Annotated in this window: 67 protein-coding genes and 3 pseudogenes; 51 read left to right on the top strand and 19 right to left on the bottom strand. The window is 69.4% G+C overall.

The genetic code is table 11. From position 1 onward, the window contains the following. Positions 1-107: 107 nt before the first annotated feature. Positions 108-453: pseudogene (locus B9S58_RS28140) on the bottom strand (hypothetical protein); the annotation flags it as partial. A 67-nt stretch (positions 454-520) separates the two neighbouring features. Beyond that, positions 521-1,372 (bottom strand): hypothetical protein, encoded by an 852-nt coding sequence (locus tag B9S58_RS28135; protein WP_103534801.1) that lies wholly within the window; start codon positions 1,370-1,372, stop codon positions 521-523. 193 nt (positions 1,373-1,565) lie between these two features. Here B9S58_RS28135 and B9S58_RS28130 point away from each other — a divergent pair, with 193 nt between their 5' ends. The 6 genes from B9S58_RS28130 to tuf all read left to right on the top strand — a co-directional run bounded on the left by B9S58_RS28130 (position 1,566) and on the right by tuf (position 7,865). Continuing rightward, on the top strand, positions 1,566-2,012 hold the full coding sequence (locus B9S58_RS28130) for a helix-turn-helix transcriptional regulator (RefSeq protein WP_103534800.1): 447 nt from the start codon (positions 1,566-1,568) through the stop codon (positions 2,010-2,012). Between the two features lie 357 nt (positions 2,013-2,369). After that, positions 2,370-3,044 carry a hypothetical protein gene (locus B9S58_RS28125; RefSeq protein ID WP_103534799.1) on the top strand — a complete coding sequence of 225 codons (675 nt, stop codon included), beginning with the start codon at positions 2,370-2,372 and terminating at the stop codon, positions 3,042-3,044. 457 nt (positions 3,045-3,501) lie between these two features. Next, positions 3,502-3,873 (top strand): 30S ribosomal protein S12, encoded by a 372-nt coding sequence (rpsL, locus tag B9S58_RS28120; RefSeq protein ID WP_003948652.1) that lies wholly within the window; start codon positions 3,502-3,504, stop codon positions 3,871-3,873. A 2-nt stretch (positions 3,874-3,875) separates the two neighbouring features. Next, a complete protein-coding gene (gene rpsG / locus B9S58_RS28115; RefSeq protein ID WP_003966970.1) occupies positions 3,876-4,346 on the top strand; it encodes a 30S ribosomal protein S7 in 471 nt (156 codons plus the stop codon). A 38-nt stretch (positions 4,347-4,384) separates the two neighbouring features. Continuing rightward, positions 4,385-6,514, top strand: coding sequence for an elongation factor G (fusA, locus tag B9S58_RS28110; RefSeq protein WP_103534798.1), 2,130 nt, complete (start codon positions 4,385-4,387; stop codon positions 6,512-6,514). A 157-nt stretch (positions 6,515-6,671) separates the two neighbouring features. After that, positions 6,672-7,865, top strand: coding sequence for an elongation factor Tu (tuf, locus tag B9S58_RS28105; RefSeq protein ID WP_103534797.1), 1,194 nt, complete (start codon positions 6,672-6,674; stop codon positions 7,863-7,865). A 253-nt stretch (positions 7,866-8,118) separates the two neighbouring features. Here tuf and B9S58_RS28100 read toward each other — a convergent pair whose 3' ends face one another. From B9S58_RS28100 to B9S58_RS28085, 4 genes and pseudogenes are all read right to left on the bottom strand, one after another. After that, positions 8,119-8,844 carry a trypsin-like serine protease gene (locus tag B9S58_RS28100; RefSeq protein ID WP_103534796.1) on the bottom strand — a complete coding sequence of 242 codons (726 nt, stop codon included), beginning with the start codon at positions 8,842-8,844 and terminating at the stop codon, positions 8,119-8,121. Between the two features lie 148 nt (positions 8,845-8,992). After that, positions 8,993-10,476: pseudogene (locus B9S58_RS28095) on the bottom strand (PIG-L family deacetylase); the annotation flags it as partial. Positions 10,477-11,028: 552 nt separating this feature from the next. Next, the gene (locus B9S58_RS28090; protein ID WP_146063578.1) at positions 11,029-11,379 is read right to left on the bottom strand and encodes a hypothetical protein; all 351 of its coding nucleotides are present in this window, start codon (positions 11,377-11,379) and stop codon (positions 11,029-11,031) included. Between the two features lie 241 nt (positions 11,380-11,620). After that, complete coding sequence (locus tag B9S58_RS28085; protein ID WP_258045107.1) at positions 11,621-12,091, bottom strand: peptidoglycan-binding domain-containing protein; 471 nt, start codon at positions 12,089-12,091, stop codon at positions 11,621-11,623. 563 nt (positions 12,092-12,654) lie between these two features. On the opposite strand from B9S58_RS28085, the gene rpsJ reads away from it, so the two are divergent. The 31 genes from rpsJ to truA all read left to right on the top strand — a co-directional run bounded on the left by rpsJ (position 12,655) and on the right by truA (position 30,266). Beyond that, complete coding sequence (gene rpsJ / locus B9S58_RS28080; protein ID WP_003948644.1) at positions 12,655-12,963, top strand: 30S ribosomal protein S10; 309 nt, start codon at positions 12,655-12,657, stop codon at positions 12,961-12,963. Positions 12,964-12,977: 14 nt separating this feature from the next. Beyond that, the gene (rplC, locus tag B9S58_RS28075) at positions 12,978-13,622 is read left to right on the top strand and encodes a 50S ribosomal protein L3 (protein ID WP_003966960.1); all 645 of its coding nucleotides are present in this window, start codon (positions 12,978-12,980) and stop codon (positions 13,620-13,622) included. 4 nt (positions 13,623-13,626) lie between these two features. Beyond that, positions 13,627-14,277, top strand: coding sequence for a 50S ribosomal protein L4 (gene rplD / locus B9S58_RS28070; RefSeq protein ID WP_103534794.1), 651 nt, complete (start codon positions 13,627-13,629; stop codon positions 14,275-14,277). Next, positions 14,277-14,600, top strand: coding sequence for a 50S ribosomal protein L23 (gene rplW, locus B9S58_RS28065; protein WP_007446738.1), 324 nt, complete (start codon positions 14,277-14,279; stop codon positions 14,598-14,600). Before rplD ends, rplW begins: the two co-directional genes overlap by 1 nt. A 39-nt stretch (positions 14,601-14,639) precedes the next feature. After that, entirely contained in the window at positions 14,640-15,476 is an 837-nt protein-coding gene (gene rplB / locus B9S58_RS28060) for a 50S ribosomal protein L2 (protein WP_099173848.1), read from the top strand. A 12-nt stretch (positions 15,477-15,488) separates the two neighbouring features. After that, positions 15,489-15,770 (top strand): 30S ribosomal protein S19, encoded by a 282-nt coding sequence (rpsS, locus tag B9S58_RS28055; RefSeq protein ID WP_015610726.1) that lies wholly within the window; start codon positions 15,489-15,491, stop codon positions 15,768-15,770. Positions 15,771-15,812: 42 nt separating this feature from the next. After that, on the top strand, positions 15,813-16,160 hold the full coding sequence (rplV, locus tag B9S58_RS28050; RefSeq protein WP_026290933.1) for a 50S ribosomal protein L22: 348 nt from the start codon (positions 15,813-15,815) through the stop codon (positions 16,158-16,160). Continuing rightward, entirely contained in the window at positions 16,160-16,996 is an 837-nt protein-coding gene (gene rpsC, locus B9S58_RS28045) for a 30S ribosomal protein S3 (RefSeq protein WP_030579870.1), read from the top strand. Before rplV ends, rpsC begins: the two co-directional genes overlap by 1 nt. Before the next feature lie 5 nt (positions 16,997-17,001). Continuing rightward, the gene (gene rplP / locus B9S58_RS28040) at positions 17,002-17,421 is read left to right on the top strand and encodes a 50S ribosomal protein L16 (RefSeq protein WP_003966953.1); all 420 of its coding nucleotides are present in this window, start codon (positions 17,002-17,004) and stop codon (positions 17,419-17,421) included. Next, positions 17,421-17,645, top strand: a complete 225-nt coding sequence (gene rpmC / locus B9S58_RS28035; RefSeq protein ID WP_003966952.1) for a 50S ribosomal protein L29 — start codon at positions 17,421-17,423, stop codon at positions 17,643-17,645. Before rplP ends, rpmC begins: the two co-directional genes overlap by 1 nt. Beyond that, positions 17,645-17,929 (top strand): 30S ribosomal protein S17, encoded by a 285-nt coding sequence (gene rpsQ, locus B9S58_RS28030; RefSeq protein WP_073718385.1) that lies wholly within the window; start codon positions 17,645-17,647, stop codon positions 17,927-17,929. The genes rpmC and rpsQ overlap by 1 nt, the downstream gene beginning before the upstream one ends. A 107-nt stretch (positions 17,930-18,036) precedes the next feature. Beyond that, entirely contained in the window at positions 18,037-18,405 is a 369-nt protein-coding gene (gene rplN, locus B9S58_RS28025) for a 50S ribosomal protein L14 (RefSeq protein WP_003966950.1), read from the top strand. A gap of 2 nt (positions 18,406-18,407) precedes the next feature. Next, complete coding sequence (gene rplX / locus B9S58_RS28020) at positions 18,408-18,731, top strand: 50S ribosomal protein L24 (protein WP_103534793.1); 324 nt, start codon at positions 18,408-18,410, stop codon at positions 18,729-18,731. Beyond that, entirely contained in the window at positions 18,731-19,288 is a 558-nt protein-coding gene (rplE, locus tag B9S58_RS28015; protein ID WP_003966948.1) for a 50S ribosomal protein L5, read from the top strand. The genes rplX and rplE overlap by 1 nt, the downstream gene beginning before the upstream one ends. A gap of 2 nt (positions 19,289-19,290) precedes the next feature. Beyond that, on the top strand, positions 19,291-19,476 hold the full coding sequence (locus tag B9S58_RS28010; protein WP_003948630.1) for a type Z 30S ribosomal protein S14: 186 nt from the start codon (positions 19,291-19,293) through the stop codon (positions 19,474-19,476). A 224-nt stretch (positions 19,477-19,700) separates the two neighbouring features. Then, positions 19,701-20,099: a 30S ribosomal protein S8 gene (rpsH, locus tag B9S58_RS28000; protein ID WP_073792868.1), complete on the top strand. Its 399-nt coding sequence runs from the start codon at positions 19,701-19,703 to the stop codon at positions 20,097-20,099. A 21-nt stretch (positions 20,100-20,120) separates the two neighbouring features. Next, positions 20,121-20,660 (top strand): 50S ribosomal protein L6, encoded by a 540-nt coding sequence (gene rplF, locus B9S58_RS27995; protein WP_103534792.1) that lies wholly within the window; start codon positions 20,121-20,123, stop codon positions 20,658-20,660. A 2-nt stretch (positions 20,661-20,662) separates the two neighbouring features. Next, positions 20,663-21,046, top strand: coding sequence for a 50S ribosomal protein L18 (rplR, locus tag B9S58_RS27990; RefSeq protein ID WP_015610732.1), 384 nt, complete (start codon positions 20,663-20,665; stop codon positions 21,044-21,046). Positions 21,047-21,093: 47 nt separating this feature from the next. Then, positions 21,094-21,696, top strand: coding sequence for a 30S ribosomal protein S5 (gene rpsE / locus B9S58_RS27985; protein WP_097866720.1), 603 nt, complete (start codon positions 21,094-21,096; stop codon positions 21,694-21,696). Beyond that, complete coding sequence (gene rpmD, locus B9S58_RS27980) at positions 21,696-21,878, top strand: 50S ribosomal protein L30 (RefSeq protein WP_003966943.1); 183 nt, start codon at positions 21,696-21,698, stop codon at positions 21,876-21,878. The genes rpsE and rpmD overlap by 1 nt, the downstream gene beginning before the upstream one ends. 1 nt (position 21,879) lies before the next feature. Further along, complete coding sequence (gene rplO / locus B9S58_RS27975) at positions 21,880-22,335, top strand: 50S ribosomal protein L15 (RefSeq protein ID WP_003966942.1); 456 nt, start codon at positions 21,880-21,882, stop codon at positions 22,333-22,335. A 381-nt stretch (positions 22,336-22,716) separates the two neighbouring features. Then, entirely contained in the window at positions 22,717-24,030 is a 1,314-nt protein-coding gene (secY, locus tag B9S58_RS27970; RefSeq protein ID WP_103534791.1) for a preprotein translocase subunit SecY, read from the top strand. Then, the gene (locus tag B9S58_RS27965; protein ID WP_103534790.1) at positions 24,030-24,689 is read left to right on the top strand and encodes an adenylate kinase; all 660 of its coding nucleotides are present in this window, start codon (positions 24,030-24,032) and stop codon (positions 24,687-24,689) included. The genes secY and B9S58_RS27965 overlap by 1 nt, the downstream gene beginning before the upstream one ends. 131 nt (positions 24,690-24,820) lie before the next feature. Then, positions 24,821-25,657, top strand: coding sequence for a type I methionyl aminopeptidase (gene map, locus B9S58_RS27960; RefSeq protein ID WP_103534789.1), 837 nt, complete (start codon positions 24,821-24,823; stop codon positions 25,655-25,657). A 296-nt stretch (positions 25,658-25,953) separates the two neighbouring features. Beyond that, positions 25,954-26,175: a translation initiation factor IF-1 gene (gene infA / locus B9S58_RS27955; RefSeq protein ID WP_003956442.1), complete on the top strand. Its 222-nt coding sequence runs from the start codon at positions 25,954-25,956 to the stop codon at positions 26,173-26,175. 59 nt (positions 26,176-26,234) lie between these two features. Further along, positions 26,235-26,348: a 50S ribosomal protein L36 gene (gene rpmJ / locus B9S58_RS27950; RefSeq protein WP_003956441.1), complete on the top strand. Its 114-nt coding sequence runs from the start codon at positions 26,235-26,237 to the stop codon at positions 26,346-26,348. 194 nt (positions 26,349-26,542) lie between these two features. Next, positions 26,543-26,923: a 30S ribosomal protein S13 gene (gene rpsM, locus B9S58_RS27945; protein WP_007446719.1), complete on the top strand. Its 381-nt coding sequence runs from the start codon at positions 26,543-26,545 to the stop codon at positions 26,921-26,923. A 104-nt stretch (positions 26,924-27,027) separates the two neighbouring features. Next, on the top strand, positions 27,028-27,432 hold the full coding sequence (rpsK, locus tag B9S58_RS27940) for a 30S ribosomal protein S11 (protein WP_003956432.1): 405 nt from the start codon (positions 27,028-27,030) through the stop codon (positions 27,430-27,432). A gap of 137 nt (positions 27,433-27,569) precedes the next feature. Next, complete coding sequence (locus B9S58_RS27935) at positions 27,570-28,592, top strand: DNA-directed RNA polymerase subunit alpha (RefSeq protein WP_003966937.1); 1,023 nt, start codon at positions 27,570-27,572, stop codon at positions 28,590-28,592. Between the two features lie 225 nt (positions 28,593-28,817). Continuing rightward, positions 28,818-29,321: a 50S ribosomal protein L17 gene (gene rplQ / locus B9S58_RS27930; protein WP_018960210.1), complete on the top strand. Its 504-nt coding sequence runs from the start codon at positions 28,818-28,820 to the stop codon at positions 29,319-29,321. A 90-nt stretch (positions 29,322-29,411) separates the two neighbouring features. Next, on the top strand, positions 29,412-30,266 hold the full coding sequence (gene truA / locus B9S58_RS27925) for a tRNA pseudouridine(38-40) synthase TruA (protein WP_103534788.1): 855 nt from the start codon (positions 29,412-29,414) through the stop codon (positions 30,264-30,266). Between the two features lie 45 nt (positions 30,267-30,311). Here the strand turns inward: truA and B9S58_RS27920 are convergent, their stop codons facing one another. After that, entirely contained in the window at positions 30,312-31,163 is an 852-nt protein-coding gene (locus B9S58_RS27920; protein ID WP_103534787.1) for a hypothetical protein, read from the bottom strand. A gap of 67 nt (positions 31,164-31,230) precedes the next feature. On the opposite strand from B9S58_RS27920, the gene B9S58_RS27915 reads away from it, so the two are divergent. From B9S58_RS27915 to B9S58_RS27895, 5 genes are all read left to right on the top strand, one after another. Continuing rightward, on the top strand, positions 31,231-32,850 hold the full coding sequence (locus tag B9S58_RS27915; protein ID WP_103534786.1) for an ABC-F family ATP-binding cassette domain-containing protein: 1,620 nt from the start codon (positions 31,231-31,233) through the stop codon (positions 32,848-32,850). A 370-nt stretch (positions 32,851-33,220) separates the two neighbouring features. Next, a complete protein-coding gene (gene rplM, locus B9S58_RS27910; protein WP_103534785.1) occupies positions 33,221-33,664 on the top strand; it encodes a 50S ribosomal protein L13 in 444 nt (147 codons plus the stop codon). A gap of 44 nt (positions 33,665-33,708) precedes the next feature. Beyond that, positions 33,709-34,236 (top strand): 30S ribosomal protein S9, encoded by a 528-nt coding sequence (gene rpsI, locus B9S58_RS27905; protein ID WP_030579840.1) that lies wholly within the window; start codon positions 33,709-33,711, stop codon positions 34,234-34,236. 278 nt (positions 34,237-34,514) lie between these two features. Next, entirely contained in the window at positions 34,515-35,873 is a 1,359-nt protein-coding gene (glmM, locus tag B9S58_RS27900; protein ID WP_103534784.1) for a phosphoglucosamine mutase, read from the top strand. 342 nt (positions 35,874-36,215) lie between these two features. Further along, entirely contained in the window at positions 36,216-36,830 is a 615-nt protein-coding gene (locus B9S58_RS27895) for a hypothetical protein (RefSeq protein ID WP_258045106.1), read from the top strand. Between the two features lie 106 nt (positions 36,831-36,936). Here B9S58_RS27895 and coaA read toward each other — a convergent pair whose 3' ends face one another. The 7 genes from coaA to B9S58_RS27860 all read right to left on the bottom strand — a co-directional run bounded on the left by coaA (position 36,937) and on the right by B9S58_RS27860 (position 41,551). Continuing rightward, positions 36,937-37,932, bottom strand: coding sequence for a type I pantothenate kinase (coaA, locus tag B9S58_RS27890; protein ID WP_103534783.1), 996 nt, complete (start codon positions 37,930-37,932; stop codon positions 36,937-36,939). Positions 37,933-38,083: 151 nt separating this feature from the next. After that, a complete protein-coding gene (locus B9S58_RS27885; protein WP_103534782.1) occupies positions 38,084-39,085 on the bottom strand; it encodes a CU044_5270 family protein in 1,002 nt (333 codons plus the stop codon). Further along, the gene (locus B9S58_RS27880) at positions 39,073-39,717 is read right to left on the bottom strand and encodes an RNA polymerase sigma factor (RefSeq protein WP_103534781.1); all 645 of its coding nucleotides are present in this window, start codon (positions 39,715-39,717) and stop codon (positions 39,073-39,075) included. The genes B9S58_RS27885 and B9S58_RS27880 overlap by 13 nt, the downstream gene beginning before the upstream one ends. 154 nt (positions 39,718-39,871) lie before the next feature. Further along, a complete protein-coding gene (locus B9S58_RS27875) occupies positions 39,872-40,270 on the bottom strand; it encodes a VOC family protein (protein ID WP_103534780.1) in 399 nt (132 codons plus the stop codon). Positions 40,271-40,273: 3 nt separating this feature from the next. Next, positions 40,274-40,465 carry a DUF397 domain-containing protein gene (locus B9S58_RS27870; RefSeq protein WP_103534779.1) on the bottom strand — a complete coding sequence of 64 codons (192 nt, stop codon included), beginning with the start codon at positions 40,463-40,465 and terminating at the stop codon, positions 40,274-40,276. 16 nt (positions 40,466-40,481) lie between these two features. Beyond that, on the bottom strand, positions 40,482-40,673 hold the full coding sequence (locus B9S58_RS27865; RefSeq protein ID WP_103534778.1) for a DUF397 domain-containing protein: 192 nt from the start codon (positions 40,671-40,673) through the stop codon (positions 40,482-40,484). After that, on the bottom strand, positions 40,670-41,551 hold the full coding sequence (locus tag B9S58_RS27860) for a helix-turn-helix transcriptional regulator (RefSeq protein WP_103534777.1): 882 nt from the start codon (positions 41,549-41,551) through the stop codon (positions 40,670-40,672). Before B9S58_RS27860 ends, B9S58_RS27865 begins: the two co-directional genes overlap by 4 nt. A gap of 135 nt (positions 41,552-41,686) precedes the next feature. On the opposite strand from B9S58_RS27860, the gene B9S58_RS27855 reads away from it, so the two are divergent. Beyond that, the gene (locus B9S58_RS27855; protein WP_103534776.1) at positions 41,687-42,106 is read left to right on the top strand and encodes an ATP-binding protein; all 420 of its coding nucleotides are present in this window, start codon (positions 41,687-41,689) and stop codon (positions 42,104-42,106) included. A 354-nt stretch (positions 42,107-42,460) separates the two neighbouring features. Further along, a complete protein-coding gene (locus B9S58_RS27850; protein WP_103534775.1) occupies positions 42,461-43,552 on the top strand; it encodes a hypothetical protein in 1,092 nt (363 codons plus the stop codon). A 2-nt stretch (positions 43,553-43,554) separates the two neighbouring features. Here the strand turns inward: B9S58_RS27850 and B9S58_RS27845 are convergent, their stop codons facing one another. From B9S58_RS27845 to B9S58_RS27835, 3 genes are all read right to left on the bottom strand, one after another. Beyond that, positions 43,555-44,103, bottom strand: coding sequence for a hypothetical protein (locus B9S58_RS27845; RefSeq protein ID WP_181009489.1), 549 nt, complete (start codon positions 44,101-44,103; stop codon positions 43,555-43,557). Between the two features lie 274 nt (positions 44,104-44,377). Next, positions 44,378-44,833, bottom strand: coding sequence for a hypothetical protein (locus B9S58_RS27840; protein WP_103534774.1), 456 nt, complete (start codon positions 44,831-44,833; stop codon positions 44,378-44,380). Between the two features lie 111 nt (positions 44,834-44,944). Then, the gene (locus B9S58_RS27835; protein ID WP_258045105.1) at positions 44,945-45,796 is read right to left on the bottom strand and encodes a hypothetical protein; all 852 of its coding nucleotides are present in this window, start codon (positions 45,794-45,796) and stop codon (positions 44,945-44,947) included. A gap of 208 nt (positions 45,797-46,004) precedes the next feature. Between B9S58_RS27835 and B9S58_RS27830 the strand changes: the two genes are divergently transcribed. From B9S58_RS27830 to B9S58_RS27815, 4 genes are all read left to right on the top strand, one after another. Beyond that, the gene (locus tag B9S58_RS27830) at positions 46,005-47,021 is read left to right on the top strand and encodes a helix-turn-helix domain-containing protein (RefSeq protein ID WP_103534772.1); all 1,017 of its coding nucleotides are present in this window, start codon (positions 46,005-46,007) and stop codon (positions 47,019-47,021) included. A gap of 236 nt (positions 47,022-47,257) precedes the next feature. Continuing rightward, a complete protein-coding gene (locus tag B9S58_RS27825; RefSeq protein ID WP_032792637.1) occupies positions 47,258-47,608 on the top strand; it encodes a YciI family protein in 351 nt (116 codons plus the stop codon). Between the two features lie 59 nt (positions 47,609-47,667). Then, a complete protein-coding gene (locus tag B9S58_RS27820) occupies positions 47,668-48,906 on the top strand; it encodes an RNA polymerase sigma factor (protein WP_103534843.1) in 1,239 nt (412 codons plus the stop codon). 189 nt (positions 48,907-49,095) lie between these two features. Beyond that, the gene (locus B9S58_RS27815; protein WP_103534771.1) at positions 49,096-50,451 is read left to right on the top strand and encodes a M14 family metallopeptidase; all 1,356 of its coding nucleotides are present in this window, start codon (positions 49,096-49,098) and stop codon (positions 50,449-50,451) included. 55 nt (positions 50,452-50,506) lie between these two features. Here B9S58_RS27815 and B9S58_RS27810 read toward each other — a convergent pair whose 3' ends face one another. Then, complete coding sequence (locus B9S58_RS27810; RefSeq protein WP_103534770.1) at positions 50,507-50,917, bottom strand: PIN domain-containing protein; 411 nt, start codon at positions 50,915-50,917, stop codon at positions 50,507-50,509. Then, complete coding sequence (locus B9S58_RS27805; RefSeq protein ID WP_181009488.1) at positions 50,914-51,135, bottom strand: type II toxin-antitoxin system VapB family antitoxin; 222 nt, start codon at positions 51,133-51,135, stop codon at positions 50,914-50,916. The genes B9S58_RS27810 and B9S58_RS27805 overlap by 4 nt, the downstream gene beginning before the upstream one ends. A 103-nt stretch (positions 51,136-51,238) precedes the next feature. Here B9S58_RS27805 and glmS point away from each other — a divergent pair, with 103 nt between their 5' ends. From glmS to B9S58_RS39525, 3 genes and pseudogenes are all read left to right on the top strand, one after another. Beyond that, a complete protein-coding gene (gene glmS / locus B9S58_RS27800; protein WP_103534769.1) occupies positions 51,239-53,086 on the top strand; it encodes a glutamine--fructose-6-phosphate transaminase (isomerizing) in 1,848 nt (615 codons plus the stop codon). Between the two features lie 58 nt (positions 53,087-53,144). After that, entirely contained in the window at positions 53,145-53,513 is a 369-nt protein-coding gene (locus B9S58_RS27795; protein ID WP_103534768.1) for a holo-ACP synthase, read from the top strand. Between the two features lie 82 nt (positions 53,514-53,595). Further along, positions 53,596-53,771 (top strand): annotated as a pseudogene (locus B9S58_RS39525) (bifunctional ADP-dependent NAD(P)H-hydrate dehydratase/NAD(P)H-hydrate epimerase); the annotation flags it as partial.

Raw genomic sequence — 53,771 nt, 5'->3', positions numbered from 1 at the left:
GTACGGCGAAGGCCCCGCCGATGACGGGGCCCTGTCTGTGGGGGCGCTCGGAGGCGCCGGGTCGGTACGGGCGGTGCGTGGATGGTCGCCGGGCGGATGCCGGCGGTTCAGCCGATGCGCAGCGACACGCGCAGGACGCAGACGTAGCGGTTGGCCGCCGGATGGAGGTACTCCGGCAGCCAGCGCGGACCGTCGGACTCGACCACATCGGTGATCACGAGGTTCGTTCCGTACGTCCGGCCGGCCGCCGACAGCAGCTCGGCGCGGGCGGCGTTTCGCCAGGCGGTGCGCCGTCGCCTTGTCCGGCCCGTAGGCCTCCAGCTCGACGAGCGGCTGGTCGAGGTGGAGGTCGTCGATCCACGCGCCGCCGCGCAGGGAGACGATCACCGCCTCCTGGGTGCCGTCGAAGCCCGGCGGCGGGGTCTCGTCCACGACCGCGTCCGCGAGCACTTGCGGATCGTCGCGGGCTTCACGCCCGCCTCGTGCGCGGCGAGTTCGCCCGTCAGCAGCGTCGCGGCCGTCATCGCGTACCCTCCCGCCGCGCGGTGTCCTCGGCCGAGGCGGTCAGCTCGACGACGTCGCCGCCGGACTCCGCCGCGAGCCGCGCCCACGCGCCCTCGCTCCACGCGTGCCGGTGCGCCGGATCCGTACGGCAGTCGCAGGCCCGGTCCGCGCAGCGGCAGGCCGGGTTGACGCAGAGCACCGCCCGGCGGGCGGGAAAGGCCCGCAGAGAGACCGAGTCGCACCACGGGCAGCGCCCGCTCACCCGCACCACCGGTTCGGCGCCGCCCAGGGCCCGGGTGCAGCGGCGGGCCATGCGGCGGGCCTCGTCCCGGATGTGTTCGAGCAGTACGTCGTCACCGGCGGCCCGGTCGAGGAGCCCCGCGACGCGCAGCAGCCGCCCGGTGACCTGCTCGCGGCGGGGGCGGGGCAGGTGGAGCCGGTCGTGTACGGCCTCGTCGAGCTCGATCACGCCGTCGGTGATGTCGCGTACGGCGTCGGAGATGTGAAGCCGCAGGGGGGAGGTGCGGGAGCCGGGAGGGGTGAGGCCGTGGGCCTGCTCGGCGCGCAGGGCCTCCTCGCGCTCGGCGCGGGTCGGGCCGGCCGGGGCGGAGGGGGAGCCGGACGGGACCGTCGGAGCGGCCGAGGGTGAGCGGTAGGAGGGGGCGAGCTCGACGAGCAGTTCCGGGAACTGGCGCAGCAGCAGCTCGATCCAGAGCATCGCGTCCGCGATCGTGCCGTTGCCGTTGCCGTTGCCGTTGCCGTTGCCGTTGCCGTCAGGGCCGGGCCGGCGGGCGGTGGCACCCGTTCCGGCGGGCTCCCGCGTGTTCGGTGTGGATGTGGCCGGTGTAGCTGTGTTCGGTGTGGTCATGGCGATCCCTTCTCCCCGCACCAGATGTTGCGAGATCGCACATTGGCATGTTGCGTGCTCGCACGCAAGGAGGAATCTGGTGTCTGCGCTCTTTATATGCGGGGATTTTGCCCATACGGTATCGGGAGGCGGGTAATTCCTTGCGCGCAAGCGCGATAGTCTGGTCACCGCTTCGGAGGGAGGCGAGTGCCCCATGACCACGGGCGAAATCGACAGCTTCGCGACCTGGATCGAGGAACTGATCCGCCGGCGCGGCTTCGACATCGACAGTCCACGTGGCGGCGGCAAGTCCCGTCTCGCCGACGAGGCCGGAGTCCACCGGGCCGCCATCACCCGCCTCCTCCAGCGCCAGAGCATGCCCGACCTGGAGACCACCCGGCGTCTCGCCCAGGTGCTCCAGGTGCCGGTGCGCGACATGCTCATCCGCTCCGGCCGGCTCACCGAGGAGGACCTGCCGCTCCCGTCCGTGCCGACCGGTGCGCCCTCGGCGGACGGCCGTCCGCTCACCCTTGAGGAAGCCGCCGTCGCGCTGGGTGTGCCGGCGGACCAGCGCGAGATGTTCGTCCGGGTCGCGGGCCAGTTCCTGCCCGCGCCGGCGATCGAGGCCGCGCAGCGACGTGCGCCGCTCGCCTCCGACTGACGCGCACGGCCGCTTCCTCCCGTCCCCCTGGCGCGCGCGGCCGCTCCCGGGTCTCCGGCTGACGCCCCCGGCCCTGCCCGCCGGTGATTCGCGGGGCTCCGCGAGGGGGCCGCGGCGGGCGAAGTCGATCTTGCGCCGGGCCGGGAAACCAGTCCCTCAACCTGCCCCGTAAGCTGTTCGGGCCTGTCTCCCCCCGCCCCAGCGCAGGTTCGAACGACGCCGCAGGTCCACGCACGACCGTGCGTGGGCGCACCCCGCTAGGTGCGCGCAGCGCAGAACGAGAGCGCCCGATCGCCGAGAACGTCCGGGCGCCGCCCGGTGCGGTGCGACTCGCGCGGGCGGCAAAGAGGGGGGCGCATGGCCGAACGGGAAGGATGCTCCCGGACCACAGGCGACGCCCCCGAACCCCCCCCCGCCGGGCCCGGAGGGCCCAGCACTCCGCCGGCCGGGACGCCGACGCCGGAGACGTACACGGCGCTCCTCGCCGAACTGGGAGCCCTCCTCGACGGCCACGAACCCCACAAGGTCGTCGTCCTCCTGCGAGCGGAGCTGGAGCGGCGCGAGCTGCTGGCGTACTCCCACGGCTGGCGCGACGCCGCCGCCCACTACGAGTCCGCTGTCGAGGCGGCGCGGACCGCGAGCCGGCGGCCCCTGCGGCTGGTGGAGTCCACGCGCACGCCGGGGCAGGCCGCGGTGATCCCCTTCCGGCAGGAGGGGCGCGGCGGCGATGTCCGGGAGCCGGACGGCCGCCACGGCCGGGACGATCCCGCCCGTGGCGGCGCTTCCCGGGCCGACGGGTCGGGGGAGCGCGGCCGTCCCGCCGACGGGGAGCCCCGCCACGACCGCCCCGAGGCCGACGGGCAGACGGATCCGCCGTCCCGGCCGCCGCGCACCGGGGCCGGGCCCGAACCCGCGCTCGTACGCAAGAGCCGCAGCTCCCGTGTCCCGACCATCCCGACCCTCCCGCCGCCGCGGCTGCGCCGGTCGAAGGAGGGCGGGAGGGCCGCCACCCCGGACGACGTGACCCGCTGAGGAGCGCGCCCGGGCCCACCACCTCGGTGTGCGTACCGCGCCCGGACTCAGCCCGGTGCGCGTATCGCGACCGGACTCGGCCCCGGTGCGCGTGCCATGGCCGGGCTCTCCCCGCCCGGGGCATGCGTCCGCGAACACGGGGGCCGGCGTACGCGGGCACGGGCGTCGGCCGGGAGGTGTCGCCGCCCGTCGCCGGTGGTCGAAGGCCCCGGTGCGGTGTGGACAGCATTTGTTTTGACCCAGCTCCGTGAGGTAGGTACGCTCAAGCCTTGTGCCTGGGGTGTGCCTGGGCTCGTGTGCGTGTCCTCAACCGCATCGCGGGTCTGTCTGTAGCCACCGCAATCTGCGCCCCTTCCGCCCTTAGGGCGGAAGTCCGCAGTATTCGACACACCCGACCGCGTGGGTCGGCGATGTTCCAGGTTAGTTTCACGAACGGCACACAGAAACCGGAGAAGTAGTGCCTACGATCCAGCAGCTGGTCCGGAAGGGCCGGCAGGACAAGGTCGAGAAGAACAAGACGCCCGCGCTCGAGGGTTCGCCCCAGCGGCGTGGCGTCTGCACGCGTGTGTTCACGACCACCCCGAAGAAGCCGAACTCGGCGCTCCGTAAGGTCGCGCGTGTGCGTCTGACCTCCGGCATCGAGGTCACGGCCTACATCCCGGGTGAGGGACACAACCTGCAGGAGCACTCCATCGTGCTCGTGCGTGGTGGCCGTGTGAAGGACCTGCCGGGTGTTCGTTACAAGATCATCCGCGGCTCCCTTGACACCCAGGGTGTCAAGAACCGCAAGCAGGCCCGCAGCCGCTACGGCGCCAAGAAGGAGAAGTAAGAATGCCTCGTAAGGGCCCCGCCCCGAAGCGCCCGGTCATCATCGACCCGGTCTACAGCTCTCCTCTTGTCACCTCGCTGATCAACAAGATCCTCCTCGACGGCAAGCGTTCCACCGCCGAGCGGATCGTGTACGGCGCCATGGAAGGCCTCCGCGAGAAGACCGGCAACGACCCGGTCATCACGCTGAAGCGCGCGCTTGAGAACGTCAAGCCCTCGCTCGAGGTCAAGTCCCGCCGTGTCGGTGGCGCCACCTACCAGGTGCCGATCGAGGTCAAGCCCGGTCGCGCCTCCACCCTCGCCCTGCGCTGGCTCGTCGGTTACTCCCGCGCCCGCCGCGAGAAGACCATGACCGAGCGCCTCATGAACGAACTGCTCGACGCCTCCAACGGCCTCGGCGCTTCGGTCAAGAAGCGTGAGGACACCCACAAGATGGCCGAGTCCAACAAGGCCTTCGCGCACTACCGCTGGTAGTCGCTACCCCCATCGAGACCGAGAGAAGATTGAGCCTTATGGCCACCACTTCGCTTGACCTGGCCAAGGTCCGCAACATTGGGATCATGGCCCACATCGACGCGGGGAAGACGACCACCACTGAGCGGATCCTCTTCTACACCGGTGTGAGCTACAAGATCGGTGAAGTCCACGACGGCGCTGCCACGATGGACTGGATGGAGCAGGAGCAGGAGCGCGGCATCACGATCACGTCTGCCGCGACGACCTGCCACTGGCCGCTCAATGATGTTGACCACACCATCAACATCATCGACACCCCGGGTCACGTCGACTTCACCGTCGAGGTGGAGCGTTCGCTCCGCGTCCTCGACGGCGCCGTCACCGTGTTCGACGGTGTGGCCGGCGTCGAGCCGCAGTCCGAGACCGTCTGGCGTCAGGCGGACCGCTACGGCGTGCCGCGCATCTGCTTCGTCAACAAGCTGGACCGCACCGGCGCGGACTTCTTCCGTTGCGTCGACATGATCGTGGAGCGCCTCGGCGCGACCCCGATCGTCATGCAGCTCCCCATCGGCGCCGAGTCCGACTTCACGGGTGTCGTCGACCTCGTTTCCATGCAGGCCTTCGTGTACCCCGAAGAGGCCGCCAAGGGCGAGATGTACAACACCGTCGAGATCCCGGACAACCTCAAGGAGGCCGCCGACGAATGGCGCGGCAAGCTCCTCGAGGCCGTGGCCGAGAACGACGACGCCATGATGGAGCTGTACCTGGAGGGCACCGAGCCCACCCAGGAGCAGCTGCACGAGGCGATCCGCCGCATCACGCTGGCGTCGAAGGGCAGTGCCGACTCCGTCACCGTCACCCCGGTGTTCTGTGGCACCGCGTTCAAGAACAAGGGCGTCCAGCCCCTGCTCGACGCGGTCGTGCGCTACCTGCCTTCCCCCCTGGACGTCGAGGCCATCGAGGGCCACGACGTGAAGGACCCGGAGAAGGTCATCGCGCGCAAGCCCTCGGACGACGAGCCGTTCTCCGGCCTGGCGTTCAAGATCGCGAGCGACCCGCACCTCGGCAAGCTCACCTTCGTCCGGATCTACTCCGGTCGCCTGGAGGCCGGCACCGCGGTGCTGAACTCCGTCAAGGGCAAGAAGGAGCGCATCGGCAAGATCTACCGCATGCACGCGAACAAGCGTGAGGAGATCGCATCGGTGGGCGCCGGCGACATCATCGCCGTCATGGGTCTCAAGCAGACCACCACCGGTGAGACGCTCTGCGACGACAAGAACCCGGTCATTCTGGAGTCCATGGACTTCCCGGCGCCGGTCATTCAGGTCGCGATCGAGCCGAAGTCCAAGGGTGACCAGGAGAAGCTGGGTGTCGCCATCCAGCGCCTCTCGGAGGAGGACCCCTCCTTCCAGGTGCACTCCGACGAGGAGACCGGCCAGACCATCATCGGTGGTATGGGCGAGCTTCACCTCGAGGTGCTCGTCGACCGCATGAAGCGCGAGTTCCGCGTCGAGGCGAACGTCGGCAAGCCCCAGGTCGCGTACCGCGAGACGATCCGCAAGACCGTCGAGCGCATCGACTTCACGCACAAGAAGCAGACTGGTGGTACCGGCCAGTTCGCGAAGGTGCAGATCGCCCTTGAGCCCATCGAGGGTGGCGACGCCTCCTACGAGTTCGTCAACAAGGTCACCGGTGGCCGCATCCCCCGTGAGTACATTCCCTCGGTGGACGCGGGTGCTCAGGAAGCCATGCAGTTCGGCATCCTGGCCGGTTACGAGATGGTCGGCGTCCGCGTCACCCTTCTCGACGGTGGTTACCACGAGGTCGACTCCTCGGAGCTCGCCTTCAAGATCGCCGGTTCGCAGGCGTTCAAGGAGGGTGCCCGCAAGGCCTCTCCCGTGCTCCTTGAGCCGATGATGGCCGTCGAGGTCACCACGCCCGAGGACTACATGGGCGATGTCATCGGCGACCTCAACTCCCGCCGTGGCCAGATCCAGGCCATGGAGGAGCGCAGCGGCGCTCGCGTCGTGAAGGGCCTCGTGCCCCTCTCGGAGATGTTCGGCTACGTCGGAGACCTCCGCAGCAAGACCTCGGGTCGCGCAAGCTACTCGATGCAGTTCGACTCCTACGCCGAGGTTCCGCGGAACGTCGCCGAGGAGATCATCGCGAAGGCCAAGGGCGAGTAACTCTCCCGAGCTCACGCTTTAGGCTTGTCACCGGAGCCGGGCGGGCATTTCGCACAGCGCGCGAGCACTGTGCGGAATGCCCCCGGCGCCGGCACCCCAGCAAAGATCACCTGGCGCCGATGAAGCAAGGCGTACAGAACCACTCAGGAGGACCCCAGTGGCGAAGGCAAAGTTCGAGCGGACTAAGCCGCACGTCAACATCGGCACCATCGGTCACATCGACCACGGTAAGACGACCCTCACGGCCGCCATTACCAAGGTGCTGCACGACGCGTACCCGGACCTGAACGAGGCCTCGGCCTTCGACCAGATCGACAAGGCTCCCGAAGAGCGCCAGCGCGGTATCACCATCTCCATCGCGCACGTCGAGTACCAGACGGAGCAGCGTCACTACGCGCACGTCGACTGCCCCGGTCACGCGGACTACATCAAGAACATGATCACGGGTGCCGCGCAGATGGACGGCGCCATCCTCGTGGTCGCCGCCACCGACGGCCCGATGCCGCAGACCAAGGAGCACGTGCTCCTGGCCCGCCAGGTCGGCGTCCCGTACATCGTCGTCGCCCTGAACAAGGCCGACATGGTGGACGACGAGGAGATCCTGGAGCTCGTCGAGCTCGAGGTCCGTGAGCTCCTCTCCGAGTACGAGTTCCCGGGCGACGACCTTCCGGTCGTCAAGGTCTCGGCGCTCAAGGCGCTCGAGGGCGACAAGGAGTGGGGTGAGTCCGTCCTTAACCTGATGAAGGCTGTCGACGAGTCCATCCCGCAGCCCGAGCGTGACGTCGAGAAGCCGTTCCTCATGCCGATCGAGGACGTCTTCACGATCACCGGTCGCGGTACGGTCGTCACCGGCCGCATCGAGCGTGGTGTCCTGAAGGTCAACGAGACCGTCGACATCGTCGGTATCAAGACCGAGAAGACCACCACCACGGTCACCGGCATCGAGATGTTCCGCAAGCTGCTCGACGAGGGCCAGGCCGGTGAGAACGTCGGTCTGCTCCTCCGTGGCATCAAGCGCGAGGACGTCGAGCGCGGCCAGGTCATCATCAAGCCCGGCTCGGTCACGCCGCACACCGAGTTCCAGGCGCAGTCCTACATCCTGTCGAAGGACGAGGGTGGCCGTCACACCCCGTTCTTCAACAACTACCGCCCGCAGTTCTACTTCCGTACCACGGACGTGACGGGCGTTGTGACCCTTCCCGAGGGCACCGAGATGGTCATGCCGGGTGACAACACCCTCATGGACGTCGCGCTGATCCAGCCGGTCGCCATGGAAGAGGGCCTGAAGTTCGCCATCCGTGAGGGTGGCCGGACCGTGGGCGCCGGCCAGGTCACCAAGATCATCAAGTAGTTTCTGCTTGGTCCTTGGACCTGGTGGCTCACCGAGTCGCACAGAAGGGCCCCGCACCTCCTCGGAGGTGCGGGGCCCTTCGCGTACGGCCGGTGCGGGGAACAGGCGTGGACCCGCCGGGCCGGCGCGCGGAGCACGGCTCGCCGGGGATGGCTGTAGGGCCCCGGTACCTCAGGGCGGAGAGGTACGGGGGCCCTACGGTTCAGGGGGCGGCGGGTCGGTCAGGTGCCCGTCGCCCGGGTGGGGCGTCCGGTCAGACGCCCGCGATCGACTGGATCCAGGACCGGTACGCGGTGACGTTCGTGTACGCGGTCGTGGTCTGGCGGTCGCTGGTGGAGGCGACGCCGACCTGGACGCCGTTCAACGTCATCGGGCCGCCCGAGTCACCGCCGGCGGTGATGCCGTTGCCCCGTCGGGCGCAGATCGCCGAGCCGCCGTACGCGTCACCGCAGCCGTGGGTCACCGTCACGTTGGCGACCTTCAGGTAGCGGGACTGGCAGTTTGCCTCGGAGCCGCACCGGGAGGTGGCGCCCCAGCCCCAGACCTGCACGTTCTGTCCGACGCGGACCGTGCCGGGCTGGCCGAGGCGGGAGTAGGTGGCCTGCACCGAGCGGTCCAGCCGGACGAGGGCCAGGTCCGAGCCGTGGGTGTAGGTCTGGACGCCGTTGGCGACCACACCGCCGCTGTGCTGGTCGAGGCTGCCGATGCGGAACGACAGGCCGCCGCCGGTGACGCAGTGCTTGGCGGTGAGGATCCAGGTCGGCGCGATGATCGTCGCCGAACAGGTCTCCCTGCCGTTCGAGAAGAGACGCGCGGCCCATGGGGCGTTCTGCGCGTAGCCGCCGCCGATGATCTGGGTGGTCGGGGGCGGGGCGTCCCGCAGAGGGGCCTCGGGGGCGGCCGAGGCGGACGGTGCGAAGAGGGCGAGGACGCAGGCCGCCGCTGCGGCGGCAGCGGGCACGAGTCTGGATATACGCATGATTCCTCGTTTCGCGCGACACGCTGGGGTGTGCGTGTCCGTGGGGGATGGTGGGCAACAGGGTGCCGGAGCGCGATGAGGCCGGGGTACTAGCGTTTGGCCATAACGCGGCTTTATGGAACGACAGTTGGGCCCAACGCATCCACTTCTACGGCCGCCACACCCACGGGGCGCCGTCCGGCCCGAACCCCACGACGACCGGCCGCCCGCCGCCCCGAGGTGGAGGGTGGCGCCGTCCAAGGCGACGTGGCCCCGGGACCGTACCGCGGTGCCCTCGGCGGTACGTAGCTGGATCCGGCCCTCCGCCGACCGGCCGAGCAGGACCGGGACGCCCGGTGAGGCGGCGGCGGTCACCGGACCGTACCCGCCGAAACGGGGTACGGGGGCGCGGTCGGCCCGGACGACGGCGAGCCGCTCCCGCGCGGCCGGCCGGTAGTACAGCTCCACGGACCCGTCGGGCGCGGGGAGCGCGCCGGGCGCGTGCGCGGGAACGGGGGAGCCGGTGAGCTGGGTACGGGCGGTGACGTCGGTCCCCGGGGTGTCCTGGGTCCAGTGGTGCACGGCGTGGTGCCCTGCCGCGTACGCATGGACGCGCCCCGCCGTGTCCACGACCGCGGTCACCCCGTCCTGCACCTCACCGCCGCCCATGTCGCGCCAGGCGCTCCAGCGGCCGGTGACCGCGTCGCGCACCCGGGTACTGAGCCCCTTCTCCGCGTTGCGCACGAACAGGTGGACGCGGCCGTCCGGCGCGGCGACGGCGACGGGTATCCCGATGCGGCGGCTGTGGTCGCGGCCCGCAGCGGGGTAGCCGAGCCCCCGCCAGGCCCGGAAGGGGCCGCCGGGGGAGCGCTGCTCCAGGAGCACGATCTCGCGTTCGTTGTCCGCGCCGTGTCCGCCGAGCGCCGCGAACCGCAGCCCGAACAGCAACTGCCGCCCGTCCGCCGTCGTCGCGGAGCCCAGTACCGGGGCGAGCGGCCCGCCGCCGAGGTCGTCCGGCGCGTCCGTGATCCCGCCGCCCGGGGCGCTCTCGCTCCACCGCACGGCCCGCAGCCCCAGCACCCCGTACACGGTCAGCCGCCCGTCGGGGCCGGCGGCGACCACGGGACGGGGGCCCGGGTAGCGGTGGTGGGTGGAGCGGACCCAGCCCTTGCGATTGGTCAAGGGCCGGTCGCCGCCGACGTTGTAGTCACCGCACCCCGAGGGGTTGCCGCACTCCCAGTCGGGCGCGCCGCCGTACGGGACGAGGTGGGCGGCCTTCCGCTCCAGCACCGAGGGCGGCAGGTTCTTGGGCCAGTGCCGGTTGTAGTACCCCCGGAACGCGGCGACGACGAACCCGGGCACCGGCTCCCCGCGCCCCGTCGTCGCCGCCACCCAGCAGATCGGGGCGGCCCAGGCGAAGCACCCGGCCGCGGTGTGGTCGGCGTGGTCGGAGTACCCGCGCTGCTCGCTGTCCCGGCGGCGCTCGTACTCGCTGCTGAACTGGAGGTCGGGGTCCGGGTCGAGGGTGTGCACGACGGTCGGCCGGTACTGCTCCAGCAGCCCGACCAGGACGTCGATCAGTGACTCGTACGTATACGAACCGGCCCGCTCCAGCGGCGAGTCGTCGGCGACGACGGTACGCAGCACGAGCCGGCCCCGCAGGGCTGGGAGCGGATGGGCAGCCGTGGTCGGGCGCCCTGCTCAATGGCCTTCTGGGCGGGTTGCAGGTTCGCGTCGAGGGGAGCCTGTGAACCCTGAAACCATGGAGCTGGTCGTGAGTGGTGAGTGTCCGACAAGTGGGGCGGAACCGGTATGAGAACTGGACATCTGACCTGTCTGATCGTCAGTCTTTCTTTCCTCGCGGGCGGGTGTGGCGCGGGCGGCGACGAGTCGACAGGGCGTGAAGCGAGTGGTTCTCCTGCTCGAAACAGAGGCACGGGAATGGACATGAGCCAGGGCGGAGCGCACCGCTGAGGCCTTGATCCGGGAAGCCGTTCGCGGAGTGATCCCACAGCCGGCTCGTGAGCCGTTCGGCGGAGGAGTGAAGTCCTGCGGGGAACCCGGTGACGGCGGATCCGAGGAGCGCGTCACTCTGACGCGGAACTACTGGCTGACAGGCATTCCGCGAGACGCGGCAAAGGACGTCGTCCGTAAGGCCTTCGGGAACTGGAAGGAAGCCGGTCACGTCGTCGGCGTCGCCCCGGATTACGAACGCCGCGTGGTTGCAGCCAACTTGAGGAGCAAGCCCGATGATTTCCTTATGCAGGTAGCGATGGGAATGGGCGGCCAACTGAGTGTCGGCGTCACCTCTCCCTGCTTCTGGGACAGGGAACCGGTGGCTTCGTCCCTCTCGCGTGGGGTCGGGAGGTCCGGGAAGTAGGCGACCCGGGGGACCAGGGGCAGCAGGAAGGTGCGCAGGGTGTGGGTGAGGTGCTGGGCGTGCAGCCGGTCGCGGGCCGTGCGGTACCAGTCGGCGTAGGCCCAGCGGGCCCGGCGGGTCTGGAACCGGCGTGGGCCGGCGCGGATCTCCCACAGCGGGTCGGGTCCGGCGGCCACGCGGGTTCTGGCCAGGCCGGTGTCGGTGGATGTGGATGCGAAGCATGGCATTCCCCCCGATTGCCCTGGGCTTCGGCGGTCTGTACGGGAAGCCCAGCCTTGCCATGCCGGCGGCGTAGGGGGGCACGGGGCAAAGCGGCGCGAGGGGACCGAGCCGCTTTTCGGAGGGACCGGGGGAAGACCGAACGCCCGGCCCGCCAAGAGCTGCGGCGGGCCGGGCGGACAGGTGCTGTGGGCCGGTTCAGGTGAGCAGGCAGCCGCCGGGGCAGACGTCGGCGGCCCGCTTGAACGCCGCCTGGGTGCCCGATCCGGCCACTCCGTCGATCCGGCCGGTGTAGCCGTAGAACCTCTTGAGGTAGCGCTGGAGTGCCTTCACCGTGTTGGGGCCGACGATCCCGTCGATCGAGTCCCCGTAGCTGTAGTGCTTCTTGAGGAAGCGCTGCATCGCCTTCCAGCTGTTGGTGCCGAGCAGCCCGTCGATCGAGCCGGTGTAACCCCAGCGGGCCTTCAGCGCGCGCTGGACATCCCGGGCCTGCGCCCTGCTCAGGCCCAGATTGACCGTCGCGAGCGCACCCACCTCCGCGCTCACCGCCGCCGGGGCCTGCTGCGCGGGCGCCGCGAAGGCGGTACCCGCGCTGGCCAGGCCTCCCGCAGCGATCGCGACGGCTGCGGTGAGACTGACGAGCGTCCTTGCCATGGTCTTCGGTCGCATGCGTTCCCCCAAGGGTCGCGGTGCGGCCGGGCTCCTGCTCCCGGGCCGCCTCGGTCCTGGTCATCGCGAAGTGGGGGAGGGGACGGCCAGCCCATTCGGCTCTGCCCGAAAGTGCCTGGGCAGCAGGGGAGGGGCATGTTCCGGATGCCGGCACCGCCGGATGCGTGCCCGCGTTTGAGTACTCGCTCGCTCGGGGTAGGATTTCCGACTCGATTGGCCAGGCCCGCGCCCCGTATGGCACACTGACCAGGTTGCTCGGTTGAGTGTCAATGCTGCGCGCCTCCCGCCGGGAGGACCGGAAGCGAGTCCCACAGTACTCGTCGGCCCTGTAGGGCCGGACGTACGGGAATCTTCCGGGAAGCAACGCAGGGCGCCGGCCAGGCACCCGGTGGGTGTTCCACCCCCGGTTCCGCGGTCTCAGGGTCCGCACCCCCTTGGTTGGGATCTCCTACGGGAGATTTTCGTAGAGGGGATGCGACACGCCCGACCGCGTGGGTCGGAGGAGGAGTCCAGAGAACCCCCCGGGTTCCAGAGCGTTACGAGAGACAGGACTACTAGTAGCCATGGCGGGACAGAAGATCCGCATCCGGCTCAAGGCCTACGACCACGAGGTCATCGACTCCTCGGCGAAGAAGATCGTCGAGACGGTGACCCGCACTGGTGCGTCGGTCGCGGGCCCGGTGCCGCTGCCCACTGAGAAGAACGTGTACTGCGTCATCAAGTCGCCGCACAAGTACAAGGACTCTCGCGAGCACTTCGAGATGCGCACGCACAAGCGCCTCATCGACATTCTCGACCCCACGCCGAAGACGGTTGACTCGCTGATGCGCCTCGACCTGCCGGCTGGCGTCGACATCGAGATCAAGCTCTGAGGGGACGGGCCGAGATGAGCAAGAACATCAAGGGCGTCCTGGGCGAGAAGCTCGGCATGACCCAGGTCTGGGACGAGAACAACCGGGTTGTCCCGGTGACCGTCGTCAAGGCCGGTCCGTGCGTCGTGACGCAGGTCCGTACGAACGACAGCGACGGCTACGAAGCGGTCCAGATCGCCTTCGGCGAGATCGACCCGCGCAAGGTGAACAAGCCCCTCAAGGGTCACTTCGCCAAGGCCGACGTCACCCCGCGCCGCCACCTGGTGGAGCTCCGCACCCCTGACGCCAGCGAGTACACGCTGGGCCAGGAGGTCACTGCCGAGGTGTTCGAGTCCGGCGTCAAGGTCGACGTCACGGGCAAGAGCAAGGGCAAGGGCTTCGCCGGTGTCATGAAGCGTCACAACTTCAAGGGCCTCGGCGCCGGGCACGGCACCCAGCGCAAGCACCGTTCCCCCGGTTCCATCGGTGGCTGCGCCACCCCTGGGCGTGTCTTCAAGGGCATGCGCATGGCGGGCCGCATGGGTAACGAGCGCGTCACCACCCAGAACCTGACCATCCACGCGGTTGACGCGGAGAAGGGTCTGCTCCTCATCAAGGGCGCGGTCCCCGGTCCGAACGGCGGCCTCGTCCTGGTCCGTACCGCGGCCAAGGGGGCTTGAGGTAATGAGCACCATTGACATCCTTTCGCCGGCAGGCGACAAGGCCGGTACCGTCGACCTCCCCGCGGAGATCTTCGACGCGAAGACCAGCGTTCCGCTGATCCACCAGGTCGTTGTCGCTCAGCTGGCGGCTGCCCGTCAGGGCACGCACAAGACCAAGCGCCGCGGTGAAGTCCGCGGTGGTGGCAAGAAGCCTTACCGCCAGAAGGGCACCGGCCGCGCCCGTCAGGGTTCGACCCGCGCCCCGCAGTTCGCCGGTGGTGGTGTCGTCCACGGCCCGCAGCCGCGTGACTACTCGCAGCGGACCCCGAAGAAGATGAAGGCCGCCGCCCTGCGCGGTGCCCTCTCGGACCGGGCCCGTCACTCCCGTATCCACGTCGTCACCGGCGTGGTCGAGGGTGCCGCCTCCACGAAGGCCGCCAAGACGCTGCTCGGCAAGATCTCGGAGCGCCAGAACCTGCTCCTGGTCGTCGACCGTGCCGACGAGGCCGCGTGGCTGTCCGCGCGCAACCTGCCCCAGGTGCACATCCTGGAGCCGGGCCAGCTCAACACGTACGACGTGATCGTCTCTGACGACGTGGTCTTCACCCAGGCCGCTTTCGAGTCCTTCGTGTCTGGCCCCCAGACCGCTGAGACCGAAGGGAGCGCCGCCTGATGAGCGAGGCGACCGTTACCAGCAAGACGTACTCGGACCCGCGTGACGTTCTCGTCAAGCCCGTGGTCTCCGAGAAGAGCTACGCGCTGCTCGACGAGAACAAGTACACGTTCATCGTCGCGCCCGGCTCCAACAAGACCCAGATCAAGCAGGCCGTGGAAGCGGTCTTCTCGGTCAAGGTCACCGGGGTCAACACGATCAACCGGCAGGGCAAGCGCAAGCGCACCAAGACCGGCTTCGGCAAGCGCTCCGACACGAAGCGCGCCATCGTGACCCTCGCCGAGGGCGACCGTATCGACATCTTCGGCGGCCCGACCTCTTAAGTGAGGTCGAGTCGTCCGGAATCGGACGAGGACTGAGAAATGGGTATCCGCAAGTACAAGCCGACGACCCCGGGCCGTCGTGGCTCCAGCGTCGCCGACTTTGTCGAGATCACGCGGTCCACGCCGGAGAAGTCGCTGGTCCGCCCTCTGCACAGCAAGGGCGGCCGTAACAACGCCGGTCGTGTGACCGTTCGCCACCAGGGTGGTGGCCACAAGCGCGCCTACCGCGTGATCGACTTCCGTCGTCACGACAAGGACGGCGTGCCGGCCAAGGTCGCGCACATCGAGTACGACCCGAACCGCACCGCGCGCATCGCGCTGCTGCACTACGCGGACGGCGAGAAGCGTTACATCGTCGCTCCCCGTGGCCTGTCGCAGGGTGACCGTGTCGAGAACGGTCCGGGCGCCGACATCAAGCCCGGTAACAACCTGGCGCTGCGCAACATCCCGGTCGGTACGACCATCCACGCCATCGAGCTGCGGCCCGGCGGCGGCGCGAAGTTCGCCCGTTCCGCGGGTGCCTCCGTGCAGCTGCTGGCGAAGGAGGGCACCATGGCCCACCTTCGTATGCCGTCGGGTGAGATCCGCCTGGTCGACGCGCGCTGCCGCGCGACGATCGGTGAGGTCGGCAACGCCGAGCAGTCGAACATCAACTGGGGCAAGGCCGGCCGTATGCGCTGGAAGGGCGTACGCCCGACCGTCCGCGGTGTCGCGATGAACCCGGTTGACCACCCGCACGGTGGTGGTGAAGGCAAGACCTCCGGTGGTCGTCACCCGGTCTCGCCGTGGGGTCAGAAGGAGGGTCGTACTCGCTCGCCGAAGAAGGCTTCGAGCAAGTACATCGTCCGCCGCCGCAAGACGAACAAGAAGCGCTAGGAGCGGGTTTAGATGCCGCGCAGTCTCAAGAAGGGGCCCTTCGTCGACGGCCACCTCGTCAAGAAGGTGGACGTACAGAACGAAGCAGGCACCAAGAACGTCATCAAGACCTGGTCCCGTCGCTCGATGATCATCCCGGCCATGCTGGGGCACACCATCGCGGTGCACAACGGCAAGATCCATGTCCCGGTGTTCGTCACCGAGTCGATGGTCGGCCACAAGCTCGGCGAGTTCTCGCCGACTCGCACCTTCCGCGGCCACGTCAAGGACGACCGGAAGTCGAAGCGCCGCTAGCGCGGGGTGGAAACGACTATGACTCACACCGAAGGGACAACCATGGAAGCCAGGGCCCAGGCGCGGTACATCCGCGTCACGCCCATGAAGGCCCGCCGAGTGGTGGACCTCATCCGTGGCATGGATGCCACGGAGGCTCAGGCGGTCCTGCGTTTCGCCCCGCAGGCCGCGAGCGTGCCGGTTGGCAAGGTGCTTGACAGCGCCATTGCCAACGCTGCACACAACTACGACCACCCTGACGCCTCTTCGCTGGTCATCAGCGAGGCGTACGTGGACGAGGGTCCGACCCTGAAGCGGTTCCGTCCGCGTGCTCAGGGCCGGGCCTACCGGATCCGTAAGCGGACCAGCCACATCACCGTGGTCGTCAGCAGCAAGGAAGGAACCCGGTAATGGGCCAGAAGGTAAACCCGCACGGGTTCCGGCTCGGCATCACCACGGACTTCAAGTCCCGCTGGTACGCCGACAAGCTGTACAAGGACTACGTCAAGGAAGACGTCGCCATTCGTCGCATGATGACGAAGGGCATGGAGCGGGCCGGCATCTCGAAGGTCGAGATCGAGCGCACCCGCGACCGCGTCCGCGTTGACATCCACACCGCCCGTCCGGGCATCGTCATCGGTCGCCGCGGCGCCGAGGCCGATCGCATCCGCGGCGAGCTGGAGAAGCTGACCGGCAAGCAGGTCCAGCTGAACATCCTCGAGGTCAAGAACCCCGAGGTGGACGCTCAGCTGGTGGCCCAGGCCGTCGCCGAGCAGCTCTCCTCCCGCGTCTCCTTCCGTCGTGCCATGCGTAAGAGCATGCAGAGCTCGATGAAGGCCGGCGCCAAGGGCATCAAGATCCAGTGCGGCGGTCGCCTCGGCGGCGCCGAGATGTCCCGCTCGGAGTTCTACCGCGAGGGCCGTGTGCCCCTGCACACCCTCCGGGCCAACGTCGACTACGGCTTCTTCGAGGCCAAGACGACCTTCGGCCGCATCGGCGTGAAGGTCTGGATCTACAAGGGCGACGTCAAGAACATCGCCGAGGTTCGCGCCGAGAACGCCGCGGCCCGCGCCGGTAACCGTCCGGCTCGTGGCGGCACCGACCGCCCGGCCGGCCGCGGTGGCCGTGGTGGCGAGCGTGGCGGTCGCGGCCGTAAGCCGCAGCAGTCGCCGGCAGCCGAGGCCCCCAAGGCCGACGCTCCCGCCGCCGCTGCTCCGGCTGCTGAGAGCACCGGAACGGAGGCCTGACCGAAATGCTGATCCCCCGTAGGGTCAAGCACCGCAAGCAGCACCACCCGAAGCGCAGCGGTATGTCCAAGGGTGGCACGCAGGTTGCGTTCGGCGAGTACGGCATCCAGGCGCTGACCCCGGCGTACGTGACGAACCGTCAGATCGAGTCCGCTCGTATCGCGATGACCCGTCACATCAAGCGTGGCGGCAAGGTCTGGATCAACATCTACCCGGACCGTCCCCTGACGAAGAAGCCTGCCGAGACCCGCATGGGTTCCGGTAAGGGTTCTCCCGAGTGGTGGATCGCGAACGTCAAGCCGGGTCGGGTGATGTTCGAGCTGTCCTACCCGAACGAGAAGATTGCTCGTGAGGCGCTCACCCGCGCTGCTCACAAGCTTCCGATGAAGTGCCGGATCGTTCGGCGCGAGGCAGGTGAGTCGTGATGTCGGCCGGTACCAAGGCGTCCGAGCTGCGCGAGCTGGGCGACGAGGAGCTCCTCAACAAGCTCCGCGAAGCCAAGGAAGAGCTGTTCAACCTCCGCTTCCAGGCGGCGACGGGCCAGCTCGAGAACCACGGCCGGCTCAAGTCCGTCCGTAAGGACATCGCCCGGATCTACACCCTGATGCGTGAGCGCGAGCTGGGCATCGAGACGGTGGAGAGCGCCTGATGAGCGAGAAGACTGTGACTGAGACGAACACCGACCGCGGTTTCCGCAAGACCCGTGAGGGTCTCGTCGTCAGCGACAAGATGGACAAGACCGTCGTCGTCGCTGTCGAGGACCGCGTCAAGCACGCGCTGTACGGCAAGGTCATCCGCCGTACGAACAAGCTCAAGGCCCACGACGAGCAGAACGCTGCAGGCGTCGGCGACCGCGTCATCATCATGGAGACGCGTCCGCTGTCGGCCTCGAAGCGCTGGCGCATCGTCGAGATCCTCGAGAAGGCCAAGTAATTCCTGAGGGATTTTCCCCTCAGGTCAGTTCCGCCAGGCTCGGTGGGGTGCCTCCCCGGTAACGGAGAGGCACCCGCCGGGAACCGGCAGACGATCAGGAGATAGACGTGATCCAGCAGGAGTCGCGACTGCGCGTCGCCGACAACACGGGTGCGAAGGAAATTCTCACCATTCGTGTTCTCGGTGGCTCGGGTCGCCGCTACGCGGGTATCGGTGACGTCATTGTCGCCACCGTCAAGGACGCGATCCCCGGTGGCAACGTGAAGAAGGGTGACGTCGTCAAGGCCGTCATCGTTCGCACCGTCAAGGAGCGTCGTCGTCAGGATGGCTCGTACATCCGCTTCGACGAGAACGCCGCCGTCATTCTGAAGAACGACGGCGACCCCCGCGGCACCCGCATCTTCGGCCCGGTGGGCCGGGAGCTGCGCGAGAAGAAGTTCATGAAGATCATCTCGCTCGCGCCGGAGGTGCTGTAAGCATGAAGATCAAGAAGGGCGACCTGGTTCAGGTCATCACCGGTAAGGACAAGGGCAAGCAGGGCAAGGTCATCGTGGCCTACCCCGCTCAGGACCGCGTCCTCGTCGAGGGTGTCAACCGGGTCAAGAAGCACACCAAGGCCGGTCAGACGGCTCGCGGTTCGCAGACGGGTGGCATTGTCACCACCGAGGCCCCGATCCACATCAGCAACGTGTCGCTGGTCGTGGAGAAGGACGGCAACAAGGTTGTCACCCGCGTCGGCTACCGCTTTGACGACGAGGGCAACAAGATCCGCGTTGCCAAGCGGACCGGTGAGGACATCTGATGACTGCCACCACTGCGCCGCGTCTCAAGACGCGCTACCGCGAGGAAATCGCCGGCAAGCTGCGTGAGGAGTTCTCGTACGAGAACGTCATGCAGGTTCCCGGTCTGGTCAAGATCGTGGTCAACATGGGTGTGGGCGACGCCGCCCGCGACTCCAAGCTGATCGACGGTGCCGTCAAGGACCTCACCACGATCACCGGCCAGAAGCCGGCCGTCACGAAGGCCCGCAAGTCCATCGCGCAGTTCAAGCTGCGCGAGGGCCAGCCGATCGGCTGCCACGTCACCCTTCGTGGTGACCGGATGTGGGAGTTCCTGGACCGTACGCTGTCGCTCGCGCTTCCGCGTATCCGTGACTTCCGTGGCCTGTCGCCGAAGCAGTTCGACGGCCGTGGCAACTACACCTTCGGTCTCACGGAGCAGGTCATGTTCCACGAGATCGACCAGGACAAGATCGACCGGGTCCGGGGCATGGACATCACCGTGGTCACCACGGCGACCAACGACGACGAGGGTCGTGCCCTCCTTCGTCACCTCGGCTTCCCGTTCAAGGAGAACTGACCGTGGCGAAGAAGGCTCTGATCGCTAAGGCCGCCCGTAAGCCGAAGTTCGGCGTGCGCGGGTACACCCGCTGCCAGCGCTGCGGCCGGCCCCACTCCGTCTACCGCAAGTTCGGCCTGTGCCGCGTGTGCCTTCGTGAGATGGCTCACCGTGGCGAGCTGCCGGGCGTGACCAAGAGCTCCTGGTAACTCCCCTCTGCCCTCGGGCAAAGGGAAGTTCCGGAGACTCTCGGTAAGCATCTGGGTCGGCAGGAGCCCGTCCTTTCATGCCGTAGGCTTGAAGGGTTGGGCGCCTGCCGCCCAAGACCGACTTACTACGCCGTAGGTCCCCGCACCGCACCCGTCCCGCCACTGAGTGGGGAGAGGGATGGCGCATACAGGAAACCCCGGCGAGAGAGGCCGAAGGCCAACTCATGACCATGACTGATCCCATCGCAGACATGCTCACGCGTCTGCGTAACGCGAACTCGGCGTATCACGACGATGTCGCGATGCCGCACAGCAAGATCAAGTCGCACATCGCGGAGATCCTCCAGCAGGAGGGCTTCATCACCGGCTGGAAGGTCGAGGACGCCGAGGTCGGCAAGAGCCTCGTCCTCGAGCTGAAGTTCGGCCCGAACCGCGAGCGCTCGATCGCCGGCATCAAGCGGATTTCGAAGCCGGGTCTGCGTGTATACGCAAAGTCCACCAACCTGCCGAAGGTCCTCGGCGGTCTGGGCGTGGCGATCATCTCCACGTCCCACGGCCTCCTGACCGGCCAGCAGGCAGGCAAGAAGGGCGTAGGTGGGGAAGTCCTCGCCTACGTCTGGTAGTCGGGAAAGGAAGGAAAGCTCATGTCGCGAATCGGCAAGCTCCCCATCCAGGTTCCCGCCGGTGTGGACGTCACCATCGATGGCCGTACGGTCGCTGTGAAGGGCCCCAAGGGTTCCCTCACGCACACCGTTGCCGCGCCGATCGAGGTCTCCAAGGGTGAGGACGGCGTGCTCAGCGTCTCCCGCCCGAACGACGAGCGTCAGAACAAGGCCCTCCACGGCCTGTCCCGCACGCTGGTGGCGAACATGATCACCGGCGTGACCACGGGTTACACCAAGGCGCTCGAGATCAGCGGTGTCGGTTACCGCGTCCAGGCGAAGGGCTCCAACCTGGAGTTCGCCCTGGGCTACAGCCACCCGATCCTCATCGAGGCTCCGGAAGGCATCACCTTCAAGGTCGAGTCGCCCACGAAGCTCAGCGTCGAGGGCATCGACAAGCAGAAGGTCGGCGAGGTAGCCGCCAACATCCGCAAGCTGCGGAAGCCCGACCCGTACAAGGCCAAGGGCGTCAAGTACGCGGGCGAGGTCATCCGCCGCAAGGTCGGAAAGGCTGGTAAGTAGCCATGGCATACGGTGTGAAGATCGCCAAGGGCGACGCATACAAGCGTGCCGCCCTCAAGCGCCGCCACATCCGCGTCCGCAAGCACATCTCCGGTTCGCCGGAGCGTCCTCGCTTGGTTGTGACGCGTTCCAACCGCCACATCGTGGCCCAGGTCATCGACGACATCGCGGGCCACACGCTCGCGTCGGCGTCGACCCTGGACACCTCGATCCGCGGTGGCGAGGGTGACAAGAGCGCCCAGGCCCAGCAGGTCGGCGCCCTGGTCGCCGAGCGCGCCAAGGCCGCAGGCGTCGAGGCCGTCGTGTTTGACCGCGGTGGTAACCAGTACGCCGGGCGGATTGCCGCTCTGGCTGACGCCGCCCGTGAAGCCGGGCTGAAGTTCTAAGCCCCGGTTCCTACGCACAGCGGACGTAACAGAGAGAGGTAAATCCAATGGCTGGACCCCAGCGCCGCGGAAGCGGTGCCGGTGGCGGCGAGCGGCGGGACCGGAAGGGCCGTGACGGTGGCGCTGCCGCCGAGAAGACCGCGTACGTCGAGCGCGTCGTCGCGATCAACCGCGTCGCCAAGGTTGTGAAGGGTGGTCGTCGCTTCAGCTTCACCGCGCTGGTCGTGGTGGGCGATGGTGACGGCACCGTCGGTGTCGGATACGGCAAGGCCAAGGAAGTTCCCGCGGCCATCGCCAAGGGCGTCGAAGAGGCCAAGAAGAGCTTCTTCAAGGTTCCGCGTATCCAGGGCACCATCCCTCACCCGATCACGGGCGAGAAGGCTGCGGGCGTCGTCCTGCTCAAGCCGGCTTCCCCCGGTACCGGTGTTATCGCCGGTGGCCCGGTGCGTGCCGTGCTCGAGTGCGCCGGCGTTCACGACATCCTGTCGAAGTCGCTTGGCTCGTCCAACGCGATCAACATCGTGCACGCGACCGTGGCGGCCCTCCAGGGCCTGCAGCGTCCCGAGGAGATCGCGGCCCGCCGCGGTCTGCCCCTTGAGGACGTCGCCCCCGCGGCTCTGCTTCGTGCACGTGCGGGAGCGGGTGCGTAATGGCTCGCCTCAAGATCACGCAGACGAAGTCGTACATCGGCAGCAAGCAGAACCACCGCGACACCCTGCGTTCGCTCGGGCTCAAGCGCCTGAACGACTCGGTTGTCAAGGAGGACCGCCCCGAGTTCCGCGGAATGGTTCACACCGTCCGCCACCTCGTGACGGTTGAGGAGGTTGACTGACATGGCGGAGAACAGCCCGCTGAAGGCCCACAACCTCCGGCCTGCCCCGGGTGCCAAGACCGCCAAGACCCGTGTGGGTCGTGGTGAGGCGTCCAAGGGTAAGACCGCAGGCCGTGGTACCAAGGGTACGAAGGCCCGTTACCAGGTTCCGGAGCGCTTCGAGGGTGGCCAGATGCCCCTCCACATGCGTCTCCCGAAGCTCAAGGGCTTCAAGAACCCGTTCCGCACGGAGTACCAGGTCGTGAACCTGGACAAGCTCGCGACGCTCTACCCCGAGGGTGGAGAGGTCACGGTGGCCGACCTGGTCGCCAAGGGCGCTGTGCGCAACAACCACCTCGTCAAGGTCCTCGGACAGGGCGAGATCTCCGTGGCACTGCAGGTTTCGGTTGACGCCGTCTCCGGCTCCGCCAAGGAGAAGATCACCGCCGCTGGCGGTACGGTCACCGAGCTCGTCTGAGCCGCGGGACAGAACTGGGCCTGGCCGGCTGCCTCTTCGGAGGTGGCCGGCCAGGCTTTTCTGCGTTTGTGCCGCTGTACGGGAACCGTAAAGGCTCGGGAAAGGTTGAACGGGTACCCACCGCACCGGCGGTGGGGGAGCCGAGGGGGCGTTCGCGTCCCAAATGGTGTGGCTTGGCCGGTCTTTCGCGGCGTGGGCCGGGAGGCGGGCGGTGCACCGGTGTGCGGCGCGTGTTTCCTGCTCAGTCCCGGGCCGGGTAGGGTGGCGCCGTTAATCTTTTGTGGCCTCCTTACGATGTAGGGCTGCCTTGTATCCGATCCCGTCCAGTCCCATCCAGACCCGTCGCCTCTGACGCACAGCGCGGGGGTCGCAGGAGGCACCGTGTTCACCGCGTTCGCCCGAGCGTTCAAGACGCCCGACCTGCGCAAGAAGCTGCTCTTCACGCTCGGCATCATCGTGATCTATCGGCTCGGGGCGCATGTCCCGGCCCCTGGCGTCGACTACACGAAGGTGCAGCAGTGCATCGACCAGGCCGACTCGGGTGGTCTCCTCGGTCTGATGCAGATGTTCAGCGGTGGCGCCCTGTTGCAGATCACCATCTTCGCGCTCGGCATCATGCCGTACATCACGGCGAGCATTATTCTCCAGCTGCTGACCGTCGTGATCCCGCGCCTGGAAGCCCTGAAGAAGGAGGGGCAGTCCGGCACGGCGAAGATCACGCAGTACACGCGTTATCTGACGGTCGCGCTGGCCGTCCTCCAGGGCACCGGCCTCGTCGCCACCGCCCGCAGCGGTGCGCTCTTCCAGAACTGCTCAGTGAGCAGCCAGATCGTCGCGGACAAGTCGGTCTTCACCACGATCATCATGGTCCTCACGATGACCGCCGGTACGGCCGCCGTCATGTGGCTCGGTGAGCTCATCACCGACCGCGGCATCGGCAACGGCATGTCGATCCTCATGTTCATCTCGATCGCCGCCACGTTCCCCGGCGCCCTGTGGGCCATCAAGGAGAGCGGCAAGCTGGCCGACGGCTGGATCGAGTTCGGCACCGTCATCCTCATCGGCTTCGTGATGGTCGGCCTCGTCGTCTTCGTCGAGCAGGCCCAGCGCCGCATCCCGGTGCAGTACGCGAAGCGCATGATCGGACGCCGGTCCTACGGCGGTACGTCCACGTACATCCCGCTGAAGGTGAACCAGGCGGGTGTGATTCCGGTCATCTTCGCCTCGTCGCTGCTCTACATCCCGGCGCTGATCGTCCAGTTCTCCAACTCCCAGGCGGGCTGGGCGACCTGGATCACCGACAACTTCGTCGGGCAGAACGAGCCGTACTACATGGTGGCGTACTTCCTGCTGATCGTCTTCTTCGCCTTCTTCTATGTGGCCATCTCGTTCAACCCCGACGAGGTCGCCGACAACATGAAGAAGTATGGTGGCTTCATCCCGGGTATCCGTGCAGGTCGTCCCACTGCCGAATACCTGAGCTACGTGCTCAACCGGATCACTTGGCCAGGCTCGCTGTACCTGGCCCTGATCGCTCTTGTGCCGACGATGGCGTTGGCGGGCTTCGGCGGTGCGAACGCGAACTTCCCGTTCGGCGGGACGAGCATCCTCATCATCGTGGGTGTGGGTCTGGAAACCGTGAAGCAGATCGAGAGTCAGCTCCAGCAGCGCAATTACGAAGGGTTCCTCCGCTGATGCGAATCGTCCTCGTCGGGCCTCCGGGTGCCGGCAAGGGAACGCAGGCTGCGTACCTTGCCCAAAACCTCTCGATTCCGCACATTGCCACGGGCGACCTCTTCCGCGCCAACATCAGCCAGGGCACCGACCTTGGCAAGCAGGCCCGCGCCTACATGGACGCAGGCCAGCTGGTGCCGGACGAGGTCACCATCGGGATGGCCAAGGACCGTATGGCCCAGTCGGACGCCGTGGGCGGCTTCCTGCTGGACGGCTTCCCGCGGAACGTCGGCCAGGCCGAAGCCCTTGACGTGATGCTCAAGGACGAGGGCGTGAAGCTGGACGCGGTCCTCGATCTCGAGGTCCCCGAGGACGAGGTCGTGAAGCGGATCGCGGGTCGCCGCGTCTGCCGCAACAACAGCGCGCACGTCTTCCACCTGACGTACAACCCGCCGAAGACCGAGGGCGTCTGCGACGCCTGCGGCGGCGAGCTGTACCAGCGGGACGACGACAGCGAGGAGACGGTCCGTACCCGGCTGGAGGTCTACCACACGCAGACCGAGCCGATCATCGACTACTACCGGGCCCAGGGCCTCGTGGTGACCATCTCCGCGCTGGGCAAGGTCGCGGACGTGACCGCCCGCGCCATGGAGGCGCTGAAGGCCTCCGACGAGGGCTGAGCGTCACCCCACACCACCCGCAGTGCAAGCCGGCCGCGGCGCCTCAGGGCGCCGCGGCCGACTGCTTGCGCCCGTATCGTTGAACACGCCGAGCCGTACCCGTCACCGTCGATGCAGAGAGGCGCCGAGCAATGGTGCAGATCAAGACCCCCGAGCAGATCGCGAAGATGCGCGAGGCGGGCCTGGTGGTCGCTGCCATGCACGCCGCCACCCGTGAGGCCGCCGTCCCCGGGGCCACCACGCACGACCTGGACCAGGTGGCCCGCAAGGTGATCGCCGACCACGGCGCGAAGTCGAACTTCCTCGGCTACGGCGGGTTCCCCGCGACCATCTGCACCTCGGTCAACGAGGTCGTCGTCCACGGCATCCCGGACGAGAAGACCGTTCTGAAGGACGGCGACATCATCTCGATCGACGCCGGTGCGATCATCGACGGCTGGCACGGCGACGCGGCGTACACGGCCTTCGTGGGCACCGGTCACGCTCCGGAGCTGGTCGAGCTCTCCCGGGTGACCGAGGAGTCCATGTGGGCCGGGATCGCCGCGATGAGGGTGAACAACCGGCTCGTCGACATCTCCAGGGCGATCGAGTCCTACGTCCGCCGCCAGCCCCGCCCGGCGACCGGGAAGTACGGGATCATCGAGGACTTCGGCGGCCACGGCATCGGCACCGAGATGCACATGGACCCGCACCTGCTGAACTACGTCTCCCGCAAGCGCGGCAAGGGCATCAAGCTGGTCCCGGGCGTCTGCCTGGCGATCGAGCCCATGGTCTCCCTCGGCACGGCTCGGACGGAGACCCTGAGCGACGACTGGACGGTCATCACGACGGACGGCACCTGGTCCTCGCACTGGGAGCACTCCATCGCGCTGACCGAGCAGGGACCGCTGGTCCTGACCGCCCCGGACTGCGGCCGCGCGAAGCTCGCGGAGTACGGCGTGGAGGCGGCTCCCGACCCGCTCGCGTGACACGATCCGGCGGGCGGAGTCCGGCGCAGCGGCCCGAAGCATGTGAGGCGCCCCGGCGCCGAGCCCGCGAGGGCTGCGTGGAGGAGGGGCCGGCGTGGAAGCGGCTCCCGACCCGCTCGGGTGATGTGACCCCCCGGGGAGGTCTAAGGATCACCCCGGCTGGGCAAACTTGACGGATTCGTCTTTTGGAGTCCGCTGACGTAGACTGACTCGTCGGCTCTCGTGCATCAGTGTGCCCGCATGCGGCGCACCGAAAAGCAGGAGCCGATCAAGGTAGCCGATTCGAAAGGCGAAGCGTGGCCAAGAAGCAAGGTGCCATCGAGATTGAGGGCACCGTGATCGAGTCCCTCCCGAACGCAATGTTCAAGGTGGAGCTCCAGAACGGTCACAAGGTCCTGGCGCACATCAGCGGCAAGATGCGGATGCACTACATCCGCATCCTCCCGGATGACCGGGTCGTGGTGGAGCTCTCTCCGTACGACCTGACGCGTGGCCGGATCGTCTACCGCTACAAGTAGATCTTGCCGGCATCCCGTTTCGGCGGGTGATGGCACTGACCCGGAGAACCTGACATCCCATGAAGGTCAAGCCGAGCGTCAAGAAGATCTGCGACAAGTGCAAGGTGATCCGCCGTCACGGTCGGGTCATGGTCATCTGCGACAACCTGCGCCACAAGCAGCGCCAGGGCTGAAGCACGACCGCCTGCATCTCGCAGTTCTTCGCGCGACGCACGTAATACGTACATACGCAGAGCCCGTCCAAGCCACGGCTGACGACACCTCCGGCGGGGGCCGGGGACCCGGACGTACCACTGCTCCACGGGAGCGGTCGGCGGTCGGGAGTGGCACTGCGGAAGACCCCCGATCTAACAACTGGAGCCATTGAATGGCACGCGTTTCAGGTGTTGACATCCCGCGCGAAAAGCGCGTGGAGGTTGCCCTCACCTACGTCTTCGGTATCGGGCGCACCCGGTCCAAGGAGATCCTCGCCAGCACTGGCGTGAACCCGGACGCCCGCGTCCGCGACCTTGCCGAGGAAGACCTCGTCAAGATCCGCGAGTACGTGGACGCCAACCTCCGCACCGAGGGTGACCTCCGCCGCGAGGTCCAGGGCGACATTCGCCGCAAGATCGAGATCGGCTGCTACCAGGGCATTCGTCACCGCCGTGGTCTGCCGGTCCACGGTCAGCGCACCAGCACGAACGCGCGTACCCGCAAGGGCCCGCGTCGCGCCATCGCCGGTAAGAAGAAGCCGGGCAAGAAGTAGTCCTCAGCGGACGCACTGCGGACCTCCGGTTCCCCGGAACCCGCAGCAACCAGCGGTCTTCGCTGTAGGACCGATCACCTCCCCTCTCCATCTGGAGTCAAGACATGCCCCCCAAGGGTCGTCAGGGCGCAGCCAAGAAGGTGCGTCGCAAGGAAAAGAAGAACGTCGCTCACGGCCACGCGCACATCAAGAGCACGTTCAACAACACCATCGTCTCGATCACGGACCCCTCGGGCAACGTGATCTCCTGGGCCTCCGCCGGCCACGTCGGCTTCAAGGGCTCGCGCAAGTCCACCCCCTTCGCCGCGCAGATGGCCGCCGAGTCGGCCGCCCGCCGCGCGCAGGAGCACGGCATGCGCAAGGTGGACGTCTTCGTCAAGGGTCCCGGCTCCGGCCGTGAGACCGCGATCCGCTCCCTCCAGGCCACGGGCCTCGAGGTCGGTTCGATCCAGGACGTCACCCCGACGCCGCACAACGGCTGCCGTCCGCCGAAGCGTCGCCGCGTCTGATGCGTCACGGCCGGTGACGGCCGTGCGTCAGTAGCGTCAGGTCCGGGCGGTACACCTCTTACGGGGCGTACCGCCCGTACCCTTGTTACATCTGTCGGGCATCAAATAGTGGGTGCCCACGACTGAAGGATCACCGCATGCTTATCGCTCAGCGTCCGTCGCTGACCGAAGAGGTCGTCGACGAGTTCCGCTCCCGGTTCGTGATCGAGCCGCTGGAGCCGGGCTTCGGTTACACCCTCGGCAACTCCCTCCGCCGCACGCTCCTCTCCTCGATCCCCGGTGCCGCTGTCACCAGCATCCGGATCGACGGTGTCCTGCACGAGTTCACCACCGTGCCGGGCGTCAAGGAGGACGTCACCGACCTCATCCTCAACATCAAGCAGCTGGTCGTCTCCTCGGAGCACGACGAGCCCGTCGTGATGTACCTGCGCAAGCAGGGCCCGGGTCTGGTCACCGCCGCCGACATCGCGCCCCCGGCCGGTGTCGAGGTGCACAACCCCGACCTCGTTCTCGCCACGCTCAACGGCAAGGGCAAGCTGGAGATGGAGCTGACCGTCGAGCGCGGTCGCGGCTACGTCTCCGCCGTCCAGAACAAGCAGGTCGGCCAGGAGATCGGCCGGATCCCGGTCGACTCCATCTACTCGCCGGTCCTCAAGGTCACGTACAAGGTCGAGGCGACCCGTGTCGAGCAGCGCACCGACTTCGACAAGCTGATCGTCGACGTCGAGACCAAGCAGGCCATGCGTCCCCGTGACGCCATGGCGTCGGCCGGTAAGACCCTGGTCGAGCTGTTCGGTCTGGCGCGCGAGCTCAACATCGACGCCGAGGGCATCGACATGGGCCCGTCCCCGACGGACGCCGCGCTCGCCGCCGATCTCGCCCTGCCGATCGAGGAGCTGGAGCTCACCGTTCGGTCGTACAACTGCCTCAAGCGCGAGGGCATCCACTCCGTGGGTGAGCTCGTGGCCCGTTCCGAGGCGGACCTGCTCGACATCCGCAACTTCGGCGCGAAGTCGATCGACGAGGTCAAGGCGAAGCTGGCCGGTATGGGCCTCGCGCTCAAGGACTCGCCTCCCGGCTTCGACCCGACCGCCGCCGCCGACGCCTTCGGCGCCGACGACGACGCGGACGCCGGTTTCGTGGAGACCGAGCAGTACTGATCGCCTCCCGGCTGGGGGTGCCCGGTTTCGAGGGTGCCCCCAGCCGGGGCTGAGGCTCTGTCCTCAATCGCCGGACGGGCTTGATTTTCGGCTGATGTCCGGCGAACGTCGGGCGGGCTGGAAAGCCGCGTCCGACCGGCACGTATGACTTCCGGGAGGCGTCCGCCTCGCGGGAACTGACACCGGTACCTGATACGGCCGGTGCAGCACACAAGGAGAATCACCATGCCGCGTCCCGCAAAGGGTGCCCGTCTGGGCGGCAGCGCCGCGCACGAGCGTCTGCTCCTCGCCAACCTGGCGAAGTCGCTGTTCGAGCACGGCCGCATCACGACGACCGAGGCCAAGGCCCGTCGCCTGCGTCCGGTCGCCGAGCGCCTCGTCACCAAGGCGAAGAAGGGCGACATCCACAACCGTCGCCTGGTGCTCCAGACGATCACGGACAAGAGCATCGTCCACACGCTCTTCACCGAGATCGCTCCCCGATACGAGAACCGCCCCGGTGGTTACACCCGTATCACCAAGATCGGCAACCGTCGTGGCGACAACGCCCCGATGGCGGTCATCGAGCTGGTCGAGGCGCTGACCGTGGCCCAGCAGGCCACCGGTGAGGCCGAGGCCGCGACGAAGCGTGCGGTCAAGGAAGACGCCCTCAAGAAAGACGAGGCCCCTGCGGCCGAGTCCGTCGAGGACGCCAAGCCGGCCGACGACGCGGAGTCCAAGGACGCCTGAGCGTTCTAGCGACCACGGGACGGGCCCGCATCACCCTTCGGGGCGGTGCGGGCCCGTTCTGCTGAGCAGGGGAGTTGAGAGGACGACGTGGTGAGTGACGAGGCGGAGCCCGGTTTCGTACGGGTGCGGCTGGACCTGTCCTACGACGGCAAGGATTTCTCCGGCTGGGCGAAACAGACCAGCCGGCGCACGGTGCAGGGGGAGATCGAGGACGCGCTGCGGACCGTGACCCGCTCCGCGGTGACGTACGACCTGACGGTGGCGGGCCGCACGGACGCCGGGGTGCACGCACGCGGCCAGGTGGCCCATGTGGACCTGCCGGAGGCGGTGTGGGCCGAGCACGAGGAGAAGCTGCTGCGACGGTTGGCGGGCCGGCTGCCGCTGGATGTCCGGATCTGGCGGGCGGCTCCCGCCCCGGCCGGGTTCAACGCCCGGTTCTCCGCGGTGTGGCGGCGTTACGCGTACCGGGTCGGGGACCGGCCCGGCGGGGTCGATCCGCTGACCCGGGGCCATGTGCTGTGGCACGACCGGCCGTTGGACGTGGACGCGATGAACGAGGCGGCCGCACTGATGGTGGGTGAGCACGACTTCGCCGCGTACTGCAAGAAGCGTGCGGGGGCGACGACCATCCGTACGCTCCAGCAGCTCAGTTGGGTACGGGATCCGGGCTCCGGGGTCCTCACCGCGACCGTGCGGGCCGACGCGTTCTGCCACAACATGGTGCGGGCGCTGATCGGGGCGGCGCTGTTCGTCGGCGACGGGCGACGGCCGCCCGGCTGGCCCGCGGAGGTGCTCGCCGCGAAGGTGCGTGATCCCGGGGTGCATGTGGTGCGCCCGCACGGGCTGACGCTGGAGGAAGTGGCGTACCCGGCGGACGCGTTGCTGGCGGCCCGTGCCGAAGAGGCCCGAAACGTACGGACGTTGCCGGGGGCGGGCTGCTGCTGAGCGGGAACTCCCGGGCGGTTGCGTGCCCGGGAGCCGGTCACCACGTCAGCTGCTGGGGTCCGCGGCCGCCTGGGAGGCCTGGAGCTGGCCCCGGCGGTGGATCTGGCGGAAGGCGAAGGTCGTCAGGTCCTTGTTGACCGCGTAGACGTCCTTGTCGGCGGTGGTGACCCGCTTGCCGTTCAGGAAGCCGCCGACGCTGAAGTATGCGTAGCGGCCGTAGGAGTTGGCGGTGCGCAGGCAGACCGTGCCGCCCCGGCAGAAGGTGTCGACGCCCCCGCCGCTGAGGGAGGCGAGACCGCCCGAGCTCTGGTCGACGGCCTTCTTCGCGCGGGCCTCCGTCTCGAAGACGGCGATGCCGACCGTGACGGCCACCCCCTCCTTGCGGTACGTGGCCCGGATGAGCTGCTCGCAGCCGTTGTTCGCGAGGACCGTGCCGAGGGCGCCCTGGGTGCCCGTCGCGCACTTCGTGGAGTTGCTCGTCGCGCCCTTGAGGTGGACGCGGTCGCCCATCGTGAGCTTCTTGCCTGGGAAGAACCCGTCGACGGTGATCGGCGCCTTGTCCTTCTTGGCGCTGGATATGAAGTCCTTGGGGTCCGGCGGGGGCGGCGGTGCGACCGAGGAGAAGGAGGGCGCGGGCGCGGAGGTGTCCTCGGGGAGGTCGGCCGGGGCGGGCAGTTGGCTCGCGTTCCCGTCCGCCTTGTCCTTGCCGCCGCCGTTCGACGTGACCACGGCGGTGGTCACGATCGCGCCGATCGCCACGGTGGCCAGCGCGCCGCCGCCGATCATCAGCAGTCTCCTACGGCGTGCGCGCGCCGCGGACTCCTCCGCCATCGCCGCCCAGTCCGGAGTCCCGCCGCCCCCGGGCCCCCAGGAGGCACCCCCTTGCCCAAAGCTCATGCGCGCAGTTTAGAGGGAGACGTAAACCGGTTGGGCCAGGAGTTCGCGGACCGTGACAATGCTCTGTATGGGACATCTCGAAGCAGGCCACCTGGAGTACTACCTACCGGACGGGCGGGTGCTGCTCGGCGATGCCTCGTTCCGGGTGGCGGACGGGGCCGTCGTCGCGCTCGTCGGGGCGAACGGGGCGGGCAAGACGACGCTGCTGCGGCTGCTCGCCGGTGAGCTCCAGCCGCACGGCGGCACGGTGTCGGTGAGCGGCGGGCTCGGGGTGATGCCGCAGTTCGTGGGATCGGTGCGGGACGAGCGGACGGTGCGGGACCTGCTGGTGTCGGTGTCGCAGCCGCGCATCCGGGACGCGGCGAAGGCGGTCGACGCGGCCGAGGAGAAGATCCTCACCGTCGACGACGAGGCCGCGCAGATGGCGTACGCGCAGGCGCTGAGCGACTGGGCTGAGGCGCGCGGCTACGAGGCCGAGACGGTCTGGGACATGTGCACCATGGCCGCGCTGGGCGTCCCGTACGAGAAGGCGCAGTGGCGCGAGGTGCGCACGCTCAGCGGCGGCGAGCAGAAGCGGCTGGTGCTGGAGGCGCTGCTGCGCGGGCCCGACGAGGTGCTGCTGCTGGACGAGCCGGACAACTATCTGGACGTGCCGGGCAAGCGGTGGCTGGAGGGGAAGCTGAAGGAGACCCGTAAGACGGTCCTCTTCGTCTCCCACGACCGGGAGCTGCTGTCCCGTGCCGCCGAGAAGATCGTCAGCGTCGAGCCGAGCCCGGCGGGCAGCGACGTATGGGTGCACGGCGGCGGCTTCGCCACCTACCACGACGCGCGCAAGGAGCGCTTCGCCCGGTTCGAGGAGCTACTGCGGCGCTGGCAGGAGGAGCATGCCCGGCTGAAGGCGCTCGTCCTGCGGATGCGGCAGCAGGCGGCGAACAGCCCCGACATGGCGAACCGCTACCACGCGATGCAGACCCGCTTCAAGAAGTTCGAGGAGGCGGGCCCGCCGCCGGAGCCGCCGCGCGAGCAGGACATCAGGATGCGGCTGCGCGGCGGGCGGACCGGGGTGCGGGCGGTGACCTGCAAGAACCTGGAGCTGACCGGGCTGATGAAACCGTTCGACCTGGAGATCTACTACGGCGAGCGGGTCGCGGTCCTCGGTTCCAACGGGTCGGGCAAGTCGCACTTCCTGCGGCTCCTGGCGGGGGAGCCGGTGGCGCACACGGGGGAGTGGAAGCTCGGGGCGCGGGTCGTGCCCGGGCACTTCGCCCAGACCCACGTGCATCCGGAGCTGCTCGGCAAGACGCTGGTGGAGATCCTCTGGACCGAGCACGCCAAGGACCGGGGCGGGGCGATGTCGGTGCTGCGGCGCTACGAGCTGGAGCGGCAGGGGGACCAGCCGTTCGAGAAGCTGTCCGGCGGGCAGCAGGCGCGGTTCCAGATCCTGCTCCTGGAGCTGGCCGGCACGACGGCGCTGCTGCTGGACGAGCCCACGGACAACCTGGACCTGGAGTCGGCGGAGGCGTTGCAGGACGGTCTTGAGGTGTACGACGGCACGGTGATGGCCGTCACGCACGACCGGTGGTTCGCGAAGTCCTTCGACCGGTATCTGGTCTTCGGCTCGGACGGGGTCGTCCGGGAGACGGCGGAGCCGGTGTGGGACGAGCGGAGGGTGGAGCGGGCGCGGTGACCTTGGCGGTCGGCGGGGCGGGGCGGGGTGGGGCTGTGGTGGGTGCGGGTGCGGGGTGCCGTGCGGCGCCGTTGCGGGGGCGCTGCCCCCGGGCCCCCGCGCCTCAAACGCCGGCGGGGCTGGGTGGGTGCGGCGGGGCTGGTCCAGCAGGGTCGTTTTGACCCGTGCGGGGGCTCCCCGGTAGGCTTCCGGTTTGTTATACGTATTGGCTTCGTCGTTCTCACGCGAAGGGCCTTACGTAGGTTCCCTGGAGCAGTTACCAGTGGCTCGCATACGGGCAGCGTCCCCGGCCTTGTGAGCCCCAGCTGCATATCGCTTCAGAGGTGCCGTGTGTCTGGATCCCATCCACTGAAGAAGCGAAGGCTGCGAAGTGCGTACGTACAGCCCCAAGCCCGGCGATGTCACTCGCCAGTGGCACATCATTGACGCGCAGGACATCGTCCTGGGCCGTCTGGCCACCACGGCCGCGAACCTCCTCCGAGGCAAGCACAAGGCGATCTACGCCCCCCACATGGACATGGGCGACTTCGTCATCATCATCAACGCCGACAAGGTTCACCTGTCCGGCAACAAGAAGACCCAGAAGATGGCGTACCGCCACTCGGGCTTCCCGGGCGGTCTCCGCGCGGTGCGGTACGACGAGCTGCTCTCGAAGAACCCCGAGAAGGCCGTCGAGAAGGCCATCAAGGGCATGATCCCCAAGAACACCCTGGGCCGTCAGATGCTCTCGAAGCTCAAGGTCTACGCGGGCGACCAGCACCCGCACGCTGCTCAGCAGCCGGTCCCGTTCGAGATCACCCAGGTCGCGCAGTAGTTCCGGCCACCCCCTAAGACATACAGAAAGATCTGAGGAGAATCGTGGCCGAGACCACTGTTGAGACCCCCGTCGAGGGCACCGAGGGCGAGGAGACCTTTGCCGAGGTGACCACCTTCGAGTCCGAGGTCCCCGTCGAGGGTGAGTACACCTCCGAGTCGCTCGCGGGCCGCTTCGGCGACCCGCAGCCCGCGGCCGGCCTTGGCCGTCGCAAGAACGCCATCGCCCGCGTCCGGATCATCCCGGGCACCGGCAAGTGGAAGATCAACGGTCGCACCCTTGAGGACTACTTCCCCAACAAGGTGCACCAGCAGGAAGTCAACGAGCCCTTCAAGGTTCTCGAGCTCGACGGTCGTTACGACGTCGTGGCCCGCATCTCGGGTGGCGGTGTCTCCGGTCAGGCCGGTGCCCTGCGCCTCGGTGTGGCCCGCTCGCTGAACGAGGCGGACGTGGACAACAACCGCGCCACGCTGAAGAAGAACGGCTTCCTCTCCCGCGACGACCGTGCGGTCGAGCGCAAGAAGGCCGGTCTCAAGAAGGCCCGTAAGGCCCCGCAGTACAGCAAGCGCTAAGTATCGCCTGCTCGACTGTCACGTTCGCCCCGGCGGCACACTCTGTGCTGCTGGGGCGTTCGTTTATCAGCCCTCGCGGGCGTATAACGGCATAAGACGTTCATCGGCCCGCGACGGGACCGCGGCCCGGTGAGTGCTGTCGCGCATCCGGCAGGTCGGTCGCGCCATGCCGCCGAGGTGCGGTTTTGCGTTGTTTCGTTGCTTTCGTTGTTTGGTTGCTCAGCTCGTTTGCTGTGCAGTGGTTGATTGTGGTTTTCGGAGCACTTCGGAGGACACCAGTGGGACGACTCTTCGGTACGGACGGAGTACGCGGTGTCGCCAACGCCGATCTGACGGCCGAGCTCGCGCTCGGCCTCTCGGTCGCGGCGGCGCACGTACTCGCCGAGGCGGGCACCTTCGCGGGCCATCGCCCGACCGCGGTGGTCGGACGTGATCCGCGGGCATCCGGAGAGTTCCTGGAGGCCGCCGTCGTGGCGGGCCTGGCCAGCGCCGGTGTGGACGTGCTGCGCGTCGGCGTGCTGCCGACGCCCGCCGTGGCGTATCTCACCGGCTCGCTCGGCGCGGACATCGGCGTGATGCTCTCCGCCAGTCACAACGCGATGCCCGACAACGGCGTCAAGTTCTTCGCGCGCGGCGGCCACAAGCTCGCCGACGAGCTGGAGGACCGGATCGAGACGGTCTACGAGCAGCACCGCACCGGTGAGCCGTGGAGCCGCCCGACCGGCGCCGGCGTCGGCCGGGTCACCGACTACACGGAGGGCTTCGACCGGTACGTCGCCCACCTCATCGGCGTCCTGCCCAACCGGCTCGACGGCCTCAAGGTCGTCCTGGACGAGGCGCACGGCGCCGCCGCCCGGGTCTCGCCCGAGGCGTTCGCGCGGGCCGGGGCCGAGGTCGTCACCATCGGGGCCGACCCGGACGGCCTGAACATCAACGACGGCTGCGGCTCCACCCACCTGGAGCTGCTGCGCGCCGCCGTCGTCGAGCACGGGGCCGACCTCGGTATCGCGCACGACGGCGACGCCGACCGCTGCCTCGCCGTGGACGCGGCGGGCGAGGAGGTCGACGGCGACCAGATCCTCGCCGTGCTGGCCCTCGCGATGCGGGACGCCGGCTCGCTGCGCAAGGACACCGTCGTCGGCACCGTGATGTCGAACCTCGGCTTCAAGCTGGCCATGGAGCGCGAGGGCATCCAGCTCGTCCAGACGGCGGTCGGCGACCGGTACGTCCTGGAGTCGATGAAGGCCGAGGGCTTCGCGCTCGGCGGCGAGCAGTCCGGGCACGTCATCGTCCTGGACCACGCCACGACCGGCGACGGCACGCTGACCGGCCTGATGCTGGCGGCCCGCGTCGCCGCCACCGGCCGGAGCCTCGCCGAGCTGGCCGGGGTCATGCAGCGCCTGCCGCAGGTCCTCATCAACGTCCCCGACGTCGACAAGACCCGGGTGAACACCTCGTCCGAACTGGCCACCGCGGTCGTCGAGGCGGAGCGCGAGCTCGGCGAGACCGGGCGCGTGCTGCTGCGCCAGTCGGGCACGGAGCCGCTGGTGCGGGTCATGGTCGAGGCCGCCGACATCGAGCAGGCGCGGGCCGTCGCGGGCCGGCTGGCCGATGTGGTGAAGTCCGCGCTGGGCTGAGCCCTCGCTTCAGGACCCGGCGCGCACGGGTCACCCGCGTCATCCGTGTACAGAGGCCCCCGGCGTGCTCGCCGGGGGCCTCTGTACACGCCGGACCTTCCATGGGGCGCAGCGAGTTCTCGCCGGGAAGCAACGCTGGGTGGCTGCGGCCCAGCCCAGAGGATGAAGCAGCGCAGCCGCTGGTGTGTGCCCGCCGAGGAGCGCCCGGAGCGCGGGCGGTCGTCCCGGGGTCGCCCCGGCGTCCGCCGCGCGGGCGAGCGCCGCTCAACCCGGCGGCGGATGCTGAGCACCCACTCCGCACGCGAGGATCGACAACGTCGGATCTCGTCGGGGAGGGCACACGTGACCACGCGGGCCAGGGCCACAGCAGCAGCGACGGCAGCGGAGATACCGGTCGGCGCGCCGGCCGTCCGCGAGCCCGTCGAGCCCGTTCCCCGCTGGGCGGTCCGGGTGGCCCACGCCATCCCGCTGTGTGTCCTGCCGTCCGGGTTGTGGCGTGTCGCGCTGGTGCTGGGACTGGCCGGCTACGACGCGGATTTCCCCTGGGCGGTGTGGGAACGCCCGTACGTGATCGGGCTGTCCGTGGTCTCCGAAGGGCTCGCGCTGCTCGCCCTCGGGCTGGTGCGGCCGTGGGGCGAAGTCGTCCCGCGTTGGGTGCCGGGGCTGCGCGGCAGACGGATCCCGATTCCGGCGGTGGTCATTCCGGCCGCACTCGGGGCAGCGCTGATCATGATGTTCTGCGCGTACGGCGTGCTGAACATGATCTTCGGATTCGTGGAGCCGCTGAACGAGAACGGCGGCGGTCTCCCTACCAGCGGTCCGGCCGCCTGGGCGCTGTGGACGACGTACGCCCCGCTCCTCGCCTGGGGCCCGCTCCTGGCGATCCTCACCGTCGCGTACCACCGACGTCGCCGAGCGAACGAGGCATCGGCTGCCGCTCGGCCCGAAGCCGGATAGCCGCTGGTCCTCGCCGATCGTCGGAAACGACCGCAGGGCCTCCGGCTCCTCATCGCTGAGAACGCTCGTCGCGATCCGCCCGCCCTTCCCTTCCGGGCCGAAGCGGTCAGAGCTTGCGCAGGGACAGCTTCTGGACCTTGTGGTCCGGCCCCTTGCGGAGCACCAGGGTGGCACGCCCGCGCGTCGGGGCCACGTTCTCCAGCAGGTTCGGTTTGTTGATGGTCCGCCACATGGTGCGCGCGTAGTCCAGCGCCTCCTCCTCGGAGACCTGGGTGTACTTGCGGAAGTACGAGGACGGGTCCTGGAACGCCGTGGCGCGCAGCTTGCGGAAGCGGTTCAGGTACCAGGTCTCGATGTCCTCGGCGCGCGCGTCCACGTACACGCTGAAGTCGAAGTAGTCGGCGAGCCCGACCCTGGTGCGGCCGTCGCTGCCGGGCAGTGCGGGCTGGAGGACGTTGAGGCCCTCGACGATGAGGATGTCGGGGCGGCGCACGGTGAGCCGCTCGTCGGGCACGATGTCGTAGATCAGGTGCGAGTAGACGGGGGCGGTCACCTCGTCCTTGCCCGCCTTGATGTCGGCGACGAAGCGGGTCAGGGCACGCCGGTCGTAGGACTCCGGGAACCCCTTGCGGGAGGTCAGCCCGCGCGCCTTGAGCTCCTTCATCGGCAGCAGGAACCCGTCCGTGGTCACCAGCTCGACGCTCGGGTGCTCCGGCCAGCGGGCCAGCAGCGCCTGGAGGATACGGGCGCTGGTGGACTTGCCGACGGCGACACTGCCCGCGACCCCTATGACGAACGGGGTGCCGCGCTGCTCCCCGTGCCCGTTCCCGGCGTCCCCGAGGAAGGTGTTCAGCGCGCCGCGCAGCCCGGAGGTGGCCTGGACGTACAGGTTGAGCAGCCGGGAGAGCGGCAGGTAGACGTCCCGCACCTCGTCCAGGTCGATGACGTCCCCGAGCCCCCGCAGCCGCTCCACCTCGTCGGCGGTCAGCGGCAGCGGGGTCTTGTCCCGCAGTGCGCTCCACTCGTCGCGCGAGAGGTCGACGTAGGGGGTCGGCGCATGCTCGGTGCGACGGTGGGGGCTCCGTGCGGGTGAGGTGATCACCTGTTCATTGTTGCGGGACTTTGAACGGAGTGGGGGGTGGGGTCGGTCACGTGGGTGCCGGGGGGCGGTGCGTGGGACGGCCGCGGGTCCGGTGTCCGCTCCCCTGTGCCGGACACCGGGCCCGCGCCCGAGTTCGATGCGAGCCGTACGGTCAGGGCTTCTGCCCCTTGGCGTCGACGACGGCCGCCTTGGTCCTCGCGAGGTCGATCAGGACGTCGCCGCGCTTGGAGACCATGGGTTCGGTGCCGTCGGGGCCGGAGATCTCGTGGGTCCTGGTGACCACGTCGCGCTCTCCCGCGTAGCTGTAGTCCACCGGGTCGATGAGGATCTCGCGCCGGCTGTCGCTCCCGTCGTACTTCCGGGTCACGGCGATGACCTCGCGGCCGGAGGCGTCCCGGATCAGGTGGTCGGTCACCTTCACGCCCCCCACCGTGGCCATCGCCCGGTAGATCCGGGCCATCGCGTCCGGCGGGAGCGGATACGACTCCAGCAGAACGGACAGGGCGCGGAAGCTGTGCTCGTCCTTGGCTTCGGGGGGCCCGTCGGGCCCGCTGCCGGTGGGGAAGACCTTCCGCAGTTCCGCGAGGAGCGCTTCGGGGTCCTCCGGCAGTCCCGCGGCGATCCGGTAGGACTCGCGGGCGGTCCGGTAGTCCGTGTCGGATGCGTCGTTCTCCGCGGCCTTGTCGTCGTACGGGACCCACTGGTCGGGGTCGAGGCTCTCGGCCAGCTGCTCGGCGAGGTCGTCCGGCAGGTCCTTCAGCGACTCCAGGTCCTGGTCCCTGCCGTCTATGACACGTGTGTAGATCCACTGGTCCGACCGGGGCTCGGGAGGGACCTCCTGCCGCTCCAGGAAGTCGGCGGCCCGCCCCAGGGCGGCCTCCGGGCCGGACAGGTCGAGGTCGCCCGCCACGGTCGCCGGCCCCGCTGGCCGGGGCGAGGAGATGCCGACGACCTGGGTGACGAAGAGCGCCGCCGCGGTGATCGCCACCACCGCGCCGAGCGAGGCGATGCGCCAGTCGGCCCACAGCCTGCGGGCACGGCGGTTCCTGCCCGAGATGGCGTCGGTCAGGCGTTCGCGGCCGGGAGCGAGGTCGGCGCGGTCGGGTACGGGGGCGTCGGCGCGCAGCTCGCGCAGCTGGGTCATTTCGTCCATGACGGGTTCAGCTCCTGTCCGGTCGTGGCGGGCGTCGCATCGAACGCCGAGGTGAACGCGGGATCGGTGCTCAGCGCCTCGCGGACCTTGCGGCGGGCCCGGTTCAGCCGGGACCTGACCGTGCCCAGCGGTATCCGCAGCGCGTCGGCGACCTCCTGGTAGCCGAGGTCCGCCCAGGCGACGAGCAGCAGGACGTGCCGGTCGCCGGGGGAGAGCGCGGCCAGTGCCCCCGCGAGGGGGGCCTGGACGGCCAGCCGGTCGTCCGAGCGGTCGCTCCAGGACGCGGCCACCGGGTCGTGACCCGTCCGGGCCAGCGCCTTCAGCGCGCGGACCTCGCTACGGCGGTGCTTGCCGATCAGATTGGCCGCGATGCCGTACAGCCAGGGCCGGGCCAGCCGGTGGGCGGTGTCGTAGCGGTCCCGGGTGCGGAACGCGATGAGGAACGTCTCCGCCGTGATGTCGTCCGCCGGGCCCTCCCCGAGCCGGCGGGCGGCGTAGCGGTGGATGTCCGGGGCGTGCCGGTCGTACAGCCCGGCGAACAGTTCGGGCTCGTCGAGGGACTGGGTGATGACGTCCGCGTCGTCTCTCGCCTCGCCCTCGGTGCCTGGGCGGGCCGGAGGTGGTCCGGTCACTGCGCCTCCAGGGGTGCGTCGGTGGGTGTGGCTGTCACCCCTGTTGCCCGCAGCGGCCGGAACGGTTCACGGGCGGAACGGTTCACGGGCGGTGAGGCGTCCCGCGAGACGCTCCACCGCCCGTCCGCCCGTTCCGTGCGCGGGCCCGCCCGGCCTACGCGTCCTGCGGATACCAGCGCAGCTCGACCGTGTTGCCGTCCGGGTCGAGCACGTAGACCGAGGTGGCCGAGCCCTGGGCCCCGAAGCGGAGGACCGGGCCCTCCTTCACCGTGAACACCCCGGAGTCGATGACCTCCTGCCAGTCGAGCGGGTCGACGACGAGGCAGATGTGGTCCACGTTCGACTCGCCGCGCGGGCGGTCGAGCAGGTCGATGATCGTGGTCGGGCTGACCCGGACCGAGGGGAACGGGACCTCGCCCGCCCGCCACTCCTCGACCCGGACCGGCTCCAGACCGAGCGGCCCGCAGTAGAACGCGAGGGCCAGCTCGACGTCCCCGACGTTGAGGACGAGGTGGTCGAAGTCCTTGACCCGCACGGCCGGTGGTACGGACATGACTCAGGCCTCCGACGCGTACGCGACGAAGTCCGCCCAGGCGGCCGGGCCGAAGCCGAGGTGCGGGCCGCCGGTGGGGAGTTGCTTGGAGTCGCGTACGTGGATGGTTGCGGGGGCGGCGGCGACCTCGATGCAATCAGGGCCGTCGTTGGTGCTGTAGCTGCTCTTGAACCAGGTCAGCTCGGTGCTGTTCATGTCTCTCCTGGTGGGCTCAAGCCTGTGAGGCGTAGGTGACGAAGTCCGCCCAGGCGGCCGGGCCGAAGCCGAGGTGCGGGCCGCCGGTGGGGAGTTGCTTGGAGTCGCGTACGTGGATGGTTGCGGGGGCGGCGGCGACCTCGATGCAATCAGGGCCGTCGTTGGTGCTGTAGCTGCTCTTGAACCAGGTCAGCTCGGTGCTGTTCATGTCTCTCCCAGCAGTTTCTCGATGAATTCCCGTGACAGCCGAGGAGTGAGGGCCTGCGCCCGGATCAGGTTGTACCGCATCTCCAGGATCTGCACCTCGCGCGGGTTGGTGATCAGCCCGCTGATGAGCTGGACCTCGTTGTGCCCGACCGTCTTTCCATCTTTGAGCTTAAGCACTTGGTGTGAACCGCCGAGACCCGCGTGCTCCTCCGCCTCCATCGGCATGACCTGGATCTCGACATGCCGCAACTGGCTCAGCTCAAGCAGGTGTTCGAGCTGGCGCCGCAGGACCATTCTGCCCCCGGTCCGCCTGCGCAGGGTCGACTCCTCCTGGACAAAGGTCAGCAGAGGGGCGGGCCGTCGGTCGAAGACCACCTGCCGGGCCATCCGGGCGGTCACCAGGCGCTCGATGTCGTCCTCGCTGTACGCGGGCCGCCGTTCGCGGTACAGGGCGCGCGCGTACTCCTCGGTCTGGAGCAGCCCGTGGATCACGACCCCGGCGTATGCGCCGAGTTCGACAGCCTCCGCCTCCAGCTTCGTCAGGTCGCGGACCTTCTTCGGATACCGCGCCTCCTCCACGTCCTTCTTCATCGCCGAGATCTTGCCGCCCGCCCCGACGGCCTCATCCGTCTTGTCCAGGAACTCCGGCTTCGGGATGCGCCGTCCGCCCTCGACCTTGAAGACCAGGTTCTCGCTGTACCCGATGGCCGTGCCCAGCTCGGCGGCCCGCAGTCCGGCCGCCTCGCGCCAGAGCTTGACCTGCCGGCCGACCGCCGCGATGACCGCGCCGGAGTCGTCCTCCAGGCCGAAGTCCCGGTCCTCGTCGTCCCCGTCGAGCGCCGTGCGGTTCTCGCGGTCCTGGTTGTCCATGTCAGCCATGCGACAGATGCCTCCACCCGTGTGCGTGTGCCGGACGCGTACGGCGGGGACGGGGCCCGGTACACCGGGGACAGTCACTGTCCGTACTCGCGTCAGTGCTTCTCAGAGTAGATACGTCCGGACACTCTGAGTGACATGAACCAAAGAATCACCCAACCGAGGGCGCGCACCGGACAGTTCGCCGTCCAGCTCTCCGCCACCCGCCGGGGCGCCCGGCTCGCCCGCCTGCTGGCTACCGAGCAACTGCGCTCCTGGGGGCTGCCGCTGGAGGACGCGGGTCTCGTCATCGGCGAGCTGGCGACCAACGCGGCGCTGCACGGGTACGTCCCGGGGCGGGACTTCCGGATCCTGCTCAGCGTGTACGACGACGTCCTGCGAATCGAGGTCGTCGACACCCGGGGCGAGAGCCTCCCGGAGAAGCAGGCCCCGGCCGCCGACTCCGAGAGCGGGCGCGGGCTGTTGCTCGTCGAGGCGTTGTCGGTGCGGTGGGGCACGGAGCACGGGCCGTTCCCGCGCAAGACCGTCTGGGCGGAGGTGGCTCTCACCGGATCGTGACTGCCGCGACCCGGTGGACCGCGATCCGGTGGGCCGGGATGCGGGTGGCCGCGACGTGGTGGACCGCGTCGCGGCCACCCGCGACGTAAGAGCTTTTGAGTACTTGTCTTTGAGTACGGGGGAAATAACCCAACCCAACCCTGACCCGGCCAATTGCCACCCCTGGGCGCGCGGGCGCGTGAGTCCGCGAGGGCCTCGTCACTCGCACGGGTGAAGTGTGCCAACCGGGCTGGATTTATGACCTGTTGGCGGGCATATGCTCACGCTGACCACCACCCCAGACATGAGACGGCCCCCGGCCGGGACTGGCATCCCGATCGAGGACCTGACCACCGAGGAAGTAGGAGCTTCCCGATGGATACCCAGCAGGTTAGCGCGCCCTCGCGCGCCCCGTCCTCCGGTGTTGTACACATCAACATCCGGCTCACCGACGGCTACTCGATCATCTCCAACCGGCTCTCCCAGCACCGGGGCATGTCCCTGCTGGCCATCGGCCTCGGCACCCACATCCAGTCGCTGCCCGCCGGGAGGCGCATCGGCGTCAAGGCGCTCGCCGCGATCTTCCCGGAGAGCGAGGCGCGCATCGCCGCCGCGCTGCGGGAGTTGGAGCACCACGGGTTCCTGCGCCGCATCCGCGAACGCGTCCAGGGCGGGCGGGTGGCCACCCGCACGGAGTCGTACAACCACCCGGAGGCGGCGGCCCGGCGAGCGGGGGTTGTCGGGGCTGGTGGGGTTGCCGGGGGCAGCGGGGGAGCCGTGCCCGTGCCCGTACGGAAGACTAAGGCCGCGCCCGCGCCCGTGCCCGTACGGGAGACCGCGCTCGCGCCCGAACCGGAGCCGAAGGCCGCGCCCGTGTGTGAGCCCGTACCCGCACCCGTACCGGCTCGCGTACCAGAGCACGAATCCGCCCCCGCCCCCGCTGCCGTACCCGCGCCCGCCCTCGTCCACGTACCGACGCCGGAGCCCGTCGCGGTGCGGGAGTCCCGGCCCGAGCCCCCGTCCCGGCTCGTGCCGCCGCCCACCGCGCCCAAGCCGCCGCCCCCGCCGATGCCCTTCCCCCGCAGGCCCGGCGACGCGCTGCTCGCCGAGGCAGCCCGCCTGCTCGCCGGGCTCCAGGCCACCGCGCCCCTCTTCGCCCTCACCGAGCGGGACGTGGAGGTGCTCACTCCCGGGGTCGCCGCCTGGCTGGAGCGGGGTGTGCGGCCGGCCGCCGTGCGCGCCGCGCTCACCGATGATCCGCCCGTACCTCTCCGCCACCCGGCGAAGCTGTTGCGGCACCGGCTCATCGCGCTGCTGCCGCCGTCCCTGCCCGCCCCCGTGCCTGTTGTCCCCCTGCAGAACTGCGACGACTGCGACCGGGCCTTCCGGTCGTCCGTGCCGGGACACTGCGGGGAGTGCCGCGAGACCCGTGCGTACGGCGGCGAGCCGCAGCTGCTCGGCGTGTGACGTCAACGCCCCCGTGCCGCTTTCGGCCGGTCGATGTGGGCGCAGATGCTGTCCGTGGCGACCACCGGGCCCGTCACGGTCTTGCTGCCCGTCGGGCTGATGCCGATCGTGTAGACGCCGTCGACGACGTACATGCCCCGGGCGAGGTTGCCGTCCCCGACACCCACCAGCGCCGGGCCTGCCACGCGCCAGAACTGGGCCCCGGAGGCGTGCACGTCGACCAGGGCGGAGCCGCTCACGTCGGCGTCGTAGTGGGCGCCGGTCTCCTTGTTCGTCACCCGGACCACGAGGTCGCCCTTGTACGCGCTGCGGGTGACGCCCTCGGCGGGCGGGGGCAGTTCACGCCGGACGACCTCGTCCACGATCGGCTCGCCGTGGATGGCGAACGCGCACCGCTCGCCCGCCGCGACGTCCCAGGGGGCCGAGGGGGCCGGTTCCCAGCCGGATCCCTGCGGAGCGGTGGTGGCCGGGGCCGCCGCCGCGTGGCCCGTGCCGAGGGTCACCACGGCCACGCAGGCCGTGCCGATAGCGCCCAGAACGATGCTGCGCATGAGAACTCCCCGAAGTCGGAGGCCGTCGGCCGCAGGCCGGAGGCCGGGGCCGTGTGTTCGACAAGCATGCGCCGGGACGCTCACCAAGGCTCACCACGATGTCGGGCGGGTGGCCGGGGCGGGTGGGTCGTCGAACGTCGTTCGGGGCCCGGTCCCCTCGGTTGCGCCCGGCCCTGCCGCACGATCCGCGAGGGCCGGCCGATGGCCTGCCGGCGGTAGGCCGGCAGGCCATGGAGGGGGCGCGCGAGGTCAGCCGCGCGGAAGGACGGTCAGGTCAGGAGTCCAGGAACTTGCTGCAGGAGGACTCCCACACCCACTTGTGGGAGCTGATGGCGTTGTTCACGTACACGCCGTTGTTGAACTTGTGGCCGATGAGGCTGCTCATGTAGTACTCGGACTTCTTGAGGCAGGTGTGCCCGCCGGAGTAGCCCGTTCCGCTGTAGACCTTCACGGCCATCCCGGACGTGCCCTTGTGCACGATCGACGATGCCCTGTTGTTGTCGGAGCCCTGGAATCCGCCGGCGGAGTTGCCCCAGTTCGCGTCGTTGCCGCTGGCCTTGCCGAAGTAGCCGCTGCAGTTGGTGAGGTTGTAGGCGAAGACATAACCCGATCCCCCGTTCCGCCAGGCGGTGTCGCACGCCGCGGACGCCGCCTGCGCGCTGGTCGCGGGGACGATCGCGCCGAGGCCCGCGAGGCTGAGGGTGGCGGCGGTGGCCAGGATTTTACGCATGCTGAATCGCTCCTTGTGCGGTGGTGTGCTGGGCGGGTGTCCCGCGGCCGTGGTGCCGCGGAAGTCGGTGGGCCCGGGCCGGTCGGGCCGGGCGGTCGGGCCGGGGCGGTGTCAGGCCGTCGAGTCCGTGATGTCCTCGGCCCGGGCAAGTGCGGTGAGGCTCATGTGCTGATACGCGGCGATGTCTTTGCTGTAGCGCCCGAGTTTTTTGTCGCGGTATTCCGCTTCGAGCGTGCGGGCGGTCTCGGACAGGGACGAGCTGGTGGCGCAGGTGGCTTCGGCGACCGCCAGGTCCACCTCGATGGCGAACGCCTCGTCCGCGTCTTGTCCTCCGGCGAGTTCGGGGAGTTCCTCGCGGATCGCCGGCGGGTCGGCGTATGCGTGGCCCGCCTTGGCCATGCATGTCGACCACTCCTCGACCGCACTCACGAAGCGCTTGTCGTCGAGGAGGTCCGGCACGTACAGGCCGGACAGGTTGGTGGCTGTCTTCTCGGCCCGGAACCAGGTCGCGAAGTCCCCGTAGAGCTGCTGCTTGGCGTCGACCTGGCAGCTGGCATCGGGTGTCTTGACGGTGCCGCCCCCGGGCAGTTCGGCGGTCAGCATGCCGCTCGACGGGGTGCCTTCCAGGGTCTCGCTGTACCGGATGCGGCCCTTCTCGGGGAGCGCGTTGGCGTAGCTGTGGTTGGGGTCGTTCCGCTGGGCTTCCTGGACCTTCTCCTGAAGTCGGCTGCCGTATCCGTGCTTCTTCGCCCAGGCGACGTCGGTCACCATGTACCCGCCGCCTTTGAGGTCGTCGACGGTCGGCATCGGCCCCACCCAGTAACGGAAGCCCTCGTTCTCCATGCACTTCTTGACGAGGAGTTGCTCCGCACGCTGGACCAGGATCTGCTCGGCGTCCGTCAGCTCCCTGGCCTCTCCCGTGGCGTTAGTGGACGCGATGTCCTGCTGTGAACCGTCGGACACGGAAGGGTCGTTCCCGTTCGTGGTGCAGCCTGCCACCGCACCCACCACGATCAATGCGGCCGTGCTTGCGGCTGCGAACGCTCGCTTCATCCTGGAACTCTCCCCGATCCCTCCGGTGCCCTGCGCGTCCTACGATTGCCCAGAGACGAGCGGTTGGCCACACTCTTGCAGTGGACTGCAAATACTGAGCTCATCCGGGGGGAATGAATTGCTCCGCATCCATTTCGGCGATGCCGACCTCGCCAGGACACGGTTCACCGGCGGGCCCGATCCACTCTGGGAGATCGCGATGAGCCTGCAGCGATTCCAGACGCGGCGGGGTCGCTGGGCGTACGCACATTGGTACCGCACCGCACGCCACCGGCTGCGGGACAAGGGGCTGGAGAGCGCCCTGCGCACCGTGCTCCTGCCGATGTTCCCCAAGGGCGTTTACTTCCCGGACTTTCTGACTCCGGCCGAATCCGGCGGAGGGCTGGACGCGGGGCTGGATGCGATCCTCGCCACCTCGCCCCGGCAGGTGCTGAGCGAGGTGGCCATCCTCGACAGGACCGTCGGAGCGCCCTCCTGGGCCCCGCGGCTGGCCGAGCCGGCGGCACGCAGGGAATTCACCGGAGTCCTGAAGGCGTATCACGAAGCGGTCATCGCTCCGTACGAGGAGGAGGTGCAGGCCGGCGTCGAGGCCGAGCGAACCGCACGCGGCCGTGAACTCCTGGACGGCGGGACCGAGGGCATGCTCAGCAGGCTCGGGTCCACCATGCGCTGGAGCAGCCCCGTCCTGCACCTCGACTACCCCGCCGAGGACCGCGACCTGTATCTCGACGGCCGCGGGCTGACCCTGGCCCCCTCGTACTTCTCCTGGAACAACCCGATCAGCCTCGCGTCTCCGGACCTGCCACCGGTCGTCTGCTATCCGGTGTGCTACGAGCCTCCCGCCTCCGCGGCGGGACCGGAATTCGCGGACCTGTCCGGTACGGCGTCGCTGACCGCGTTACTGGGCCGCGCTCGTGCCGCGGCTCTGGTCACCGCCGCGGCCGGCGCCACGACCGGGGAGATCGCTCGCGCGGCGGGCGTGTCCGCCTCGTCGGCCAGCAGGCACGCCACGGCGCTGCGCGACGCGGGGCTCGTCACCAGCAGCCGGAACGGGGCGAACGTGCTCCACAGCCTGACGCCTGCGGGGGCAGCCGTGCTGCGTGCCGCGGCCCGAGGCGGCTCCGCACGGCAGTGACTGCCGACCACTCACGCCGCAACCGCCACCACGTCGCCACCCGGTGCGACAAGAGGGCCCGCGCGGCCGGATCGGTCGGCCGCCGGATCCCGTCGTGATCTGGAGGCGTGATCCGGCGGCGTCAAAAATATCCTGGCGGCGTGTCGATCGGGCCCGGTCCCGTTCGTCGTCATCGTGTAGGGCGACCCGCACGGCGGGCGCGACACACGTGGCACACGGACGAGAAGGAGCCGACCATGAAGTACATGCTGCTGATCCACAGCGGGGCCGTCGACGAGCAGGGCGGTGCGCCCCAGTGCACCGTCGAGGACTGGATGGCCTACGACAAGGACGTACGCGACGCGGGCATCCACGTCTCCGGGGAGTCGCTGGCCGACCTGGTGACCGCGACCACCGTGCGGGTCTCGCCCACGGGGGAGCGGACCGTGACGGACGGGCCGTTCGCGGAGACGCGGGAGCTGCTGGGCGGGTTCCTCGTGATCGACGTGCCCGACCTCGACGCCGCCCTCGACTGGGCCGCGCGCTGCCCCGGCTCGCGCGACGGCGGCTCGGTCGTCGTCCGGCCGGTCGCGGACTTCGGGGCCTGAGAGCCGTGCCGGGCGAGGGCGCTGTCCCGGGGGAGGACGGGTTCCTGAAGGAGGGCGGCGTGGCCGCCGCAGCCGTCGAGGCGGTGTTCCGGGAGGAGCGCGGGCTGTTGCTCGCCTCCCTCGTCCGCCGGTTCGGGGACCTCGACCTGGCCGAGGAGGTGACGTCCGAGGCGATCGAGGCCGCGCTGCGGCACTGGCCCGCCGAGGGCGTCCCCGCCCGGCCCGGGGCCTGGCTGCTGACGACCGCCCGGCGTCGGGCGGTGGACCGGCTGCGGCGCGACCAGGCGTACGCGGCCCGGCTCGCCGTCCTGAGGGCGGACGCGGAGCGTGCCGAGCCCGCCCCCGCCGCCGACACGTCCGGAGCCGGTGAACTGCCGGACGACCGGCTCCAGTTGTTCTTCACCTGCACCCACCCCGCCCTCGCCGCCGAGGACCGCGCCGCCCTGACCCTGCGGTGCCTCGCCGGGCTGACCACGCCGGAGGTGGCGCGGGCGTTCCTCGTGCCGACGCCGACCATGGCCCAGCGCATCGTGCGGGCGAAGAAGAAGATCCGCGAGGCCAGGATCCCGTTCCGGGTGCCGGGCCCCGACGAACTGCCGGAGCGGCTGCCCGGGGTGCTCCAGGTCGTCTACTCGGTCTTCACGGAGGGGTACGCGGCCAGTTCGGGGCCCCGTCTCCAGCGGCTCGACCTGGCCGGGGAGGCGATCCGGCTGGCCCGGATACTGCACCGCCTGCTGCCCGCCGAACGGGAGGGCGCAGGGCTCCTCGCGCTGCTGCTCCTCGTCCACGCCCGGCGCGACGCGCGGACCGGCCCGGAAGGTGAGCCGGTGCTCCTGGAGGACCAGGACCGGGGGCGCTGGGACCGGCCGATGATCGAGGAGGGCCGCGCCCTGGTCGTACAGGCGCTGACGGGCGGGCCGGCCGGGCCCTACGGGGTACAGGCCGCCATCGCAGCCCTGCACGACGAGGCGCCGGACGTGGCGGCCACGGACTGGCCGCAGATCGTGGCCCTGTACGACGTGCTCCGCACGCTCACCCCGTCCCCCGTGGTGGAGGTGAACCGTGCCGTGGCGGTGGCGATGAGGGACGGGCCGGGGGCCGGTCTCGCGCTGCTCGACGCGTTGGCGGGAGAGCCCCGGCTGCGGGCGTACCCGCCGTACGTGGTGGCGCGGGGTGACCTGCTGAGCCGGCTGGGGCGGGACGGGGAGGCCGCCGGCGCGTACCGGGAGGCGCTGGAACTCGCGGGTACCGAGCCGGAGCGGGCCGCGCTGCGGCGGAAGTTGGGGGAGCAGGAGTAGGAACAGGAGTAGGCGGGGGCGGGGCGGGAGGGAACAGGGTGAATTCCTGTCGATTCCCGATCGGCCGAACAGGAGCCGAACAGGAGGGGATGGCCGGAACCATCATCTTGACCCGGTCATGACATGAGTTCATCCTGTGCCCGTCGCACAGCTTCACCCCCCACCCCGACGGACCCAGGAGATGCCAGCATGCGACTCGTCACCGCACGGAGACCCCGGCCGACGAAGACCCGACGCAACGCCGCCCTCGCCGTCCTGCTCGCCCTCGGCCTCGCGGCCCCCGCCACCGCCGTGGCGACCGCGGGGACGCCGGCCCCGAACGCGGCCGTCGCCGCGGACGAGCGGACGCTCCAGTACGAGATCACCGGGCGCACCACCCCCGCCGCCCGCACCGACATCGCCCGCGCGGGCGTCTCGATCGACGAGGTCCACGGCCACGGCGTCGTGATCACCGCCGACGCCGCCCAGGCCCGGAAGCTCCGGGCGCGCGGCCACGTGCTGGAGGCCCTGCCCGCCCCGGCCGCCGAGTCGCACGCGGCGGACGGCGTGAGCGCCCTCGACTTCCCGCCCGCCGACTCCCGCTACCACAACTACGCCGAGATGAACGCGGCGATCGACGCGCGCATCGCCGCGAACCCCTCGATCATGAGTAAACGCGTCATCGGAAAGACCTACCAGGGCCGCGACATCATCGCGGTCAAGGTCAGCGACAACGTCGCCACCGACGAGGCCGAACCCGAGGTCCTGTTCACCGCCCACCAGCACGCCCGCGAGCACCTGACCGTCGAGATGGCGCTCTACCTGCTCCGTGAACTGGGCCAGGGCTACGGTTCCGACTCCCGGATCACCCGGGCGGTCGACGGCCGCGAGCTGTGGGTCGTGCCGGACATGAACCCGGACGGCGGCGAGTACGACATCGCCTCGGGCTCGTACCGCAGCTGGCGCAAGAACCGTCAGCCCAATTCCGGCTCCACCGCCGTGGGGACCGACCTCAACCGCAACTGGGCCTACAAGTGGGGCTGCTGCGGCGGCTCCTCCTCCAGCCCGTCGTCGGAGACCTACCGCGGGGCCGCGGCCGAGTCGGCTCCCGAGACGAGGGTCGTGGCGGACTTCGTCCGCAGCCGGGTGATCGGCGGGAAGCAGCAGATCACGGCGGCCATCGACTTCCACACGTACAGCGAACTGGTGCTGTGGCCCTTCGGCTACACCTACAGCGACACCGCCCCCGGCATGACCGCCGACGACCGTGACGCGTTCGCCGCCGTGGGCCGCAAGATGGCCGCGAGCAACGGATACACCGCCGAGCAGTCCAGCGACCTGTACATCACCGACGGGTCCATCGACGACTGGCTGTGGGGCTCGCAGAAGATCTTCGGCTACACCTTCGAGATGTATCCCCGCTCGTTCTGGGGTGGCGGTTTCTATCCGCCCGACGAGGTCATCGAGCGCGAGACGTCCCGGAACCGGGACGCGGTGCTCCAGCTGATCGAGAACGCGGACTGCATGTACCGGTCGATCGGCAAGGAGGCGCAGTACTGCTCCTGACGGGCCGGTCCCGCTCCGGTGCGGCTACTTCTCCGCAGCGGTCCGCACCGGAGCTTCAGGCCACGTCACGGACGCTGTGTTCGACGAGATCGGGGGCGTGCCGGGCGACCGTCCGGTAGTCGAGGTCGTCATGAAGGACCGTCAGGCCGTGATGAGCAGCCGTGGCCGCGATGACGAGGTCCACGGCGGAGGCGCTGCGATGGTGTCCGGCACGTGCCATGCGGTGCTGGACCGAGGTGACCCAGCGACCCGCGCTCTTCGGTACGGAGACGTCCGGGCAGAGGTCGGCGAACATCTCCACGATCTCGTCGTACTCGCGCGCGTTCCGCGCGCCGTACAGGAACTCCGCTCGCTGCGGATAGCAGGAGGCGACCGTTCCGGCCTCGATCGCGGTGGACCACGCCGACTGCAAGGTGGTGTCGGAGAGCAGCCGTACGAGGCCCGACGTGTCGAGCAGGTAGATCACCGGCCGTCCTTCTCCGCCCGGTGCCGCCGCTCGGCGTCCTCGACCGCGCCCCAGGTGCGTGCGCGCTCGAAGTGGCGGCCGATGCGTGCCGCGCGCTCCTGCTGTTCGGCGTAGAAGCGCAGGGCGATGTTGACCGTTTCCTTCTTCGTCCGCGCCTTGGAAAGGGCCATCGCCCGCTCCAGAGCTTCATCGTCTATGTCGATCTGTGTCACCGACATGTCCGGCCCTCCCGTCGCGCGTCATCCGATGTGGGGCATGTACAAAGAATGGTATGTCACCAACATTCCTCGCACGAGGCGCCTCCGGCCGTAGGGTGCCGTTATGTGCGGAATCGTGGGTTATGTCGGTGGGCAGTCGGCGCAGGACGTCGTCGTCGCGGGACTCAAGCGCCTCGAATACCGGGGGTACGACTCGGCGGGCGTCGCCGTTCTCGCGGACGGCGGGCTCGCCGCAGCGAAGAAGGCGGGCAAGCTCGTCAATCTGGAGAAGGAGCTGGGGTCCCGGCCGCTGCCGGCCGGGCGGACCGGCATCGGGCACACCCGCTGGGCGACGCACGGGGCGCCCAACGACGTGAACGCCCACCCCCACCTGGACAACGCGGGCCGGGTCGCCGTCGTCCACAACGGGATCATCGAGAACTTCGCGGCCCTGCGCCGCGAGCTGACCGGGCGCGGGCACGCCCTGGAGTCGGAGACGGACACCGAGGTCGTCGCGCATCTGCTGGCCGAGGCGTTCTCGGCGGGCGGGGACCTCGCGGACGCGATGCGCCAGGTGTGCCGGCGGCTGGAGGGGGCGTTCACCCTGGTCGCCGTGCACGCGGACCAGCCGGACGTGGTGGTCGGCGCCCGACGCGACTCACCGCTCGTCGTGGGCGTGGGACAGGACGAGTGGTTCCTCGCCTCCGATGTCGCCGCGTTCATCGCGCACACCCGGTCCGCCGTCGAGCTGGGCCAGGACCAGGTCGTCGAGCTGAGCCGCGAGGGCGTCGTCGTCACCGGGTTCGACGGGGAGCTCGCCGAGGTGCGCGAGTACCACGTCGACTGGGACGCGTCCGCCGCCGAGAAGGGCGGCCACGCCTCCTTCATGCTCAAGGAGATCGCCGACCAGCCCCGGGCCGTCGCCGACACCCTCCTCGGCCGGATCGACGGGGAGGGCGCGCTCCACCTCGACGAGGTGCGCATCCCGGCCACCGAACTGCGGGAGGTCGACAAGGTCGTCATCGTCGCCTGCGGCACCGCGTTCCATGCCGGGATGATCGCCAAGTACGCCATCGAGCACTGGACCCGGCTGCCCTGCGAGACCGAACTGGCCAGCGAGTTCCGCTACCGCGACCCGATCCTGGACCAGCGCACCCTCGTCGTCGCCATCTCGCAGTCCGGCGAGACCATGGACACCCTGATGGCGCTGCGGCACGCCCGCGAGCAGGGCGCGAAGGTGCTCGCCATCTGCAACACGAACGGCTCGACGATCCCGCGCGAGTCCGACGCCGTCCTCTACACGCACGCCGGGCCCGAGGTCGCCGTCGCCTCCACCAAGGCGTTCCTCACCCAGCTCGTCGCCTGCTACCTCGTGGCGCTCTACCTCGGCCAGGTGCGCGGCACCAAATGGGGCGACGAGATCCGTGCGGTGGTGCGCCAGCTCTCCGCCGTCTCCGGGGAGGTCGACCGCGTCCTGACGACGATGGAGCCCGTGCGCGAACTGGCCCGGTCCCTCGCCCACCACGACACCGTCCTGTTCGTCGGCCGGCACGTCGGCTACCCGGTGGCCCTCGAAGGCGCGCTCAAGCTCAAGGAACTCGCCTACATGCACGCCGAGGGCTTCGCGGCCGGCGAGCTGAAGCACGGGCCGATCGCGCTCATCGAGGAGGGCCTCCCGGTCGTCGTCATCGTCCCCTCGCCGCGCGGGCGTTCGGTGCTCCACGACAAGATCGTGTCCAACATCCAGGAGATCCGGGCCCGGGGCGCGCGCACCATCGTCGTCGCCGAGGAGGGCGACGAGGCCGTCGTCCCGTACGCCGACCACCTCATCACCGTCCCCGCAACGCCTACGCTGCTTCAGCCGCTGGTCGCCGCCGTGCCCCTCCAGGTCTTCGCCTGCGAGCTCGCGACGGCCCGCGGCAACGAAGTGGACCAGCCGCGCAACCTGGCGAAGTCCGTGACGGTGGAGTGAGCGAGCGGCCCGGGGCGCACCGGGGCGCGAGCGCGACAGGAACAGCGAGGGTGGGGCCGTGATCATTGGGGTCGGGATCGACGTGGCCGAGATCGAGCGGTTCGGCGCGGCGCTGGAGCGTACGCCCCAGTTGGCCGACCGGCTGTTCGTCGGCAGCGAGCTGACGCTGCCCAGCGGCGAGCGGCGCGGAATCGCCTCGCTCGCCGCCCGGTTCGCCGCGAAGGAGGCCCTGGCCAAGGCGATCGGCGCACCCGGTGGGCTGCTCTGGAGCGACGCGGAGGTCTGGGTCGAGGAGAGCGGGCAGCCCCGGCTGCGGGTACGCGGCACGGTCGCCGCCCGCGCCGCCGAACTGGGCGTGCGTGGCTGGCACGTCTCGCTCAGCCACGACGCGGGCGTGGCGTCGGCGGTGGTCATCGCGGAGGGGTGACCACCGCGGGGGTGAGCCCGCTGCCCGCGCGGTGGGCGTACGGGGGTGGCGTCGGTCCGCGTGATCGCGGAGGGTTGGACCCATGCGACGTGCCTACAGCGTGGAGACCGTACGGGCCGCCGAGGCCGCCCTCATGCAGCGACTGCCGGAGGGCGCCCTGATGCGGCGCGCCGCCGCCGGGCTCGCCGTGGCCTGCGGCGATCTGCTGCGGCGCAACGGCCGGGTGTACGGATCCCGGGTCCTGCTCCTGGTCGGCAG

Source organism: Streptomyces sp. SM11, from assembly GCF_002910905.1.
Classification (GTDB): Bacteria; Actinomycetota; Actinomycetes; order Streptomycetales; family Streptomycetaceae; genus Streptomyces.
This window is presented reverse-complemented; position numbering and strand designations above follow the sequence as displayed.

Coding starts and splice junctions, on each gene's coding strand:
- B9S58_RS28135 (WP_103534801.1), bottom strand. CDS start 1,372: ATGACCACACCGAACACAGCTACACCGGCCACATCCACACCGAACACG.
- B9S58_RS28130 (WP_103534800.1), top strand. CDS start 1,566: ATGACCACGGGCGAAATCGACAGCTTCGCGACCTGGATCGAGGAACTG.
- B9S58_RS28125 (WP_103534799.1), top strand. CDS start 2,370: ATGGCCGAACGGGAAGGATGCTCCCGGACCACAGGCGACGCCCCCGAA.
- rpsG (WP_003966970.1), top strand. CDS start 3,876: ATGCCTCGTAAGGGCCCCGCCCCGAAGCGCCCGGTCATCATCGACCCG.
- fusA (WP_103534798.1), top strand. CDS start 4,385: ATGGCCACCACTTCGCTTGACCTGGCCAAGGTCCGCAACATTGGGATC.
- B9S58_RS28100 (WP_103534796.1), bottom strand. CDS start 8,844: ATGCGTATATCCAGACTCGTGCCCGCTGCCGCCGCAGCGGCGGCCTGC.
- B9S58_RS28085 (WP_258045107.1), bottom strand. CDS start 12,091: ATGCGACCGAAGACCATGGCAAGGACGCTCGTCAGTCTCACCGCAGCC.
- rpsJ (WP_003948644.1), top strand. CDS start 12,655: ATGGCGGGACAGAAGATCCGCATCCGGCTCAAGGCCTACGACCACGAG.
- rplC (WP_003966960.1), top strand. CDS start 12,978: ATGAGCAAGAACATCAAGGGCGTCCTGGGCGAGAAGCTCGGCATGACC.
- rplD (WP_103534794.1), top strand. CDS start 13,627: ATGAGCACCATTGACATCCTTTCGCCGGCAGGCGACAAGGCCGGTACC.
- rplW (WP_007446738.1), top strand. CDS start 14,277: ATGAGCGAGGCGACCGTTACCAGCAAGACGTACTCGGACCCGCGTGAC.
- rplB (WP_099173848.1), top strand. CDS start 14,640: ATGGGTATCCGCAAGTACAAGCCGACGACCCCGGGCCGTCGTGGCTCC.
- rpsS (WP_015610726.1), top strand. CDS start 15,489: ATGCCGCGCAGTCTCAAGAAGGGGCCCTTCGTCGACGGCCACCTCGTC.
- rplV (WP_026290933.1), top strand. CDS start 15,813: ATGGAAGCCAGGGCCCAGGCGCGGTACATCCGCGTCACGCCCATGAAG.
- rpsC (WP_030579870.1), top strand. CDS start 16,160: ATGGGCCAGAAGGTAAACCCGCACGGGTTCCGGCTCGGCATCACCACG.
- rplP (WP_003966953.1), top strand. CDS start 17,002: ATGCTGATCCCCCGTAGGGTCAAGCACCGCAAGCAGCACCACCCGAAG.
- rpmC (WP_003966952.1), top strand. CDS start 17,421: ATGTCGGCCGGTACCAAGGCGTCCGAGCTGCGCGAGCTGGGCGACGAG.
- rpsQ (WP_073718385.1), top strand. CDS start 17,645: ATGAGCGAGAAGACTGTGACTGAGACGAACACCGACCGCGGTTTCCGC.
- rplX (WP_103534793.1), top strand. CDS start 18,408: ATGAAGATCAAGAAGGGCGACCTGGTTCAGGTCATCACCGGTAAGGAC.
- rplE (WP_003966948.1), top strand. CDS start 18,731: ATGACTGCCACCACTGCGCCGCGTCTCAAGACGCGCTACCGCGAGGAA.
- rpsH (WP_073792868.1), top strand. CDS start 19,701: ATGACCATGACTGATCCCATCGCAGACATGCTCACGCGTCTGCGTAAC.
- rplF (WP_103534792.1), top strand. CDS start 20,121: ATGTCGCGAATCGGCAAGCTCCCCATCCAGGTTCCCGCCGGTGTGGAC.
- rplR (WP_015610732.1), top strand. CDS start 20,663: ATGGCATACGGTGTGAAGATCGCCAAGGGCGACGCATACAAGCGTGCC.
- rpsE (WP_097866720.1), top strand. CDS start 21,094: ATGGCTGGACCCCAGCGCCGCGGAAGCGGTGCCGGTGGCGGCGAGCGG.
- rpmD (WP_003966943.1), top strand. CDS start 21,696: ATGGCTCGCCTCAAGATCACGCAGACGAAGTCGTACATCGGCAGCAAG.
- rplO (WP_003966942.1), top strand. CDS start 21,880: ATGGCGGAGAACAGCCCGCTGAAGGCCCACAACCTCCGGCCTGCCCCG.
- B9S58_RS27965 (WP_103534790.1), top strand. CDS start 24,030: ATGCGAATCGTCCTCGTCGGGCCTCCGGGTGCCGGCAAGGGAACGCAG.
- map (WP_103534789.1), top strand. CDS start 24,821: ATGGTGCAGATCAAGACCCCCGAGCAGATCGCGAAGATGCGCGAGGCG.
- rpmJ (WP_003956441.1), top strand. CDS start 26,235: ATGAAGGTCAAGCCGAGCGTCAAGAAGATCTGCGACAAGTGCAAGGTG.
- rpsM (WP_007446719.1), top strand. CDS start 26,543: ATGGCACGCGTTTCAGGTGTTGACATCCCGCGCGAAAAGCGCGTGGAG.
- rpsK (WP_003956432.1), top strand. CDS start 27,028: ATGCCCCCCAAGGGTCGTCAGGGCGCAGCCAAGAAGGTGCGTCGCAAG.
- B9S58_RS27935 (WP_003966937.1), top strand. CDS start 27,570: ATGCTTATCGCTCAGCGTCCGTCGCTGACCGAAGAGGTCGTCGACGAG.
- rplQ (WP_018960210.1), top strand. CDS start 28,818: ATGCCGCGTCCCGCAAAGGGTGCCCGTCTGGGCGGCAGCGCCGCGCAC.
- B9S58_RS27920 (WP_103534787.1), bottom strand. CDS start 31,163: ATGAGCTTTGGGCAAGGGGGTGCCTCCTGGGGGCCCGGGGGCGGCGGG.
- B9S58_RS27915 (WP_103534786.1), top strand. CDS start 31,231: ATGGGACATCTCGAAGCAGGCCACCTGGAGTACTACCTACCGGACGGG.
- B9S58_RS27885 (WP_103534782.1), bottom strand. CDS start 39,085: ATGGACGAAATGACCCAGCTGCGCGAGCTGCGCGCCGACGCCCCCGTA.
- B9S58_RS27875 (WP_103534780.1), bottom strand. CDS start 40,270: ATGTCCGTACCACCGGCCGTGCGGGTCAAGGACTTCGACCACCTCGTC.
- B9S58_RS27870 (WP_103534779.1), bottom strand. CDS start 40,465: ATGAACAGCACCGAGCTGACCTGGTTCAAGAGCAGCTACAGCACCAAC.
- B9S58_RS27865 (WP_103534778.1), bottom strand. CDS start 40,673: ATGAACAGCACCGAGCTGACCTGGTTCAAGAGCAGCTACAGCACCAAC.
- B9S58_RS27860 (WP_103534777.1), bottom strand. CDS start 41,551: ATGGCTGACATGGACAACCAGGACCGCGAGAACCGCACGGCGCTCGAC.
- B9S58_RS27855 (WP_103534776.1), top strand. CDS start 41,687: ATGAACCAAAGAATCACCCAACCGAGGGCGCGCACCGGACAGTTCGCC.
- B9S58_RS27850 (WP_103534775.1), top strand. CDS start 42,461: ATGGATACCCAGCAGGTTAGCGCGCCCTCGCGCGCCCCGTCCTCCGGT.
- B9S58_RS27845 (WP_181009489.1), bottom strand. CDS start 44,103: ATGCGCAGCATCGTTCTGGGCGCTATCGGCACGGCCTGCGTGGCCGTG.
- B9S58_RS27840 (WP_103534774.1), bottom strand. CDS start 44,833: ATGCGTAAAATCCTGGCCACCGCCGCCACCCTCAGCCTCGCGGGCCTC.
- B9S58_RS27825 (WP_032792637.1), top strand. CDS start 47,258: ATGAAGTACATGCTGCTGATCCACAGCGGGGCCGTCGACGAGCAGGGC.
- B9S58_RS27815 (WP_103534771.1), top strand. CDS start 49,096: ATGCGACTCGTCACCGCACGGAGACCCCGGCCGACGAAGACCCGACGC.
- B9S58_RS27805 (WP_181009488.1), bottom strand. CDS start 51,135: ATGTCGGTGACACAGATCGACATAGACGATGAAGCTCTGGAGCGGGCG.
- glmS (WP_103534769.1), top strand. CDS start 51,239: ATGTGCGGAATCGTGGGTTATGTCGGTGGGCAGTCGGCGCAGGACGTC.